The organism is Actinomyces oricola, assembly GCF_004104015.1.
GTDB classification, from domain to species: Bacteria; Actinomycetota; Actinomycetes; order Actinomycetales; family Actinomycetaceae; genus Actinomyces; species Actinomyces oricola.
Window position 1 is genome coordinate 1 of sequence record NZ_RYFV01000014.1, and the last position, 57671, is coordinate 57671.

At 67.4% G+C, this 57671-nt stretch carries 46 protein-coding genes, 2 tRNA genes and 3 pseudogenes (1 of these 51 running past the window's edge); 29 read left to right on the plus strand and 22 right to left on the minus strand.

What is annotated here, in order from left to right:
• Together EUC46_RS13020 and EUC46_RS06915 are read left to right on the plus strand one after the other, a co-directional pair.
• Window positions 1–193: pseudogene (locus tag EUC46_RS13020) on the plus strand (ISAs1 family transposase); the annotation flags it as partial.
• A 293-nt stretch (window positions 194–486) separates the two neighbouring features.
• Window positions 487–1458, plus strand: coding sequence for a diaminopimelate dehydrogenase (locus EUC46_RS06915; protein ID WP_128773455.1), 972 nt, complete (start codon window positions 487–489; stop codon window positions 1456–1458).
• 26 nt (window positions 1459–1484) lie between these two features.
• Here EUC46_RS06915 and EUC46_RS06920 read toward each other — a convergent pair whose 3' ends face one another.
• The 3 genes from EUC46_RS06920 to EUC46_RS06930 form a co-directional block, all read right to left on the minus strand.
• Window positions 1485–2321 (minus strand): PRD domain-containing protein, encoded by an 837-nt coding sequence (locus tag EUC46_RS06920; protein ID WP_128773456.1) that lies wholly within the window; start codon window positions 2319–2321, stop codon window positions 1485–1487.
• Between the two features lie 123 nt (window positions 2322–2444).
• Window positions 2445–3950, minus strand: a complete 1506-nt coding sequence (locus EUC46_RS06925; RefSeq protein ID WP_128773457.1) for a glycoside hydrolase family 1 protein — start codon at window positions 3948–3950, stop codon at window positions 2445–2447.
• A 29-nt stretch (window positions 3951–3979) separates the two neighbouring features.
• Complete coding sequence (locus tag EUC46_RS06930) at window positions 3980–5926, minus strand: beta-glucoside-specific PTS transporter subunit IIABC (RefSeq protein WP_128773458.1); 1947 nt, start codon at window positions 5924–5926, stop codon at window positions 3980–3982.
• 426 nt (window positions 5927–6352) lie between these two features.
• On the opposite strand from EUC46_RS06930, the gene EUC46_RS06935 reads away from it, so the two are divergent.
• On the plus strand, window positions 6353–6859 hold the full coding sequence (locus EUC46_RS06935; RefSeq protein ID WP_241655454.1) for a hypothetical protein: 507 nt from the start codon (window positions 6353–6355) through the stop codon (window positions 6857–6859).
• Between the two features lie 38 nt (window positions 6860–6897).
• Here EUC46_RS06935 and rsmG read toward each other — a convergent pair whose 3' ends face one another.
• From rsmG to rpmH, 6 genes are read right to left on the minus strand one after another with little or no spacing between them, the layout of a single operon-like run.
• Window positions 6898–7572: a 16S rRNA (guanine(527)-N(7))-methyltransferase RsmG gene (gene rsmG, locus EUC46_RS06940; RefSeq protein ID WP_128773459.1), complete on the minus strand. Its 675-nt coding sequence runs from the start codon at window positions 7570–7572 to the stop codon at window positions 6898–6900.
• Between the two features lies 1 nt (window position 7573).
• Window positions 7574–8161, minus strand: coding sequence for a Jag family protein (locus EUC46_RS06945; RefSeq protein WP_128773460.1), 588 nt, complete (start codon window positions 8159–8161; stop codon window positions 7574–7576).
• A gap of 40 nt (window positions 8162–8201) precedes the next feature.
• Window positions 8202–9353 (minus strand): membrane protein insertase YidC, encoded by a 1152-nt coding sequence (yidC, locus tag EUC46_RS06950; RefSeq protein WP_128773461.1) that lies wholly within the window; start codon window positions 9351–9353, stop codon window positions 8202–8204.
• A gap of 50 nt (window positions 9354–9403) precedes the next feature.
• Window positions 9404–9703, minus strand: a complete 300-nt coding sequence (gene yidD, locus EUC46_RS06955) for a membrane protein insertion efficiency factor YidD (protein WP_128773462.1) — start codon at window positions 9701–9703, stop codon at window positions 9404–9406.
• Window positions 9700–10068, minus strand: coding sequence for a ribonuclease P protein component (rnpA, locus tag EUC46_RS06960; protein WP_128773463.1), 369 nt, complete (start codon window positions 10066–10068; stop codon window positions 9700–9702). The genes yidD and rnpA overlap by 4 nt, the downstream gene beginning before the upstream one ends.
• 1 nt (window position 10069) lies before the next feature.
• Window positions 10070–10207, minus strand: a complete 138-nt coding sequence (gene rpmH / locus EUC46_RS06965; RefSeq protein ID WP_009232709.1) for a 50S ribosomal protein L34 — start codon at window positions 10205–10207, stop codon at window positions 10070–10072.
• Window positions 10208–10749: 542 nt separating this feature from the next.
• Between rpmH and dnaA the strand changes: the two genes are divergently transcribed.
• The 11 genes from dnaA to EUC46_RS07015 all read left to right on the plus strand — a co-directional run bounded on the left by dnaA (window position 10750) and on the right by EUC46_RS07015 (window position 23568).
• Window positions 10750–12288, plus strand: a complete 1539-nt coding sequence (gene dnaA / locus EUC46_RS06970) for a chromosomal replication initiator protein DnaA (protein ID WP_128773464.1) — start codon at window positions 10750–10752, stop codon at window positions 12286–12288.
• Window positions 12289–12849: 561 nt separating this feature from the next.
• On the plus strand, window positions 12850–13983 hold the full coding sequence (gene dnaN, locus EUC46_RS06975; protein ID WP_128773465.1) for a DNA polymerase III subunit beta: 1134 nt from the start codon (window positions 12850–12852) through the stop codon (window positions 13981–13983).
• Between the two features lie 31 nt (window positions 13984–14014).
• The gene (recF, locus tag EUC46_RS06980) at window positions 14015–15223 is read left to right on the plus strand and encodes a DNA replication/repair protein RecF (RefSeq protein WP_128773466.1); all 1209 of its coding nucleotides are present in this window, start codon (window positions 14015–14017) and stop codon (window positions 15221–15223) included.
• Window positions 15216–15812, plus strand: a complete 597-nt coding sequence (locus EUC46_RS13300; protein WP_206645930.1) for a DciA family protein — start codon at window positions 15216–15218, stop codon at window positions 15810–15812. The genes recF and EUC46_RS13300 overlap by 8 nt, the downstream gene beginning before the upstream one ends.
• 273 nt (window positions 15813–16085) lie before the next feature.
• Entirely contained in the window at window positions 16086–18149 is a 2064-nt protein-coding gene (gene gyrB, locus EUC46_RS06990; RefSeq protein WP_128773509.1) for a DNA topoisomerase (ATP-hydrolyzing) subunit B, read from the plus strand.
• Between the two features lie 60 nt (window positions 18150–18209).
• Window positions 18210–20855 carry a DNA gyrase subunit A gene (gene gyrA, locus EUC46_RS06995; RefSeq protein ID WP_128773467.1) on the plus strand — a complete coding sequence of 882 codons (2646 nt, stop codon included), beginning with the start codon at window positions 18210–18212 and terminating at the stop codon, window positions 20853–20855.
• Window positions 20852–21403, plus strand: a complete 552-nt coding sequence (locus tag EUC46_RS07000; protein ID WP_128773468.1) for a DUF3566 domain-containing protein — start codon at window positions 20852–20854, stop codon at window positions 21401–21403. Before gyrA ends, EUC46_RS07000 begins: the two co-directional genes overlap by 4 nt.
• Window positions 21404–21452: 49 nt before the next feature.
• A tRNA-Ile gene (locus tag EUC46_RS07005) sits at window positions 21453–21529 on the plus strand.
• A 27-nt stretch (window positions 21530–21556) separates the two neighbouring features.
• Window positions 21557–21691: a hypothetical protein gene (locus tag EUC46_RS13305; RefSeq protein WP_277750484.1), complete on the plus strand. Its 135-nt coding sequence runs from the start codon at window positions 21557–21559 to the stop codon at window positions 21689–21691.
• A 16-nt stretch (window positions 21692–21707) separates the two neighbouring features.
• A tRNA-Ala gene (locus tag EUC46_RS07010) sits at window positions 21708–21780 on the plus strand.
• An 846-nt stretch (window positions 21781–22626) separates the two neighbouring features.
• The gene (locus EUC46_RS07015; RefSeq protein ID WP_241655456.1) at window positions 22627–23568 is read left to right on the plus strand and encodes a hypothetical protein; all 942 of its coding nucleotides are present in this window, start codon (window positions 22627–22629) and stop codon (window positions 23566–23568) included.
• 142 nt (window positions 23569–23710) lie between these two features.
• Here the strand turns inward: EUC46_RS07015 and EUC46_RS07020 are convergent, their stop codons facing one another.
• Both EUC46_RS07020 and EUC46_RS07025 read right to left on the minus strand, forming a co-directional pair.
• Complete coding sequence (locus EUC46_RS07020; protein ID WP_128773469.1) at window positions 23711–26590, minus strand: cation-translocating P-type ATPase; 2880 nt, start codon at window positions 26588–26590, stop codon at window positions 23711–23713.
• 159 nt (window positions 26591–26749) lie between these two features.
• Window positions 26750–28035, minus strand: a pseudogene (locus EUC46_RS07025) (anaerobic C4-dicarboxylate transporter).
• A gap of 464 nt (window positions 28036–28499) precedes the next feature.
• On the opposite strand from EUC46_RS07025, the gene EUC46_RS07030 reads away from it, so the two are divergent.
• The 5 genes from EUC46_RS07030 to rplI all read left to right on the plus strand — a co-directional run bounded on the left by EUC46_RS07030 (window position 28500) and on the right by rplI (window position 32769).
• Window positions 28500–30557 carry a transglycosylase domain-containing protein gene (locus EUC46_RS07030; RefSeq protein ID WP_421701462.1) on the plus strand — a complete coding sequence of 686 codons (2058 nt, stop codon included), beginning with the start codon at window positions 28500–28502 and terminating at the stop codon, window positions 30555–30557.
• Between the two features lie 425 nt (window positions 30558–30982).
• On the plus strand, window positions 30983–31270 hold the full coding sequence (gene rpsF, locus EUC46_RS07035; RefSeq protein WP_128773471.1) for a 30S ribosomal protein S6: 288 nt from the start codon (window positions 30983–30985) through the stop codon (window positions 31268–31270).
• Window positions 31271–31299: 29 nt separating this feature from the next.
• Window positions 31300–31926 (plus strand): single-stranded DNA-binding protein, encoded by a 627-nt coding sequence (locus tag EUC46_RS07040; RefSeq protein ID WP_128773472.1) that lies wholly within the window; start codon window positions 31300–31302, stop codon window positions 31924–31926.
• 134 nt (window positions 31927–32060) lie between these two features.
• The gene (rpsR, locus tag EUC46_RS07045; protein WP_128773473.1) at window positions 32061–32297 is read left to right on the plus strand and encodes a 30S ribosomal protein S18; all 237 of its coding nucleotides are present in this window, start codon (window positions 32061–32063) and stop codon (window positions 32295–32297) included.
• 16 nt (window positions 32298–32313) lie between these two features.
• Window positions 32314–32769 (plus strand): 50S ribosomal protein L9, encoded by a 456-nt coding sequence (gene rplI / locus EUC46_RS07050; protein WP_128773474.1) that lies wholly within the window; start codon window positions 32314–32316, stop codon window positions 32767–32769.
• Window positions 32770–33006: 237 nt separating this feature from the next.
• Here the strand turns inward: rplI and EUC46_RS12530 are convergent, their stop codons facing one another.
• A complete protein-coding gene (locus EUC46_RS12530; protein ID WP_164918771.1) occupies window positions 33007–33183 on the minus strand; it encodes a hypothetical protein in 177 nt (58 codons plus the stop codon).
• A 398-nt stretch (window positions 33184–33581) separates the two neighbouring features.
• On the opposite strand from EUC46_RS12530, the gene EUC46_RS12735 reads away from it, so the two are divergent.
• Entirely contained in the window at window positions 33582–33812 is a 231-nt protein-coding gene (locus EUC46_RS12735) for a hypothetical protein (protein ID WP_338324472.1), read from the plus strand.
• Window positions 33813–34065: 253 nt separating this feature from the next.
• On the opposite strand, the gene EUC46_RS07060 is transcribed toward EUC46_RS12735, so the two are convergent.
• Window positions 34066–35490, minus strand: a complete 1425-nt coding sequence (locus EUC46_RS07060) for an MATE family efflux transporter (RefSeq protein WP_241655457.1) — start codon at window positions 35488–35490, stop codon at window positions 34066–34068.
• A 418-nt stretch (window positions 35491–35908) separates the two neighbouring features.
• Here EUC46_RS07060 and dnaB point away from each other — a divergent pair, with 418 nt between their 5' ends.
• Complete coding sequence (gene dnaB / locus EUC46_RS07065; RefSeq protein ID WP_128773475.1) at window positions 35909–37369, plus strand: replicative DNA helicase; 1461 nt, start codon at window positions 35909–35911, stop codon at window positions 37367–37369.
• A gap of 128 nt (window positions 37370–37497) precedes the next feature.
• On the opposite strand, the gene EUC46_RS07070 is transcribed toward dnaB, so the two are convergent.
• Window positions 37498–38301, minus strand: a complete 804-nt coding sequence (locus tag EUC46_RS07070; RefSeq protein ID WP_128773476.1) for a hydroxymethylpyrimidine/phosphomethylpyrimidine kinase — start codon at window positions 38299–38301, stop codon at window positions 37498–37500.
• Between the two features lie 154 nt (window positions 38302–38455).
• On the opposite strand from EUC46_RS07070, the gene EUC46_RS07075 reads away from it, so the two are divergent.
• On the plus strand, window positions 38456–40492 hold the full coding sequence (locus EUC46_RS07075) for an alpha-amylase family protein (protein WP_128773477.1): 2037 nt from the start codon (window positions 38456–38458) through the stop codon (window positions 40490–40492).
• A 198-nt stretch (window positions 40493–40690) separates the two neighbouring features.
• Window positions 40691–42514 (plus strand): glycoside hydrolase family 13 protein, encoded by a 1824-nt coding sequence (locus EUC46_RS07080; protein WP_128773478.1) that lies wholly within the window; start codon window positions 40691–40693, stop codon window positions 42512–42514.
• A 147-nt stretch (window positions 42515–42661) separates the two neighbouring features.
• Here EUC46_RS07080 and EUC46_RS07085 read toward each other — a convergent pair whose 3' ends face one another.
• The 5 genes and pseudogenes from EUC46_RS07085 to EUC46_RS07105 all read right to left on the minus strand — a co-directional run bounded on the left by EUC46_RS07085 (window position 42662) and on the right by EUC46_RS07105 (window position 48040).
• Window positions 42662–44392 carry a carbohydrate-binding domain-containing protein gene (locus EUC46_RS07085; RefSeq protein ID WP_128773479.1) on the minus strand — a complete coding sequence of 577 codons (1731 nt, stop codon included), beginning with the start codon at window positions 44390–44392 and terminating at the stop codon, window positions 42662–42664.
• Window positions 44393–44423: 31 nt separating this feature from the next.
• Complete coding sequence (locus EUC46_RS07090) at window positions 44424–45260, minus strand: polyphosphate polymerase domain-containing protein (protein ID WP_421701468.1); 837 nt, start codon at window positions 45258–45260, stop codon at window positions 44424–44426.
• 95 nt (window positions 45261–45355) lie between these two features.
• Window positions 45356–45934, minus strand: a pseudogene (locus EUC46_RS07095) (DUF4956 domain-containing protein); the annotation flags it as partial.
• A 141-nt stretch (window positions 45935–46075) separates the two neighbouring features.
• Window positions 46076–47239, minus strand: coding sequence for a PTS sugar transporter subunit IIC (locus EUC46_RS07100; protein ID WP_128773481.1), 1164 nt, complete (start codon window positions 47237–47239; stop codon window positions 46076–46078).
• 291 nt (window positions 47240–47530) lie between these two features.
• Window positions 47531–48040: a transcription repressor NadR gene (locus tag EUC46_RS07105; protein WP_128773482.1), complete on the minus strand. Its 510-nt coding sequence runs from the start codon at window positions 48038–48040 to the stop codon at window positions 47531–47533.
• A 503-nt stretch (window positions 48041–48543) separates the two neighbouring features.
• Here EUC46_RS07105 and nrdH point away from each other — a divergent pair.
• Genes nrdH through EUC46_RS07125 form a run of 4 tightly spaced genes read left to right on the plus strand, consistent with a single transcriptional unit; the run spans window position 48544 to window position 51980 of the window.
• The gene (gene nrdH / locus EUC46_RS07110) at window positions 48544–48789 is read left to right on the plus strand and encodes a glutaredoxin-like protein NrdH (RefSeq protein ID WP_128773483.1); all 246 of its coding nucleotides are present in this window, start codon (window positions 48544–48546) and stop codon (window positions 48787–48789) included.
• A 19-nt stretch (window positions 48790–48808) separates the two neighbouring features.
• Window positions 48809–49219, plus strand: coding sequence for a class Ib ribonucleoside-diphosphate reductase assembly flavoprotein NrdI (gene nrdI / locus EUC46_RS07115; protein WP_128773484.1), 411 nt, complete (start codon window positions 48809–48811; stop codon window positions 49217–49219).
• The gene (gene nrdE, locus EUC46_RS07120; RefSeq protein WP_128773485.1) at window positions 49204–51369 is read left to right on the plus strand and encodes a class 1b ribonucleoside-diphosphate reductase subunit alpha; all 2166 of its coding nucleotides are present in this window, start codon (window positions 49204–49206) and stop codon (window positions 51367–51369) included. Before nrdI ends, nrdE begins: the two co-directional genes overlap by 16 nt.
• A 35-nt stretch (window positions 51370–51404) precedes the next feature.
• Window positions 51405–51980 carry a hypothetical protein gene (locus tag EUC46_RS07125; RefSeq protein ID WP_128773486.1) on the plus strand — a complete coding sequence of 192 codons (576 nt, stop codon included), beginning with the start codon at window positions 51405–51407 and terminating at the stop codon, window positions 51978–51980.
• A gap of 427 nt (window positions 51981–52407) precedes the next feature.
• Here the strand turns inward: EUC46_RS07125 and EUC46_RS07130 are convergent, their stop codons facing one another.
• Window positions 52408–52716 (minus strand): thiamine-binding protein, encoded by a 309-nt coding sequence (locus EUC46_RS07130; protein ID WP_128773487.1) that lies wholly within the window; start codon window positions 52714–52716, stop codon window positions 52408–52410.
• A 555-nt stretch (window positions 52717–53271) separates the two neighbouring features.
• Between EUC46_RS07130 and EUC46_RS07135 the strand changes: the two genes are divergently transcribed.
• Window positions 53272–54708: an LssY C-terminal domain-containing protein gene (locus EUC46_RS07135; RefSeq protein WP_128773488.1), complete on the plus strand. Its 1437-nt coding sequence runs from the start codon at window positions 53272–53274 to the stop codon at window positions 54706–54708.
• 432 nt (window positions 54709–55140) lie between these two features.
• Here EUC46_RS07135 and EUC46_RS07140 read toward each other — a convergent pair whose 3' ends face one another.
• Entirely contained in the window at window positions 55141–56517 is a 1377-nt protein-coding gene (locus EUC46_RS07140) for a replication-associated recombination protein A (RefSeq protein ID WP_128773489.1), read from the minus strand.
• A gap of 174 nt (window positions 56518–56691) precedes the next feature.
• On the minus strand, window positions 56692–57315 hold the full coding sequence (locus tag EUC46_RS07145; protein WP_241655461.1) for a nucleoside/nucleotide kinase family protein: 624 nt from the start codon (window positions 57313–57315) through the stop codon (window positions 56692–56694).
• Window positions 57316–57590: 275 nt separating this feature from the next.
• On the opposite strand from EUC46_RS07145, the gene EUC46_RS07150 reads away from it, so the two are divergent.
• Window positions 57591–57671, plus strand: partial view of a hypothetical protein gene (locus EUC46_RS07150; RefSeq protein ID WP_128773491.1) — the beginning only. Its footprint extends 282 nt past the window's final position; 81 of the gene's 363 nt are visible here — the first part of the coding sequence; it begins with the start codon at window positions 57591–57593; its stop codon lies beyond the right edge, outside the window.

The window sequence follows — 57671 nt, forward strand, 5'->3', positions numbered from 1 at the left end:
GCGGGACGTCACCTTCGATGAGGACCGCCACCAGCTGCGCACCGGCAACGGACCCCACGTCATGGCCACCCTGCGCAACACCGCCATCAGCCTCATACGCCTGACCTACGGACCCCACGCATCCATAACCGAACGACTACGACACCTCACCTACGAACCATCAGAAGCAACACGCCTGGTCACAGCACCATAGAAACAACTTTGCCGAGCCCCTGGGTTGGGGCGTGCGACCGGCCCAGACCGCGGGCACAGTATCGGAGCCAGGGCTGAACGGCGAGTCCAGAGGAGACCTCATGTCGATAAGTTTATCAAGCGGCGACGCTCTTGATAACTTTATCGTCGACGACTGATGTCGGGCTCCATCCGTGGCGGAGTCCGTGACCTTCTCCTCCGCCCTCGAGCGTGCCAGCCGGTGAGACGGAGCCACCGCCGGGGCGGCTGTGGTGGAAAGCTTGCACTTACAGGCGCTCGACAATAGGAGGGCTCATGATCAGGGTCGCAATCAACGGATACGGCAACCTCGGGCGGGGCGCCGAGCAGGCCATCTCCAAGAACAACGACATGGAGCTCGTCGTCGTCTTCACTCGACGTAATCCGACGTCGATTGTGACGCAGGGCGCCCCGGTTGCGCACGTCGACGACATGCCGAACTGGGCGGACAAGGTTGATGTCTGCCTCAACTGCGGCGGGTCGGCGACGGATCTGACCGAGCAGGGCCCGGCGACGACCGCCTTCTTCAACACGGTCGACTCCTACGACACGCACGCCAAGATTCCCGCCCACTTCGCCTCCGTTAACGCCGCCGCGAAGGGGGCCGGTCACCTCGCCCTCATCTCCACCGGCTGGGATCCCGGCCTGTTCTCCATGCTCCGGGTTCTCGGGGACGCGGTCTTGCCCAGCGGGGCGACAACGACCTTCTGGGGCCCCGGCGTCTCGCAGGGGCACTCGGACGCGATTCGCCGCATTCCCGGGGTGGCGGATGCGCGACAGTACACGCTGCCGGTGCAGGAAACCGTCGATGCGGTTAAAGCGGGCGACGACGTCGAACTGACGACGCGCTCAATGCACCGGCGCGCCTGCTACGTCGTGGCCGACGAGGGCGCCGATCTCGCTCGTATTGAGAAGGAGATCGTGGAGATGCCGAACTACTTCGCCGACTATGACACCACCGTGACCTTCATCTCCGCCGAGGAGATGGCGGCCGAGCACAGCGGCATTCCCCACGGCGGGACGGTGGTCCGCCGGGGCGAGACCTCTGCGGGAGTCACCGCGAATATCGCCTTTGAGCTCCAGCTCGGATCGAACCCCGAGTTCACCGGCTCCGTGGTAGCCGCCATGGGCCGGGCGGTCGCGAGGATGGCGGCGCGCGGCGAGACCGGAGCACGCACGGTCTTCGACGTCACGCTGGCCGACTTGTCGGCGAAGGACCCGGCGGACCTGCGCGCCGCATACCTCTAATACCTCTAACCGGCGTCTAGCCGGATCTAACTGGCGTCCTCGATCAGCCGTGCGATGTGCAGGGCGATGAAGGCGCACTCGTCGCGATCGACGTCGGCGTCGAACGCCATCCGGAGCAGGAATGCGATCCGTTCCGCGCATCCGAAAGCCTCGGGGTAGGCGGCCTGTATCGAGTCGATTAGTTCTTCGGGCGAAGCGCTGATCTGCTGGGCCGCGTCGAGGCGGGCGAAAACATAGCGCATGTGAGTGATGAAGCGGGCTGTGCTCATTGACTCGTGGTCGATCCGGACATCGAAGGTGCGGGCGATCATGTCCAATATCTGAGTGAGCGCCTCGGTCATCCGGACGCCCTGGTGGAGGCCGTGAGCCGTGAACTGGGCATTGACCAGGTGCATGGCGATGCTGGCCGCCTCGTCGTCGGGGAGCGTGACCCCGATCCGCTCCTTGACCAAGCGGATGCCGAGGCGGCCGACCTCGAGTTCACGCGGATAGAGCTGGCTGATCTCCCACTTCAGCGGGTTCTGCAGCGGCAGCCCCTGCTGGATCCGTTGACTGGCGAAGCTGATGTGGTCAGCGATCGCGATTATCAGGGACTCCGGCGGCTTGCGGCTCAGGTTGCCCGGTGCGGCCTCACACAGCTCAATCGCGATCCTAATGTGATCCAGTGGCAGGTCGGTCAGGAAGGCGCTGAGCCGATCGATCGGCTGCGCCGGACTGGGGACGAAAAGCTGCTCAGCGGCCTCCTGTGGCATCTCCTGGCCCTTGGGGTAGCGGAAGCTGATCCCGCGGCCGATGGCTACCATGTCCCGGCCATTCTCCCGTGCGACGAGCGCGTTATTGTTCAGGATTCTGACGACCTTCATGTGCCGTGTTCTTTCTGGGTCGGTGAGCGGGGCCGACCGACTGGTCGACCCCACCACTGATTCCGTCCATCGCCGTGATCGTTATTGTCGCAGGGTTCGTCGGGTGCGCGCGGGGCGACCGGGCTACAGATCGCTCAGATCACCGCCGTTAGTGGCAATAACCCGTTGGTACCAGGCGAATGACTTCTTCCGGAAGCGGTCGTAGCTGCCGTTGCCCTCGTCGTCGGCATCGACGTAGACGAAGCCGTACCGCTTGGACATCTGGCAGGACGACATCGACACAATGTCAATGCAGCCCCACGGCGTGTACCCCATGAGGTCCACTCCATCGGCAATCGCCAAGCCGATCTGGGTAATGTGCTGCCGGAAGTATTCAATCCGGTAGTCGTCCTCCACCGTCCCGTTCTTGAACACGTCCTTGGCGCCGACTCCGTTCTCCACAATGAACAGCGGTAGGCGGTATCGGTCGTAGAGGTCGATCAGGCTGAACCGCAGCCCTTTCGGGTCGATCTGCCAGTTCCACTCAGTGACGTCGAGGTACGGGTTCTTCGCCCCGGTGATGAGATTGCCGCTGACCTTCTGCAGACCGGTGTCGTCCCGGGTGGAGACCATTGACATGTAGTAGCTGAACGACACGAAGTCGACGGTTCCCTGCCGCAGCGCCTCAAGATCGCCGGCCGCCATGGCGACGTGGATCCCCTTGCGCTCCCACTCCTCGACCAGCCACTGCGGGTACTCCCCGAACACCTGGACGTCGGCGTACATAAGGTTCTCGCGGTTCGTTCGTTGCGCGATCAGGCAGTCATCAGGGTGACAGGTCAACGGGTATCGCAGCGTCCGAGTCAGCATGCAGCCCATCTCGGCGCCCGGAACCAGTTCCCGCATTAAGGCGGCTGCCCTGGCCGCGGCGACCAACTGGTGGTGGAGTGCCTGATAGATCGCCTCCTCCTGGTTCATCCCCTCGAACTGGTCGAGCACAATGCCGGCCGTGGTGAAGGAGTGTCGGAAGATCGAGTCGATCTCGTTGAAGTTGAGCCAGTACTTCACATACTGCCCGTACTCGGTGAAGCACACCCTGGCGAACCGCAGGAACATGTCGATCAGTGCCCGATCGTGCCATCCCCGCCGGGTGATGCTCAGCGCCAATGGCTGCTCGTAGTGGTGCAGCGTGACCAGTGGTTCGATGTTCCGCTCCCGCATGGCCCGGAACAGCCGGTGGTAGAAGGCTACTCCCTCGCTGAGGGGCTCGAGTTCCTCACCCGTTGGGAACAGCCTGGTCCACTGAATCGACACGCGAAGAGCCTTGAATCCCATCTCCTGCATGAGGTCCAGGTCTTCGATGTAGCGATGGTAGAAGTCATTCCCCCGGCGCTTGGGGTACGGTCCGGTGCCGTCGTACGCCGCCGCCTCCATAATGTCGGCCGTGGTAATGCCATGAGCGCCTTGATAGTCGGCGGGATCGAGCTTGGGCTTGTAGGTGGTCGCATCAGCGACGGACAAGCCCTTTCCGCCGACGTTCCAAGCGCCTTCGCACTGATTCGCCGCCAGCGCACCTCCCCAGAGAAAACCCTCCGGGAACACGGGCTCGGTAGGCACGCCGGTCACGGCCGGTTCGGTCGTTGAACTCATAATATTGCTCCTTTCCGTTCAGAATCCGTTCAGCGTTCGACGGCGAAGACGGGCTCGCCGGCCCGCACCGCACCGGCTGCAATGAGATCGGCGGCCGCTACCGCGCTTGGGCTGGTAATAATGGTCACGGTAGTGGTGTCGTATCCGGCGCTGGTGATAGCGCCCAGGTCGGCTGTCACCAGGTGATCGCCCGCCCGTACCCGGGTTCCCTTCGCAACTGCGTTGGTGAATGGCGCGCCTTTCAGTTGGACGGTGTCAATGCCGATATGCACCAGGATTTCCATACCGTCATCACCCTTGATGCCGAAGGCGTGGCCGGTGCCCATTGCCACCACGACGGTACCGTCGATCGGGGACACGATCTCGCCGCCGTCGGGGATGATCCCGAATCCGGGTCCCATTGCCCCGGAGCTGAACACCGGATCGGGGACGTCCGGCAGCGCGACCAGCGTGCCCGCGGCGGGCGCGAGAAGAGGGCCCTCCGGGGCGCTACCACCGGCCGCGGCATGCAGCTCCGCCGGCTGCTCGGCGCGCGCAGCCTCCTCCCGGTCGGCCTGAACCTCCTCTTTGCTGAACCCGAAGAGGTAGACGCCGACCGTCGCCAGCACGAAGGCCGTGAACGTTCCGACCAGAAATGGGATGAAGGTGTCGCCCAGCCCCAGTGGATCACCGAATCCCATTGGGAGCTGCAGAATGCCGGAGAGCGCGTAACCGTACACTTTGACCCCGAAGGCGCCCGTGATCGCTCCACCGACGGCGGCGGCCGCGATACCGATAATGAATGGGCGCTTGCGGGGCAGGTTGACACCGTAGATTGCGGGCTCGGTAATGCCGAAGATCGCCGACAGGGCCGCTGTGCCGGCCAGCCCCTTGGCCTGAGCCGACCTGATCTTGAGGAATACACCGAAGGCGGCGCCGGCCTGTCCCATCACGGCGGGCCAAATAGCCGGCTTGAGGGTGTCATAGCCGAGCGTGGCAATGTTGTTGAGGAAGATCGGCACCATGCCCCAGTGCACGCCGAAGATCACCAGAACCTGCCACAGTGCCGCAATGAGGGCCCCGGTAAGCAGCGGCGACAGGCCGTAGATGAGCAACAGACCGGCGGCAATGCCGTTCGCGAGCGCGGTCGCGGCCGGGCCGATCGTCAGCAGGACAACGGGCACGGCAATGACGAGCGCAATGAGCGGGGTGACGAAGTTGCGAACTGCCTCGTGGACCAGCTTGTTCAGGCCCTTCTCAAGGTAGGACAGGCCCCATACCGCGAGCAGAATCGGTATCACGGTGCCGGTGTAGCTCGGCAGTTGCATGGGGATACCGAGGAAGGTCACCGGGTTGCCGTCGTCGTAGAACGCCTTCAAGGTCATCTTGATGGCCTCGCCCTCGACTATGAGGGAGACGTCGACCAGCTGGTTGTAGAGCATGGCGGCGGCCAAGGCCATTGCCGTGTACATGTTCGAGCCGAACTTGCGCGCGGCGGTGGCGGCGAGCAGTACCGGCAAGAATGCGAAGAACGCATCCGCGGTCGCAAACAGCACCGCATAGGTGGTGGAGGTGGTTGCCAACACCCCCACGGTAGTCAGGATCATGAGCAGTCCCTTCAGGATCGCCAACGCTCCCATGACCCCGAGCAGCGGGCCGAAGATGCCCGACATGACATCGATCAAGCGGCTCAGCGGGTTCTGCCGGTTACCGCCCGTCGCCCGATCGGCGGCCGCTTCATCGCTGGTGAGCGCACTGGGCAGGCCCTCATACACCTGCGAGACGTTGTTGCCTATCACCACCTGGAATTGGCCCGCGCTCTCCACCACCGTGATGACACCGGGCAGCCCCTGGACTACGGGCTTGTCCGCCTTAGTCGGATCGGCCAGCACGAACCGCAACCGGGTCGCGCAGTGCGTCACTTCCTTCACATTGGTCTGGCCGCCAACCGCCTTGAGCACGTCGTCGGCGAGTTGTCGATAGTCGACCGAAGCCATGTCGATTCTCCCTTGATCGATTCTGACCCCGGGAACAAAAAAGACCCGCGCTCAGGATCACTGACGATCCCGAACTAGGGTCTTGCCTCGACTCAACGAGTTACATGCCTAGGTCTTCATTGAACCCGCGTAGGGTCCTGACGGTGCGCCAATTTAACACGGGCGGCGGAGGCCGTCAAGGAGCCGAGTACTCCGCCGCATCGCCAGCCCCCTCCCGGCCCGAGCAGATGCTCCCGCTCGCGCCGGGTCGGACCGCCCTCGAACCCGAGGACGTCGAGCAGCCGGTTCCCCAGTGCCCACAAGCGGTGCGGCCCCGGTGCCGGCGTCCGCGGACGACCCGGCCACTCCTGGCCGCTGTGGCCTTCGCCCCGGACCCCGATCGCACAAGGGTGAGATTGTGGCGACCAGTGATCGTAGACTTCGTCTGTGAGTGTTGCAGTGACTAAACACCTGGCGCCCGTTGAGGCCGGATGGGTCGCGATTCTGCGCGCTGCCCTTCCGGCGGATCTCAGAGGGCTCTGCTTGGCCCCCGACGACTGGTATCGGGGCATGGACAGCCCCTCGACGGACGGGCGCTGCCTGGCGTGGTTCGACCTGGTCGCCGACGAGTGCGTGGTGCTGACCGTCGGTGCCTACTTCAATGGGAAGCGCACCACGGTCGGCCGTCTGCGCAACCCGTTCTTCAATCTGGAGTCGCGCAGCCGCGCGGTCCCGCGCCGGAGGTTCACCGGTTCGCTCACGGAGCAGGCCGTCAGGACCTGTGAGTGGTTCGCGCAGATTAGGCGGCGACCGGTGGAGCGGTGCGACTGGTCGCGCACCGCCCGCGAGTACCGGTTCGCCGACGACGGCTCCGGCCTGGTGGCCTCGGGAAGCACCTCCCAGCGCCAGGGACTGCCTCGCAGGGTCACCAGGATCGCCACCACGGTGGGCTGACAGTCGCATGCGCGTCCGTCCCGCCCCGACTCCTGCCCTTACCGCTGGCGCGGACGACGGACCTCAACAACTCGCGTGAGTTCCCCACCCGGGGTGAGGATTTCATGAATCACGGCCGGTTTGAGCCGAGCCTTCTTCACAACGTACGTCGCGTCGGCGACCTCAGCTTCAGCGCGCGCCCCCTTGAGGGCCAGCAAGCACCCGCCCTGACGCAGCAGCGGCGCGGTCAATCGCACCAAGGTCGACATCTTGGCCACCGCGCGGGCGGTCACCGCGTCAAAGCGATCCTTGACATTCTCAGCGCGCGCATGGCGCACAGTGGTGTTGTCCAGGTCGAGATCGGCAACCACCGTCTCCAGCCACTCGACTCGACGCTCCATAGGCTCGATAAGAGATATCTCCAGATCCGGCCGGAGTAGTGCGATCACAATCCCGGGGAGCCCTGCACCCGAGCCAACATCCGCCACCGATCCTCGAGAGGGCAGGAAGGGCACTACTGCCGCGGAGTTGACGAGGTGGCGACTCCACAGGCGCGGCAGCTCCCGCGGACCGAGCAGCCCGCGCAGCTCTCCTTGTTCGGCCAGCATTTGGGCGAAGTGCTCAGCCGCACTGAACGCCACCCCGAAAAGCTCGATCATCTCCTCAGTGGGCTGCTCCACCTCCACGACAGCACCTGCCGCCGGCTGCGGCAGGTCCCGGTGTTCTTGACCCATCTCAGCCCTGGTCCTCACGTCCGCCCGGCCTGGCAGCAGTGGCGTCCCGGGAACCCTGCTCGCGATCCTCATCCGCCTCGACGTCGTCGGCGAGCATCACCACGACGTGCCGATGCGGCTCGGCCCCCTCGGACTCCGAGATCAGGCCCGCAGCGGCGACGACGTCGTGGCACACCTTGCGCTCAAAGGGATTCATCGGTTTCAAAGACACTGTTTGGCCGGTGGCCTTGACCCGCTCAACGGCCCGCCGGGCCACGGTGGTGAGTTCAGCCCGGCGCGCCGCCCGGTAGCCGTTAATGTCCAGCATGAGTCGCGACCGGTTGCCGGTACGGGTCTGGACGGCCAAGCGGGTCAATTCCTGGACCGCCTCCAGCACCTCGCCGTCGCGGCCCACGAGGTCGGCCAGCTCCCGCTTGTCGCTCTCCTCCGAGGCAATAATGGCCACCGAAGCCCGGCCGTGGTCAATGTCAATGTCTATGTCCCCACCGAGGTCGGCGATGTCGAGGAGTTCCTCGAGATAGTCCGCGCCAATCTCGCCCTCCTCCTCCAGACGCTTAATGGTGCTCGACGAGATAGTGTTCTCGCTCATGTGTCAGTCCGTTCCTACTCGCGACGACAGGGGTGCGGGCTCAGCCCCGCTTGCTCTTCTTCTGGGACTTACGCTTAGCGGCTGACCGGCGCCGGGCCTGGGCGCGCCTCTCATAACGACGGCGAGCAATCTCCTCCGGGGTCAGCCCCCCCGGGGCGGAGCGCGGCTCCTTGGCCTTCGTCTGCTGACTGTCAGCAACCTTCTCCAAGGAGATCGGGGACTGGACGCCCTTCTTCTGCCGGTCCTTGCGCACCGGCTGGACCCGCTGGCCCCCGCCCTGCGCATCGCCGGACTGGGCGCGGGCGGCCGCCTCCTCCTCTTCCAACGAGGGCTGACCCTTGCGGGCGCGCTTGGCATTGACTCGAGCGCGGTACTTCTTCTCCGCCTCCGAGCCGGGGGCCGGCATATTGCGAATGGTGAAGAACTGCTGGCCCATGGTCCAGAAATTGGAGGTCACCCAGTAAATGAGGACACCGATCTGGAACTGCACGCCAGTGACCGCGAAGATGACCGGCATGATATACATCATCATCTTCTGGGAGCGCATCATGGGGTTGTCCGAACTCTTCGCGGACTCCGGCATGTTCTTCATGCTCAGCTGCGCCATGGTGTACCACTGCGTCACCGACATGACCACAATGAGGACAATGGCGACGAGCTTGACCACGCCGTCCGTCGAGCCCATGAAGGACTCTGAGAGTTTCGCCCCGAAGACCGAGGAGGCCTGGACCTGTCCGGCCAGCTCGGCGGTGAGCGGGCCAATGGCCGCATGGCCCTCGTAGGTCCCGTTCGCCACCGCCTCCAGGGAGGCCAGCACCCGGAAGAGCGCGAAGAACACCGGCATCTGCACCAGCATCGGCAGGCAGGAGGACATGGGGTTGGTCCCGTGCTTGCGATACAGGGCCATCATCTCTTCTTGCTGGCGCTGACGCGAAACGGGATCCTTCTTGCCCTTGTACTTGGCCTGAAGCGCCTGAAGCTCGGGCTGGATGAGCTGCATACTGCGAGAGGCCCGGATCTGCTTGACGAACAGCGGCATAATGAGAATGCGCACCACGACTGTCAGACCGACAATCGACAGGACCCAGGCGATCCCGGCCCCATCGGGCAGACCCACAAGAACAAGTGCCTTGTGAATATAAACCATAATATAGGCGACGGCGACCTTGAGGGGCCACAGTAATGAGTCCATTAGATGAGCTCTCCTTGTTCTCGCGGAGCATTGCGCCCCGCAGGTCTTCTCTAGTGGCCTTCGGTCCCGACCTCGTCGATCATGAAGCGGGGAATGTCATGGGGGTGGGGATAACGCCACTGGCCGGGCTCAGGCACGTGGTCGACCCCACCACCGGTCATCGGATTGCAGCGCAGGAGCCGCCACAGGGCCAGCACGCCCCCCTTGAGGACGCCGTGAACCTGGATCGCTTGGACCGCGTATTGCGAGCAGCTCGGGTAGTAGCGGCAGCTGCGCGGCAAGAGCGGAGAGATGAAGCGCTGATAGAAGCGCACCGGGGCGAGCACCACGGTGGAAGCCACCGATGTCATCGACGTCGCCCCTGTCGGTGCAGTTCCCGGCAGCGCTCAAGCAGCCGGTCCAAGTCGGCCCCGAGCTGCTCGCTAGTGGCGCCGTCGGCCCCGGCCAGCGCGCGCACAACCACCCTGGCGCCAGGCTCGAGGGCGTCGATGCGGGCGCTCATGAGCGCCCGCACGCGGCGCTTAATCCGGTTGCGGCGCACCGCTTTAGCCACCTGTCTTTTCGGCACCACAATGCCGACGCGCGCTGAAGAGTCCTGGCATCCGTCGCCCCGGTAGTAGTGGAGGACCAGCCTGCGGTTCCCGCTGCGCGCACCAGCGACCGCTGCGGCCCTGAAATCCTCGGGCCGCAGCATCCGGTGCGCCGCCGGCAGCACCTCAGGCGGCGAGACGCGCGCGGCCCTTGCGGCGGCGCGAAGCCAGAACGGCGCGGCCGGCGCGGGTCGACATGCGCTTGCGGAAGCCGTGCACCTTGGCACGGTGACGGTTGTTCGGCTGGTAGGTCCGCTTGCTCACGGGAGTGCTCCTGGTCGAGTGGTCGTCGGTAGTGCGTCGCGAGGATCGCGGCACCGGCGCGCCCGCGCGGCTGCCCCCTGGTTCGGGACGTGACTCCACACGAACGTCTACACCACAATACGGTTCGCGTTTCGAGGTGGTCAAACGGATCCGCTGGGCGCTGATGAGAGCCCGGCCACTCCGGACCGTTACCTCATCGTTACCTTTACCCCCAGCCACCTGTGGACATCCTCTATCCACAGCGTCGTGTACGTCGATCCTCGAGTCCGGACTGTGACCTGCCGCCGCAAGGGAGAAGTGCTCACGGCTATCGACACGCGGACCATGTGAACAACTTGAGTGACCCCGTCCTGTGGATTTCCCACAAAGAAGCGGCCTCCCTGTGAGGCCCGTGGGGCGACCTGCCGGGGTTGAACCGTTACCGAGACGTCTCTCCCCACGTGTGGACAACTCTGTGGAGAGACAGCATGATGAGCGGGCCTGACGCCCCTCGACATCCTGGGACGTCCTGACGTCCGTACACCTACTTGAGGAGGCTGACCGTGCCCGACGCAGCGACCGCCCAGTGGCACTCCGCGCTCGACGTGCTTGCCGCCTCCGGGGAGCTCGGCCAGGGCAAGGTCTCAATCATTCGCATGACCCGGGTCATTGATGTCGATGGCACTCTCGTCCTGGTGGTCGGCTCGGCCTTCGCCAAGGACATTGTCGAGCAATCCCGCGGCCCCATTGGGCGGGCCCTGGCGGCGGTGTGGGAACACGAGGTTCCCTTTGAGGTCATTGTCGACACCTCCCTGATCTCCGCGGCGGTCCCCCCTGCGGCCGTCCCCATGCCGGTGGCCGAGCCCGTCACCTATCCCTCCATGAGCGCCCCCATGGGCGCCGATGCCGGCCCGGGCCCCTACGAGCGCCCTCCGGGAACGACCACTCCCTTTGCGGCACCCGCGCCCCCGGTTGTGCAGGTCCCCCAGGCGGCCCCGCCGGCCCCCACCACCCCAACCGCCACCGCTCCGACTACCAACGTCAGTTCTCAGCTCAACCCTCGTTACACGTTCGATACCTACGTCACCGGGGCCTCGAACCGCTTCGCCCATGCGGCGGCCATCGCCGTGGCCGAGGCGCCCGCGCGCGCCTATAACCCACTGTTCATCTACGGCGGATCCGGCCTGGGCAAAACCCACCTGCTGCACGCCATTGGCCACTACGCCAGCACCCTGACCCCGGCCATCCGCGTCACCTACGTCAACTCCGAGGAGTTCACCGCCGAGTTCATCGCCTGCCTGCGCGACGGCAACCGCGATGACGGCCGTCTGGAGTCCTTTAAGCGCCGCTACCGCGAGGTCGACATTCTTCTGGTGGACGACATCCAGTTCCTGGAGGGCAAGGAGTCCACCCTCGAGGAGTTCTTCCACACCTTCAACGCCCTGCACTCCAGCGGCAAGCAAGTGGTCCTCACCTCCGACCAACCGCCCAAGGCCCTGGGCGGGCTCGATGAGCGCCTGCGATCGCGCTTCGAGTGGGGGCTGCTGGCCGACGTCCAGCCCCCGGACCTGGAGACCCGCATCGCGATCCTCTCGCGCAAGGCCTCCGCCGAGGGGCTTGACCTGCCCATGGAGGTCCTGGACTACATCGCCTCGCGCGTGACCACCAATATCCGTGAACTGGAGGGGGCACTCATTCGGGTGACCGCCTTCGCCTCGCTCAACAAGCAGGGCATTGACCAAACTCTGGCGGAGATGGTGCTCAAGGACATTATTTCCGACCCCGCCGGGGAGGAAATCACCCCGGCGCTCATTATGGGGCAGACCGCCGACTACTTCGACATCTCCATTGACGACCTGTGCTCGGCCAACCGCTCGCGCACCATTGTCAACGCTCGCCACATCGCCATGTACCTGTGCCGCGAGTTGACCGACCTGTCCCTGCCCAAGATCGGTCGGGAGTTCGGCGGACGGGATCACACCACGGTCATGAGCGCCAATAAGAAGATACGCACTCTCATGTCCGAGCGCCGTTCCACCTTCACCCAGGTCACCGAGCTCACCAGCCGCATTAAGCAGGCCGCCCAGGAGCCCCGCGCCTGAGCGCGCCCGCCGGCGCCGCGCGGAGGCGGCCGCGCCGAGGCCCTGCGCATCCGGCCACCGGGCGTCACGGCGCCGGCCCACCGTCGTCGCCCGCCGGCGCCGGGCCCCCGCCGGCCTGTTGGCGCCCGGCCCCCGGAGGCCGGCGGCTGTGGACAGACCTGGGGATCTGTCGTGGGAATCACGGCACTGGCTGTGGAGGAGCGGCGCCCGCGCTGGGGAGAGCGCACAGCGGCCCAGTGCACGATCCACTGGGGACCATCGTGCTCCACGGAGTCACACCCATGTCGTTCCACACCCTCGAGCCGCGCCATCACAGGCCGCACCCCGGTTTCCCCCAGGATCCACACCACCTACTACTCCTACAATCCTCTAACTCACCGCGAATCAACACCGACCTGCCAACATGGGCAGCTCCGGCCCGGGAGCCGGGGCTCCGAGCCCGGAACAGCGTGATGTGACGCAGACCCCGGGCATGTGTCTAGACTCCGGGTAGTACCCCCTGCGCGCCGTCTCGGCCTGCGCGGGGCCACACGCTCGCTCCTGACAGGGAGGCACCACACCGTGAAGCTCAGGGTTGACCGCGATGTCCTCGCCGAGGCTGTGACCTGGACCGCCCGCTCCGTCCCTGCGCGACCCCCCGTCCCCGTCCTGGCCGGCGTGCGCCTGGAGGCCACCAGGGTCAGCCTGATCCTGGCCTCCTTCGACTATGAGGTTTCTGCCCGTTGTGAAGTTCCCGCCGAGGTCGAGGAAGAGGGCGTGGTTCTGGTTTCGGGTCGGCTCCTGGCCGACATAGCCAAGGCACTGCCGGCCAAGCCCGTTGACCTGGAGATGGAGGGCACCAAGGTGAATGTCTCCTGCGGGGCCTCCCATTTCTCCTTGGCCGCCATGGCCACCGAGGATTACCCGGCCCTGCCCTCCATGCCCGCCGTCGCCGGCACAGTCGATGCCCACGATCTGGCCCAGGCCGTGGGTCAGGTCTCCACCGCCGCCTCTCGGGACGAGACCCTCCCCCTGCTCACCAGCGTCCAAATCGAGGTTGAGGGCGCCAATATCACCTTTATGGCCACCGACCGCTATCGCCTGGCTGTGCGCAAGATGACCTGGGAGCCCGGGGACGCGGGCTTAACCACTTCGGCTCTGCTCAAGGCCCGCACCCTGTCGGATGTCGCCAAGTCTTTGACCAGTTCCGGGGAGGTCACTCTGGCCCTGACCGAGTCGGGGGAGGCGGCCGCTGGGCTCATTGGCTTCGAGGCCGCCGGGCGGCGCACCACCTCCTTGCTCACCGATGGCGACTATCCCCCGGTGCTGCGCCTATTCCCCGAGAACACGACGATCCACGCCATTGTGGGGCGCGAGGAGCTCATTGGGGCCGTGCGTCGCGTCAGCCTGGTCGCCGATCGCTCCACCCCTATCCACATGGTTTTCACCGAGGGCACTCTCGACCTGGACGCCGGCCAGGGCGACGACGCCCAGGCCTCCGAGCAGCTGGCGGCCCACCTGGAGGGCGAGGAGATGAGCACCGCGTTCAACCCCGGGTACCTGCTGGATGGATTGGGGGCCATTACCCAGCCCTATGTGCGCATGGACTTCACCCACGCGTCCAAGCCCGCCGTGCTCACCGGCGTGGAGTCCATTGGCGGCCCCGAGGACCCCAGTTTCCGCTACCTCATTATGCCGATCCGTTTCGGCGCCTGAGACGGTGCGGCCCTTGCCGCCGAGCGGAACCATGTACGTCTCCGACCTCGCCCTGGACGATTTTCGCTCCTACCACCACCTGGTGGTGTCTTTGGATCCGGGCCCGACGGCGTTCGTGGGCCCCAACGGGCAGGGAAAGACCAACCTGATTGAGGCCGTCGCCTATCTTTCCAGGCTTACCAGCCACCGGGTGGGGGCTGACACCGCTCTCGTGCGCCGCGCCCCAGCGGGAACCGAGCAGCCGGCCGGGGCTGTTGTGCGCGCCAAAGTCCACCATGGTGAGCGGCCCAGCGTCCTGGAGATCGAGATTATTGCCGGGAGGGCCAACCGGGCCCGCCTCAATCGCAACGCCTGCCGCCCCCGCGAACTACTGGGGGTTGTGCGCGCCATCGTCTTCGCACCCGAAGACCTCGCCCTCGTTCGTGAAGAGCCCGGGCTGCGGCGCCGCTTCCTCGATGAGCTGGCCGTAATGGAGCGCCCGGCCCTGGCCGGGGCGCGCGCCGAGCACGACAAGATCCTGGCCCAAAGAGCCGGCCTGCTGCGCTCGGCGCGGGCCGCGGGCGCCCCGCGCTCGGCCATGATGGACACCCTGGAGGTGTGGGATGCTCAGCTCGCCGCCGCTGCCGCCCGCCTCATATCCGCCCGCATTAACGTTCTGCGCCGCCTGCGCCCCTGGGTCGAGGACGCCTACGCCGCGGTCAGCCAGGAGCGGGGCACCGTCGCCCTGGCCTACCGTTCCAGTCTCCTGGCGCACGAGGGGGCTGCCGACCCCGACCCCGATGATCCGGGATCCTGGGAGGGCCAGGAGGCCGCCTTGGCCGACACGGCCGCCACGGCGGCGCGCCTGGAGACGGCCATGACGGCCCTCCACTCCCGTGAGATCGACCGGGGCGTCAACCTGGTAGGAGCCCACCGCGATGAGCTCGCCCTCTTCCTGGGCGGGATGCCCGCCAAGGGCTTCGCCTCCCACGGCGAGCAGTGGTCCCTGGCGCTGGCCCTGCGCCTGGCCTCCTACGAGATGGCGCGCCACGACGTCGACGCCTACGGGGGCGATGGGGAGCCGGTCCTCATTCTCGATGACGTCTTCGCCTCCCTGGACTCCCGCCGCAGGCGCGCCCTGGCGGCCCGGGTGGCGGGCGCCCAGCAGGTGCTGCTGACCGCTGCCGTCGACGACGACGTGCCCGTTGAGCTCGCCGGCGCCCGCTTCCGTGTGGCCGACTCGCAGGTGACCCGTGAGTGATTCCCCCGCCCCGCACGGCGACGACGTCCTGGCGCGGCGCGCCCTGGCCCGCCTGCGCGCCCGGGCCTGGGAGGCCGGGGAGCAACGCGACCCCGCCCGCCGCGCCCCGGTGGACCCGCAGGCCCCCGCCCCCTGGGACACGCGCCCGGCGCGGCGCGGCGCCCGGGACGAGGACGCCGACCGGGGCCCGGGCCTGCCCCCGGGGCGCGACCGGCCCGGGCCCACCCGCTATGACCCGCGCACCGGCGCGGCCGAGTTGAACCGCTTCGTACAGCGGCGGGGCTGGGCCGGAATGCTGGCCATCGCCGGGGTTCGGGTGCGCTGGGAGGAGATCGTTGGATCACAGATCGCCGCTCACGCCACGGTGGAGTCCTTTGAGGTCGGGCGCCTGACTCTGCGCGCCGACTCCAGCGCCTGGGCCCAGCAGCTGCGCCTCCTCATGCCCACCATTGAGGGCGCTGTGGACCGGGCCCTGGGCCCTGGCGGGGGGAAGGTTGAGATCCGGGTCCTGGGGCCGGCGGGGCCCACGTGGCGTCACGGGAGGGTGGCAGTGCGCGGCGGGCGCGGGCCCCGCGACACCTACGGGTGATCTCACACCCCCGCCACGGCCAGTCGGCGGTCGGGGAGGGCGACGATCCGCGATAGGATGCGACGCAAACGCCCATGGTGCGCCCAGGGCCGCCCGCAGGTACCCACCTACGCACCAGGGTGATCCGCCCCAGGACGCCCCTGCCAAGGGTCCTCAGGTGGATCCGGGGTGACAGGCGCCCCACTGGGCCACTGTGCCCGCGCGGCGACCACCCCGGCACGGGGGGCGCACAGAACGAGGAGCAACCAACACGTGTCTGACCAGGACGCTGCCATGACCACTGGCCCGGTCCCCAGCAACAGGACCGCGCCACCATCGGCCCCCACGCCCCCCGGCGACTACGGCGCCAGCGACATTACCGTCCTGGAGGGACTGGAGGCGGTGCGCAAGCGCCCCGGCATGTATATCGGCTCCACCGGGGAACGCGGCCTGCACCACCTGGTCTACGAGGTCGTCGACAACTCCGTGGACGAGGCCCTGGCCGGATTCTGCGACCACATTGAGATCACCCTCTTAACTGATGGCGGCGTGCGCGTGGAGGACAACGGCCGTGGCATCCCCGTCGATGAGCACCCCACCGAGCACCGGCCCACCGTCGAGGTGGTGATGACCATCCTCCACGCCGGCGGTAAGTTCGGCGGTGGCGGCTACGCCGTCTCGGGCGGTTTGCACGGGGTGGGCATCTCCGTGGTCAACGCCCTGTCCACCCGCGTGGACACCGAGGTGCGCCGCCAGGGCCGGGTGTGGCGCATGTCCTTCGGTCACGGGGGCCGACCGCTGACCGAGCTGGTCATGGGCGAGGAGACCCAGGCCACCGGCACCGTCCAGACCTTCTACCCCGACCCCGAGATCTTCGAGAGCACGGTCTTCGACTACGAAACGCTGCGCCGGCGCTTCCAGCAGATGGCCTTCCTCAACAAGGGCCTGCGCATTACCCTGATCGACGAGCGCGCCGGGGTCACCGACGACGGCGATGAGATCACCGGCGACGAGATGGGGCCGGCCGACGATCCAGTGCCGGGGCGGCGGGTGGTGTCCTACTGCTATGAGCACGGCCTGCGCGACTATGTCGCCTTCCTCAACCGCTCCAAGAAGGTCGATCTCATTCATCCCCAGATCATTGACTTCGAGGCCGAGCAGGCGCTCGACGAGACCCGCGGCATTAGCCTTGAGATCGCCATGCAGTGGACGAGCGCCTATTCCGAGTCGGTGCACACCTACGCCAACACCATTAACACCACCGAGGGCGGATCCCACGAGGAGGGATTCCGCATCGCCCTGACCACCCTGGTCAATAAGTACGCCCGCGAGAAGGGCCTGCTGAAGGACAAGGACGACAACCTCACCGGTGACGATATTCGCGAGGGCCTGACCGCCGTCATTTCGGTCAAACTCTCCGAACCCCAGTTCGAGGGGCAAACCAAGACCAAACTCGGCAACACCGAGGCGCGCACCTTCGTGCAGCAGACCGTCTACTCCCGGCTCGGCGACTGGCTCGACTCCCACCCCGCCGACGCTAAGGCCGTCATTACCAAGGCCTCCCAGGCCGCGGCCGCCCGCCTGGCCGCCCGCAAGGCCCGCGAGGCCACCCGCCGCAAAGGGGTGCTGGAATCCGCCTCCATGCCCGGCAAACTGCGCGACTGCTCCTCCCGGGACGTCGCCAGTTGCGAGATCTTCATTGTTGAGGGCGACTCCGCCGGGGGCTCGGCCGTGGGCGGGCGCGACCCCGAGCACCAGGCGATCATGCCCATCCGCGGCAAGATCCTCAATGTGGAGAAGGCCCGACTGGACCGGGCCCTGTCCAGCGATACCATCCGCTCCCTGATCACCGCCTTCGGCACCGGCATCGGCGAGGAATTCGACATCACCAAGCTGCGCTACGGCAAGATCGTCATTATGGCCGACGCCGACGTCGACGGCCAGCACATCGCCACCTTGCTGCTCACGCTCCTTTTCCGCTATATGCGGCCCATTATCGAGCACGGGCACGCCTATATCGCGATGCCCCCCCTCTACCGCCTGAAATGGTCGAACGCCGATCACGAGTTCGCCTATTCCGACGCCGAGCGCGATCGTCTGCTCGCCGCCGGCTCCCGAGCCGGGCGGCGCCTGCCCAAGGAGGGCGGCATCCAGCGCTACAAGGGCCTGGGCGAGATGAATGACCACGAGCTGTGGGAGACCACCATGGACCCCTCTCAGCGCATCCTCAAGCAGGTCACCCTCGACGAGGCCGCGGACGCCGACGAGACCTTCGCCATCCTCATGGGCGACGACGTCGAGCAGCGCCGTTCTTTCATCCAGCGCAACGCCGCAGATGTCCGCTTCCTGGACATCTGAGGCCACCGCTCCAGCCCGGGCGCCGCGCGCCCCATCTGACACGAAGCGACAAGGAACCCTGTGAGCGATCAGACCACGCAGACCCCGTCCCAGGAGCGAGAGCGCGACCGCATCCAGCCGGTCGACCTGCAGATGGAGATGCAGCGCTCCTACCTCGACTACGCCATGAGCGTCATTGTGGGCCGCGCCCTGCCGGACGTTCGCGACGGCCTCAAACCGGTTCATCGTCGCGTCCTGTACGCCATGTACGACGGCGGCTACCGCCCCAGCGCCTCCTTCTCGAAGTCCTCGCGCGTCGTCGGCGAGGTCATGGGCAACTACCATCCCCACGGCGACGCCGCCATCTACGACGCCCTGGCCCGCCTGGTGCAGTGGTGGTCGCTGCGCTACCCGCTGGTGGCCGGGCAGGGCAACTTCGGTACCCCCGGCAACCTGGGGCCGGCCGCCCCACGGTACACCGAGTGCAAAATGGCGCCGCTGGCCATGGAGATGGTGCGCGACATTGACGAGGACAGCGTCGACTTCCAGGACAACTACGACGGGAAGAACCAGGAGCCGACCATCCTGCCGGCCCGCTTCCCCAACCTCCTGGTCAATGGCTCGGAGGGCATTGCGGTGGGCATGGCCACCCGCATCCCCCCGCACAACCTGCGCGAGGTGGCCAGCGGCGTCCAGTGGTTCCTCGACCACCCCACGGCCAGCCGTGAGGAGCTCCTGGAGGCCCTCATTGAGCGCGTCCCGGGCCCGGACTTCCCCACCGGCGCCACCATCCTGGGCAGGCGCGGCATTGAAGACGCCTATCGCACCGGGCGCGGCTCGATCACCCAGCGGGCCGTGGTCAATGTTGAGGAGATCCATGGGCGCCAGTGCCTGGTGGTGACCGAGCTGCCCTACCAGGTCAACCCCGACAACCTCGCGGACAAGATCGCCCAGCTGGTGCGCGACGGGCAGGTCGGCGGTATTGCCGACATTCGCGATGAGACCAGTGGCCGCACCGGCCAGCGCCTGGTGATCGTCCTCAAGCGCGACGCCGTGGCCAAGGTGGTGCTCAACAACCTCTACAAGCGCACCCAGCTCCAGGACAACTTCCCGGCCAATATGCTGGCCCTGGTCGACGGCGTGCCGCGCACCCTGAGCCTGGACGGCTTTGTGCGCCACTGGGTGGACCACCAGATCGAGGTCATCGTTCGCCGCTCACGCTACCGGTTGCGCAAGGCCGAGGAGCGCCTGCACATCCTGGAGGGTCTGCTGGCGGCCATTGACGCCCTGGACGCCGTCATCACCCTCATCCGCCGCTCGCCCACCACCGAGGAGGCGCGCAGCGGCCTCATGGGGCTGCTCGGCGTCGACGAGGTTCAGGCCGAGGCGATCCTCTCCCTGCAACTGCGGCGCCTGGCCGCCCTGGAGCGCCTGAAGATCCAGCAGGAGGCTGAGGATCTGCAGGCCAGGGTCGCCGACCTGCGCGACATTATCGCCTCCCCCGAGCGGCAGAGGAGCATTGTCTCCACCGAACTGGCCGAGATCGTGGACAAGTACGGCGACGAGCGGCGCACCCGCATCGTCCCCTTCAATGGGGAGATGAGCATGGAGGACCTCATCCCCGAAGAGGAGGTCGTGGTCACCATCACCCGCTCCGGCTACGCCAAGCGCACCCGCGCCGACGCCTACCGCTCCCAGCACCGTGGCGGCAAGGGCGTCAAGGGGGCCGCCTTGCGTGAGGATGATGTCGTCGACCACTTCTTCGTCACCACCACCCACCACTGGCTGCTCTTCTTCACCAACCTCGGCCGCGTCTACCGGGTCAAGGCCTATGAGCTGCCCGAGGGCGGCCGGGATTCCAAGGGCCAGCACGTGGCCAACCTGCTCGCCTTCCAGCCCGGTGAGGAGATCGCCCAGGTCATGGAGCTGGCCGACTACGGCCAGGCCGACTACCTGGTGCTGGCCACCCGCCGTGGCCTGGTGAAGAAGACCCGCCTGTCGGAGTACGACTCCAACCGTTCCGGCGGCGTCATCGCCATTAATCTGCGCGAGGACCACCAGGGCAACGCCGACGAGCTGGTTTGCGCCGCCCTGCTCAGTGAGGGCCAGGACCTTCTTCTCGTCTCCCGCGGCGGGCAGTCCCTGCGTTTCCACGCCGACGACGCCACATTGCGGCCCACGGGGCGCGCCACCAGCGGGGTGACCGGCATGCGCTTCCGCGCCGGGGACTACCTGCTGGCCATGGACGTGGTCGACCCCACCTGGCAGGACGGCGACCTTTTCGTGGTCACCGAGGGGGGTTTCGCCAAGCGCACCGCCGTGGCCGACTACCCGGTCAAGGGCCGGGGCGGGCTGGGAGTCAAGGTCGCCAACCTGGTTCAGGAGCGCGGGAACCTGGTGGGCGCCCTCGTGACCGCCCCCAGCGACGAGGTCATGTGCATTATGGCCTCCGGCAAGGTGGTGCGTTCCGCCGTCGTCGAGGTCCCGCGCACCGGGCGCACAACCCAGGGCGTCACCTTCGCCAAGCCCGACGATGGCGACCGCATCCTGGCGGTGGCCCGCAACACCGAGCGCGAACTCGACGGTGATGAGCCGGCCGGGGCCTCGAGCGCCGGGGCAGCGGAGGCGGCGAGCACCGACACCGCCCAGGACGGTGCGCCACCGCCTGCGGCGCAGGCGCCCGACACGGTAGCGTTGAGTGAGAACGAGAGTGAGGTCGACGCATGAGCGAGCCGGAGTCCACCAACCCCGCGGCCCAGGGGCCGCAGTCCGCAATGCCGGACTTCAGCACCCAGGCCATGGGGCCGCAGCCAGTGCCCGCGGGGGCCGCTCCTGCCATGGCCGAGGGCGCGCCGGGCGGTGGCCAGGGGCGGGAGAAGAAAAAGAAAAAGAAGAAGACCATCGCCGGACCGCGTCGCGTGCGCCTGTCCCTGACCCGCATCGACCCCTGGTCGGTCATGAAGGTGTCCTTCCTCCTCAGCGTGGCCGTGGGCATTATGATGGTGGTGGCCGCCTCCGTGGTGTGGTTCATGCTGGACTCCATGAAGGTGTTCTCCACCATCCAGGAGCTCGCCATCACGGTCATGGACTCCGACTCCAACGCCTACACCGCCCTGCTGGAGTACATGAAGTTCTCCCGCGCCTTCTCAATCGCCATTGTCATTGCGGTCGTCAACCTTATTTTGACGACGGCCCTGGCCACGATCGGGGCGTTCCTCTACAACGTGACCGCCACCCTGGTCGGTGGGGTCCATCTCACACTGGCGGACGAGTGATCTGATTTGGCCGCCCGGGACCGGACGGGTTAACCTTTTCCGGTCGCGCGGGCCTATAGCTCAGTTGGTTAGAGCGCATCCCTGATAAGGATGAGGTCGCTGGTTCGAGTCCAGCTAGGCCCACCACCCGCGGTGGAACGATGAGGGGGATCCATGAGGAGCCGGATAATCGTCGCAGCCGCGGTTTTCCTGTTCCTGGGCGTGGTGAGCTACTCCGCCTGGCTCAGGATCGAGGCGGCCCGCCAACAGCGGACGGCATGGGCCGAGGTCACAGACCCGGTCGACTGATGGGAGACCATCGCACGGGGCCATGGCGCAATTGGTAGCGCACCTGCTTTGCAAGCAGGGGGTTACGGGTTCGAGTCCCGTTGGCTCCACTCAAAGCGCTTTACGGGAACATGCGATAGTGGAGGATATCGGGTGTTCCCGTTCTTTATGCCCTGGGCCGCCCCGCTAATGGTTATCGTGAATGAATCCGGTAAGACGCGGACGGCGTTGTCGGTCGTCCCCGGGGCTGAGCGCCGCCCCGTGCCCGCCCACTATGACGCCACCCCGACTCAACGGGGTCACCTGTTTATAGTGACTTGATCACGGCGGGCTCACGGGCGGTGGATGAGGGAACGCAGAACGCCGGGGCCTTCACGGGCCCTGTCGGGGGCGCAGGCCTGTGGGAACAGGGAGGCGGGCGGCTTGACCGGCCCAAACCGTGATAAACATCTATGAATCTCTCTCCGCTGAAATGTTGTAGTGATCACGGAAAAGTCACAGGTTTGTCCACATCTGTGGAAAACCTGTTTTCCCCCAGGTGTGCAGGCCGCAGGTGGAGTCGCTGTGGCCGCCGCGACCAGTCTTCTCCCCACCTGTGCACACTGCTGTGGAAAACTACACCGCTGTGTTTCCACAGACGAGTCCACAACTGTGGACGAACTACAGGTATGTTATTCACAGTCCGGCCTCGAACTGTGGACCCGCGGTTGCTCCCGGTGGGGGTATCGTGCCCCCACCCCGGCCGATCCTGCGTGCTGGGACGGGACTGACGACGACGGCGCCTATCTCAACCCAGAATGCCAGGTTGAATGTTGCTGGTAGGTGGGGATGCCATGAGAGCGACAGCACACAGGTGTTCGAGGCCCAGTCACCACCGGCGCTGCTGCGCGCTCGTTATCCACAGGGCTCGAAGGACACGGATGCACTGGCGTCACGGCGTGCCCGAAGGTCGTGCCATGTCCCACACGACCCCAGACTCCCGTGATCTTCCCGCCTCCCCAATCGTTCCGATTCTCGCCCAGCAGCGGGCCGAGTCCGGCGATCGCCGCCCCGACCGGGACCAATCCCTGCTGCGCATCGCCTCAGGCGCCTACGCGCCCAGTCGGGCCTGGGCCCAGGGGTCGGCCGAGGAGCGTCATCTCGCGCTCATTGATGCCGCGTTCGCCAAGTACGGCCAGCAGCTGGTGCTGCTCGGGGCCTCCGCGGCACTGTGCCATGGCTTACCCGTGGTTGGTCGAATCCCACGCCTCGTGCAGTGCCTGGGCGGGGAGGGGCAACGGCCCCGGACATCACTGCTGCAGCGCCGCGGTCGGGCGCTTCACCCCCAGCAGATCGGCCTCGTCGGCCGGATTAACGCGACCACCGTGCCCACCACCTGCGTCGACCTGGCGCGGTGGGGCGGGCTGGCTCAAGGCGTGTGCGCCATGGACGCGGCCCTGGCCGAGCGGCGCTGCACTCGCGCCGAGCTCCGGGCCGAGATTGAAGCGATTCCCTCCCCGGCCCGCGGTATTGTCGCGGCGCGCACGGCCTGCCGCCTGGCCGACGGGCGATCGACGTCCCCAGGAGAATCCTTATCGCGGGTGCGCATGTGGGAACTGGGCCTGCCCAAGCCGACACTTCATCACAGCATGGCCATTGATGAGCACACCTACCGCCTCACCTTCTTCTGGCCCCAGTTCGAGGCCGTTGGCGAGTACGACGACGCGACTACCTACCGTGGCAGCGGGGCCGCCTTGGAGGAGGCCGCCAAGGCCGGGCGCGACCGAGAGCGCAGCCTGCGCCGCGCCGGTCTGCACATCGCCCGGTGGACGTGGACGGACGTCCTGCGCGAAGGTGCGCCCGGCATGGCTCGCGAGCTGGCCGCCGTCGGCGTGCACCCCACCGCCAAACGCTGGTGATGGCCCATGCGAGCGCTCGCGCGCACGGGCCCGGTGTGAACGTTCGGGGTGCGCCGTCGTCAGCACCGGCTCATGGCGCGCCGGGCGATCGGCCGGCGCTGACGACCAGGGGCGTGACCGGCCCGCGCGGCCCTCAGTGCCCTCAGCGGCGGGCGCGCCTTATCAGCTTGCGGATCTCGTCGACCCACAGGACCAGGGAGGACATGGCCACCACAATCGCCCAGTGGGTCACGTCCAGCGGCTTGGTGGAGAAAGCGGCCTGGAGGAAGGGCGCCTCCACCACCGCCACCTGGAGTACTACCGCCAGGCCGATCGACCCCCACAGCCACCTGTTGACGAAGAGGTGATTGAAAGCGCTCACGGTCTCGGAGCGGGAGTTGAGGGTGTTGAACAGCTGGGCGAAGACCAGTGTGGTGAAGGCCGCGGTGCGGGCGGTGTCCAGGCCATCGACGGAGACATGAGCAATGTCGATCAGACCGCCGGGCAGGAAGATGTCCAGCGTTCCCAGTGTGGCTATGGCCATGACCGCGCCAATGAGGAGCACTCCGCCCCACATGGCGCTGTCGACCACCCGGTCCTCGGGCTTGCGCGGCGGGCGGGCCATAACGTCCTCCACGCTCGGGTCCACGCCCATGGCCAGGGCGGGCCCGGAGTCGGTGATGAGGTTGATCCACAGGATCTGGGTAGCCAGGAGCGGCAGCACCACACCGGTCTCGGAGTGCCCCGACAGGCCAATGGCGCCGGCCAGCACGACGCCGCCGAAGACGGTGAGGACCTCGCCCATATTGGACGACAGCAGGAAGCGCAGGAACTTCTTAATGTTGTCGAAGATGCGCCGGCCCTCGCGCACGGCGTCCACAATGGTGGCGAAGTTGTCGTCGGCCAGCACCATGGTGGCGGCCTCCTTGGTCACCTGGGTGCCGGTAATACCCATGGCCACGCCAATGTCGGCGGCGCGCAGGGCCGGGGCGTCGTTGACGCCGTCGCCGGTCATGGACACCGTGTGGCCCTGGGACTTCAAGGCGTCCACAATGCGCATCTTGTGCTCGGGGGCCACGCGCGCGTAGACGCTGGTGGCGGCCACGGCCTCGCGCAGGGCGCCGTCATCCATCTCGGTGAGTTGACGACCGGTGAGCACGCGGGCGCCGCGCTCGGCAATGCCCAGGTCGGCGGCAATACGACCCGCGGTGGCGGGGTGGTCGCCGGTGATCATGAGCACCCGGATGCCGGCCCGGTGCGCTTCGGCCACGGCGGTGGCGGCCTCGGGGCGGGGCGGGTCAATAATGCCGACAACGCCGGCGAGCACGAGATCCTTCTCCAGGTAGGACAGGTCGGCGTCCGCGCCGTGCCCTTCGGCGACCTGACGGGCCTCCTCCGGGCTCAGGGCCCGGTAGCCCACCCCCAGGGTGCGCAGCGCCCGACCGGACATGTCGGCGATGTGCCCGGTGAAGGAGGCGCGGACCTCCTCAGTCAGCGGCTCGGCATGCCCGGTGGCGTGATCGACGCCATTGGAGGCGGAACCGACGACGGCGTCGCCCTCGCGCACCTGGGTGCAGCGCTCAATGAGAACATCGGGGGCGCCCTTGGCCACGAGGATGGTGGTGCCGTGCTTGGCGTCGGTGTACAGCACGCTCATGAGCTTGCGCTCACTGGTGAAGGGCACCTCGCCGACCCGCTCGAAACGGCCCTCGCGGGAGCCCTCGGTTCCCAGCTTGCGCTCGGCAACGAGGAAGGCCCCCTCAGTGGGGTCGCCCACGACGTTCCACACGCCGTCGTCGACGGTCAACTCGGCGTCGGAGGCCATGGCCCCGCCGGAGAGAACCACCGTGACCTCGTCGCGCAGGGAACCGATCAGGGGCTCGGCGTCGGGCTTGCCGTCGCGGTCGGCGTCGGGGGCCACATCCCCCTCGGGCCGGTAGCCGATTCCGGTCACAACGGTGGTTCCCGCGGCGGTGACAACCTCCTGAATGGTCATCTCCGAGCGGGTGAGGGTGCCGGTCTTGTCCGAGCAGATGACGGATGCCGAGCCCAGGGTCTCCACGGAGGTGAGTTTCTTGACCACGGCCTTGTGCAGGGCCATGCGCTGCACCCCCAGGGCCAGGACCACCGACAGGATCGCCGGCAGTCCCTCGGGGACGGCGGCCACCGCCAGGGACACCCCCAGGAGCAGGGCGTGGATAATGGTGTCGGCGTTACGCGAGTCGGCCATGAGCAGCAGCGTGCCCACCACGACCACGGCAATAACGACGACAATGACGCCGAGCATCTTGGAGATTGCGTGGATCTCCTTCTGCAAAGGGGTGTCTTCCTCCTCCACGGAGTCCAGCATTCTGGCAATGGCGCCCATCTCGGTGTCCGCGCCCGTGGCCACGACCACCGCCCGGCCGGTGCCCTGGGCCACGGAGGTGCCGCGGTAGACCATGGAGGTGCGCTCGGCCAGGTCGGTGTTCTCGGCGACGGGCTCGGGGGTCTTGACCACGGCGTCGGCCTCACCGGTGAGCGAGGACTCGACCACGCGCAGGGCCGCAGCGGAGAGCAGGCGCGCATCGGCGCCCACCTGGTCGCCCTCGCCCAGGATAAGGATGTCGCCCACGACCAGGTCCGCCGAGGGCACGACCACCCGGTTGCCCTCGCGCAGCACGGTCGAGGTCGCCTCGGTCATGGCCGACAGGGCGGCCACGGCGTCGGCCGCCTTGCTCTCCTGGACGAAGCCGAGGACCGCGTTGAGCGTGACCACCGCCAGAATGACCAGGGAGTCCACCGGCACGCTGTGGGCCCCCTCGAGCACCCAGGCGATGGTGGAGATAACGATCGCCAGGAGCAGCAGGTAGACCAGCGGGTCATTGAACTGGGCCAGGAAGCGCTTCCAGGCGGGCACCGGCGGGGTGCTCGGCAGTTCATTGGGGCCGTGGGCCTCAAGCAGCCGCGCAGCCTCAGCCGAACTGAGGCCGATAGCGCTGTCCGTGCCGAGTTCGGCGGCAATATCGCCGGCGGCGCGGCAGTGGGCGTTGGGAACGATCATGGTCCAATCCCATCAGGATGCGACTAACGGGACCATGACTTCTGTTACAGGACGTTACCGGATGAGGAGGGGAGAACTCCCCCGTGCCCCCGGGGTGAGGTTCTGTGCTTCGCCGCGGGCGGCTTCCGCCGGTGATCGAGCCCGTCGGGCCCGGGGAGGTCACGCCAGGATGAGGCGGGACAGGCCCGTGCCCACCAGGCAGGAAACGGCGACCCCAATGAGGCCCGGTACCAGGAAGGAGTGGTTGATCACGTACTTGCCAATGTGAGTGGTCCCCGTGGGGTCGAAGCCAATGGCCGCCAGGTCCGAGGGGTAGGTCGGCAGAATGAAGTAGCCGTAGGAGGCGCCAATGAAACCGACAATGACCACCGGGTCCACGCCGAGTTGGAGGGCCATGGGCGCCACCACCAGGAGGCCGGCCGCCTGGGAGTTGACCAGTTTGCCAATGATGAACAGGACAATGGCGTACATCCACACGTGCTCGGCCAGGACCCCTTGCAGGGAGTGCTCCAGGGACTCCAGGTGGGCGCCGACCACGGTCTCAGTCATCCAGGCCACGCCGAAGATGGAGAACATGGCGGTGGCGCCGGACTTGAAGACGGTGGTGTTGGCGATCTTGGAGGCATTGACATTGCAGGTCATGAGGATAATGGCGCCGGCCGCCAGCATGACCATCTGGATGACCAGGTTCATGCTCAGCGGCTCCAGTGCGCCCTCTTCCCCGGTGGGGAAGAAGGGGCGCAGGACGGGGAAGGCCCCCAGGAGGACGACGACGGCAATGGCGCCCAGGAATATTCCGGTGGCGCGGTAGGCCCCGGGTTCAAAGCGCTTGCCGATCAGGGACTCTGAGCCGGCGTAGACGGCGGCCTTGAAATCGGGGTTCTTCAGGCGCTCCTGGAACTCGGGGTCGTCGTCGAGCTCCTTGCCGCGGCGCATGGACCACAGGGCCGACATGAGGACACCGCACAGGGAGGCGGGCAGGGAGATCATGAGAATCTGGGGGACGGACCAGTCCTTATCAGTATTATCAGCGATAATGGAAACCACCGAGACGGTGGCCACCGACACCGGCGAGGCGGTCACGGCCATTTGGGCGGCCACCGAAGAGGCGGCCATGGGCCGCTCAGGGCGAATGTTCTTCTTAATGGAGATATCGGCAATGATTGGCAGCATGGTGTAGACCACGTGCCCGGTGCCGCACAGGACCGTCAGGGTCCATGTGGTCAGCGGTCCCAGGATGGTGATCTGCTCGGGGTGGCGGCGCAGCCAATCACCGCCAGGATGGTGAGGATGACCGACACCGGTGGACTGCCGGGCTCGAGCCGGAAGGCGAAGACGAGGATGAGGAGCCCGACCCCAGCAATCAAACCGAGGGCCATGCCGCCACGGTGAGCACCGATGACGAGGCAGGTGAGGATAATGATGACCTGGAGCGCAATAAGCATGGTGGAGGTGCTTTCAAACGGTGCGAGAGTGCAATAACGCACAGTATATGTGACGTGTGACACATGTGCTCGCTATTAGTGATTAGGGACTTTCGTCCGAGTTCACCGCGGCCGAGCTGGGCAATCCCAAGACGTCTGACGTCTGGGTCTTAAGTCCGTGTCCGGGGTGGCTGGACGGATCACAGGGTCCTCCAACTGTTCACAGGTGGGCCTGGCGGCCATACTGGAGGCAGACCACGGCGGCAGCACGTCGTCGGCTCGTCCACAGAAACGAGGAATGCGTGGCAAACACTGCGAATGGGGGTGGCGCCCGGCCCAAAGGCACGAAGCTCAACCGGGCGGTGAACGAACGAAGGCCGGCGGGCAGGGGGGCTGGGCGCCCCAAGGGCCCCCGGGGATCGGCGCAGGACGGTGCCCGCAGACGGCGCTTCTTCAACTATCCGCGGGCGGGCAAGGGGTCGATCATGCGCTGGCTCCCCAGCTGGCGCTTCATCCTGGGCTCCTTCCTGCTCTTGGTGTGCCTCGCCGTCGGCGGCTTCGTCGTCGCCTACTCAATGGTGGACGTGCCCTCGCCCAGCGAGTTCGCCCAGGCCCAGACCACCACCGTCTACTACGCCGACGGCACCACCAAAATGGGTGAGTTCGCCGAAATCGACCGCACTATTATTGACACCAGTGGATTGCCCGACTATGTGGGCAAGGCCGTTGTCGCCTCTGAGGACCGCACTTTCTACTCCAATCAGGGCGTGGACCCGAAGGGTATTATTCGCGCCCTGTGGAATAACCTGTCCGGTGGAGCCACCCAGGGAGCCTCCACGCTCACCCAGCAGTACGTGAAGAACTACTACGTGGACACCACGAGTTCTTACGCGGGCAAATTTCAACAGGCCATTATGGCCATTAAGATCGATCGCTCCCAGTCCAAGGAGCAGATCCTCGACTCCTACCTCAATACCGTCTACTTCGGGCGCGGCGCCTATGGCATTGAGGCGGCCGCCCAGGCCTTCTTCGACAAGCCCGCCGCCGAGCTGACCGTCTCGGAGTCCGCGCTACTGGCCGGGATCCTGCCGGCCCCCAGCGCCTGGGATCCCACCATTAACCCCGATAAGGCCCAGGAGCGCTGGCAGCGCGTTATGGAGTACATGCTCACCGACGGCTACATCACCCAGGAACAGTATGATTCCGCCGTCTACCCGGAGACCGTCACCACCCAGACCGATGAACTCTACGGGGGGCCCAACGGGTACCTGCTGCGCATGGTGCGCGCCGAGTTGGAGGCCAAGGCCGGGTTGACGCCCGAGCAGATTGACACCGGCGGCTACAAGATTGTGACAACTATTGTCCAAAAAGATCAGGAGGCCGCTGTCGCGGCGGCTGAGAGCCTGCCGGAGGGGCATTCCCCGAATCTGCGCGTCGCACTGGTGTCCATGGACTCCACCACCGGGGGGATCGTGGCGCTCTACGGGGGCAGCGATTATCTTTCCAATCAGGTCAACGCGGCCACCGACGCCGTTGCTCAGGCGGGGTCCACCTACAAGCCCTTCGCGCTCGTTGGCGCCCTGGAGAACGGGGCGACCCTGTCCAATGGCTACAACGGTTATTCCCCGATGATCATTGACGGGACCAGTTACCAGAACTTCCAGGGCACTTCTTATCCCTGGTCGAATCTGATCAAGGCCACCCAGGACTCGATCAATACGGTTTATCTTCAGCTCAACCAGGACCTGGGGCCGGAGGTCACCAACGAGGTCGCCATCCGCGCCGGCTACCCCGAGGACACGATAGGCATGAACAATTATGTTCAGAACGTGCTCGGATCGGCCTCACCGCACACGATAGACATCGCCACCGCCTATGCGACCTTCTCCGCCCAGGGCACTCGTCACGAGGCGCACATTGTGGCGTCCGTGACCAATGCCGCCGGATCCGTTGTCCACGAGGCCTCGACCACGGGGGAGAAGGTTTTCGCCGACGATGTGATGGCCGACGCCACCTACGCCATGCAGCAGGTGGTCAACCAGGGCTCCGGGACCGCCGCCCTGGAGCTGGGCCGGCCCATTGCGGGCAAGACGGGCTCGTCGTCAGACAATAAGTCGGCCCATTTCGCCGGTTTCACTCCGCAATTGGCGACGGTGGTCACACTCTTCCAAACCGGGCCCAACGGCGAGGAGGAATCCATCACCCCCTGGGGCGACTATGAAGAGATCACCGGCTCCACCTATCCGGTGGAGATCTTCAACAGCTACATGTCCGTGGCCCTGGAAGGCCTGCCGGTGCTGGACTTCCCCGAGCGCTCGGAGCGCTCCTATACCACCGGATCCCTGGGCGGCGCCCCGGAACCGTCACCGCAGACCGCGGAACCCACCTTCGAGCCCACACAGGAGCCAACTGAGTGGGTCAATCCCGAGCCGTCCGACGAGCCGACGTACGAGCAGACTTTCGAGTCGCCGGCGCCGCAGGAGCCGCCGGAGCAGGAGACTCCCGTCACATCCGGGCCGCCCGACGACGAAGAGAAAGAATAGGCGGGATTGCCAGACTCCCGCCTGCTCCCCGATATGGGCGGCTCGGCGCCGGGAGGGTGCGCATTGCGCCTCCCCGGCGCCGAGCCGTCTATTACTCGAGTTGCTCAAGGGGCGGCCGAGCCGCTTCCCGTCCCGGGGCGACTGTGATCTCGCCGGTGGGGTCCGGTGGGGACCCGATTGAGCGGCTGAGCGGCGCGGAGCCGCAGCCGTAGGAGCGCCGTGTGGGGGCGTGCTCAATGCGCGGGACGTGGCGGAGCGCACCTCCGCAGTGCGCATGCTCCTGCTTTTCAGGTTCGGCGTCTCTCAGGTAGGGTCGGGAGCCGGTTGCGCCGTCGGGCACCCGCCGGGCGAGCGCACCTCACGCATCACCCTCCTGTCACGGATCGACCGTGACCGCCGCAGACCAGAGGAGGTGGGTACCAAGCATGCGTCACTACGAAATCATGATCATTCTCAGCCCGGAGACCGATGAGCGCACCATCGCTCCCTCGCTTGAGAAGCTGCTGCAGGTCGTCCCCAGCAGTGGAGGCACTGTCGACAAGGTCGATATTTGGGGCAAGCGCCGCCTGGCCTACGATATTAAGAAGAAGTCCGAGGGCTTCTACGTGGTCGTGGACATGACGACGACGCCTGAGATCGCTCAGGAGCTCGACCGTCAGCTCGGCCTCAACGAGACCGTCTTGCGCACCAAGCTGCTGCGCCCCGAGGCCTGAGATTCGGGCCGGGAACGGAGAAACCAGTCATGGCCGGAGACACCGTTATTACGATCATTGGGAACTTGACTGCGGACCCCGAGATGCGCTTCACCCCCTCAGGGGTGGCGGTGGCCTCGTTCACTGTCGCCTCGACGCCGCGCACCTTCGACCGTCAGGCACAGGAGTGGCGCGATGGGGAGACCTTGTTCATGCGCTGTTCCATTTGGCGCGACGCCGCGGAGAACGTGGCCGAGTCCCTGACCAAGGGCACCCGTGTCATTGCCCAGGGCCGCTTGACACAACGTTCCTACACCACCCGCGAGGGTGAGAACCGCACTGTGGTGGAGATGCAGGTCGATGAGATCGGTCCTTCGCTGCGGTACGCCAAGGCCCAGGTCACCCGCAACCCCCGCGGCGGCCAAGGCGGCTTCGGCGGTAACACCGGTGGCGGATACCAGCAGGGCGGCGGCTACCAGGGTGGAAACCGCTCCGGTGGGGGCGCCGGTGGCCAGGGAGGCTACCAGGGCGGTAACACCGGCGGCGGCTACCAGGGCGGCGGCACTGGGGGCGGCCAGGGCAGTCAGCCCAGCTACAACGCCCCGGCCGGCGGCGCCGCCGACGACCCGTGGGCCACCGGCGGCTCCACCTCCTTCGGAGACGAGCCCCCATTCTGAGACGAGCCGCGGACCGGCGCTGAGCCCCCGGCATCCACACCGCCCGCATACTGCGGCTGCTGCCGCCCCCCATTCACCTCAATTTCGTATGAGCGCCCGCTCCCCCCGGGGCGCTCCAAGCAAGGAGAACCACCATGGCGAAGCCCCAGCTTCGTAAACCCAAGAAGAAGGTCGGCCCGGTTAAGACCATTAAGGTCGGCGCCATTGACTACAAGGACACCGCGACCCTGCGGAAGTTCATCTCCGACCGCGGCAAGATCCGCGCCCGCCGCGTCACCGGCGTCTCCGTGCAGGAGCAGCGCAAGATCGCCAAGGCCGTCAAGAACGCCCGCGAGATGGCCCTGCTGCCCTACTCGAGCTCTGCTCGCTGACAAGGAGGCCACAGAGATGACCACTAAGCTCATCCTCACCCACGACGTGAGCAACCTGGGCTCCGCCGGCGAGGTTGTCGAGGTCAAGGACGGGTACGCCCGCAACTACCTGCTGCCCCGCAAGCTCGCCACCCCGTGGACCAAGGGCGCCCAGCGGCAGATCGACCAGATGGTCGAAGCCCGCCGCAAGCGGGCCATTGAGACCTTGGAGCAGGCCCAGGCCGCTCGCGCCTGGCTCATTGACAATGTCGTGACCATTACCGCCACCGCCGGCGCCAACGGCCGCCTCTTCGGCGCGGTATCCACCGCCGATCTTGCCGCCGCAGTCAAGGAGGCCGGTGGGCCTACCATTGATCGCCGCAAGATTGAGGTTCTTCCCCCAATTAAGTCCATTGGCCGTCACAGCGCCTCCGTGCGCCTGCACGCCGATGTCGTGGCGCCCATTGAGGTCAATGTCGTCGCTGCCCGCTGAGGCCCAAGGGGCGGGCCGCTGACCGCCCGCCCCGCGCCGGCCGGCACCGCACCGGATCCACGGGAGACCGGCTGGCCGTCCCCGGCCTGCACCCCGCCGAGTTCAATGTGTGTGGGCGAGTTCGCCAACACACATTGAACTCGAGTGTTTGGGTGAAGGTGCAACGTCCTTGACAAGTGAGTAGGCCTTAACCCGGACATCGGTGATGACAACGTGTGGAGCCCCTGACAGGTGAGTTCATTGGGCAAGTCGGGCCTGACGGCCCAGCCCTAGATGCTCGTACACGCTGGTCAGCATGTCCCACAGCAGGGCCGAGCGCTTCGCCTGAGCCACTGTGCCGGCACGTGTGGGCCCCTCCAGGTCCAGGGCGAGTTGTCCGGGATGGAGCCGCGCCCGGGCCTGGACATTGCACATTCTTTCTTCCCTCAAGGAGTGGTGAGGCGCGGAATCCTGCGGATCTGCTCGGGATCTAGGGGCCCGGGGATGGGATGAATGTGCGAATGGGTACGTCGTTGCACATTCATCTTTGCCGAACCGATCTCCTGCAACGAGGGATCGTTGAGATACCAACGATTCCTTGCAGACCGACGCAAGAAGAATGTGCAACACCGCCACGAGCAGAGCCAATGAGGTCTTCTCATCGGGGTGTTGGGGGGTTCCGGGATGTACATCGTCCTCCACGTAGAAATATACGTGGAGGACGACGTACATTTGTACGTGACGGACCACGTACGAAAGGGCGATGAGGAGGCGAGCCTGGAGAGCCGGCTCATGCTCGTGCGCTGGCTGGCGAGCGCCTGGCGGCTGGTGACCTGGAGCGGGCGGTATCTCTGCTTGAATCGGTGCTGGTGGACTACGAGCGTGTGCTGGGCCCCGACCACCCCAGCACCCTGGCCACGCGCCGCGCCTTGGAGCCTCTCCAGCGCCGGCTGGCGGCCGCCGAGGAGAAGCCCCTCCACCCCGGCATCGATGACACGACGCCCGCGGGCGAGTCCCCGGCTCGAGAGCCTCGAGAGCAGGGGAGGCGCGCAGGTCAGGAGTGAAGGCGTCATGAAGGCGAGTCGCCGACCCGCGGACAGGAATGACCATTCCCGTCGGTCATTGAGACCCACGGGCCGGCCACAAGCTTGCGCTCATGCCGAACAAGGGTGAGGGGCTCGGCCAGGTCCGATGGGGCCAGGTCCGGCCGATCCAACCGATCCGGCCGATCCGACTGGCTCGACCAGGCCCGGCTGGCCCGGCCGATCCGACTGGCTCGGCCAGACCCGGCTGGCCCGGCCGGTCAGGCAGATCCGGTTAGTGCCGCCAGGCTGTGCCCCGGGCGCGCAGGCCATTGACCAGTGCCCGCGACCCCATAAAAACCACGGCGAAAGCCGCCCACAGCCACACCAGGCCGCCGTCGCCGTCGACCGGCCACCCACGGGCCACCAGCACAGCCAGTGGGGCGTAGGGCGCCAGAGTGAGCAGCCCCATACGCGCGAGGTAGCGCCCGTCCCCAGCGCCAATGAGCACGCCGTCGAGAAGAAAGACGACCCCCGCCAGGGGCATGGCACACCCGGCCAGCACCAGCGCCGGGCCGGCGGTCAGGGACACCGCCGAGTCGGTGGTGAACAAGAGGGGCAGCCAGGGGCTGGCGCCCACCAGCACCACCCCGATCACGACGCCAGTTCCCGCGCCCCAAACCAGCGTGCGGCGCAGCACGGTCTCAACCCCCAATGGCGCCTCAATGCGCCCGGGCCCCGGGGCGGACGACGGTTCGACGCGCTCGCCCGGGGCCGGTTCGACGCCCGCCGGCAGCGCCGTGGAACCGCGCCGAGCCTCCTCCTGACCCAGGGCGGTGCCAATCAACGCCTGCGCGGCCACAGCCAGCGCATCCAGGGTGAATGCGCTCAGATTCCACACGGCGGTGACAATCTGGTGCGCCGCCAGGGCATGCGTCCCCAGGGCCGTGGCCGCCCAGACCGTGAGAAGGATGGCGGCGCGCAGTGACAGGGTGCGCACCAGCAGGGGTGCCCCCGCCCCCAGCGAGGCGCCCAGGCCCGAGCGGTGAGGGCGCAGGGGCACCCCCGCCGCACGTGCCGCCCGGAGTACCGGGAGGCACAGCGCCACAGCCATGACGCTCTGGGCGACCGCCGTGCCGGCGCCCGAGCCGGCCACCCCCATGCCCACCCCGTAGAGGAGCACCGCATTGAGCCCGACATTGAGCAGTGCGCCGGCAATGGCCACCACGAAAGGGGTGCGGGTGTCGAGCAGACCCCGCAGGACCCCGGTGGCGGCCAGGACCACGAGCATTCCGGGCAGGCCCGGAGCGGAGGCGCGCAGGTAGGCGGTGGCGGCATGAGCGACCTCGTCGCCGGCCCCCAGGGCGACGGTCAGCGTGTGGGCGCAAATCCACAGCAGAGTGCCGGTGACCACGCCCAGGGCGAGTGCCAGCCATATCCCATCGACGCCCGCGCGCAGGGCCTCGGTGCGCCGCCCCGCCCCCAGATGGCGCGCGGTGGCGGCGGTGGTCGCATAGGCCAGGAAGACGAAGACGCCGACAGCAGTGGTCAGGACCGTGGAGGCCAGCGACAGCCCCGCCAGGGCGTCCGCCCCCAAATGACCCACCATGGCGGAGTCGATGAGCACGAAAAGCGGCTCGGCCACGAGCGCTCCCAGGGACGGCGCGGCCAGGGCGAGAATACGCCGGTCCAAGCCGGTGCGGGGGCGCGATGGGGTCAAGGTCCTCTCCTCACAATGACCCGCCAGTGTCTCATGACGCCCCGTGCGCCAATGCGCGCCAATGCGGGCCGGGAATCGGTCCGGGAGGGGCGGAGGCTCACTCGCGGACGGGTTGTCCACAGAGATGTCCACTTATCCACAATTTTTGATCGCGCTTTGTCTGTCTCGCCTGTGCGTTCTCCAAGTGTCGTTTTTCGTTGGAGTGCCAAGGAAAACCGAGGTTGAGGCGGTTGTGGGGAAGGCCTGTTCACAGCGAGCTCCACAGTTGTCGCCGCGTGGCGTCCCCAGAGGAAAGCGCTGTTTCCACAGGGGTGGGGGCACTGTCCACATCCGGTCCTCTGAAGCGTTTGCGGGTGGGGTCCTTCGCCGCTAGGGTCGCGCGCGGCCCACTCTGGGCGCGCTGAGACGGAAGGCCCTCATGAGCGACACTGATCACACTGCGAGTGCCCCACAACCTGGAGGCGCGCCCGGCACCGGCCGGGAGTACGCCCCGACCGGCGCCCGCTTCGACGACGCCTTCGATCGCCTCCCGCCCCAGGACCTCGATGCGGAGATGGCGACCCTGGGCGGGATGCTCCTGAGTAAACAGGCCATCACCGACGTTATTGAGGTGCTTCGGGGCACCGAGTTCTACCGGCCCGCTCACGAGTCGATTTTTGCCGCCATTATCGAGGTCTACAACCGCTCCGAGCCCGCCGACCCGCTCATTGTGGCCGACGAACTGGCCAAGCGCGGCGAGCTGGAGCGCGTGGGCGGCGCCCCCTACCTCGCCTCGCTTATGGCGACCGTCCCCACCGCCTCCAACGCCGCCTACTACGCGCGCATTGTCAAGGAGAAATCGCTCATGCGGGGCCTGGTGCAGGCCGGCACCCGCATCGCCCAGTTGGGTTACTCCACGGACGCCGGCGATATTGCCGACCTCGTCACTCTGGCGGAGGCCGAGGTCTACTCCGTGGCCCACTCCGAGGGCGAGAAGGAGGACTACATCCCGGTCGGAGAACTGCTCAATGAGGCCAACCTGGAGATTGAGGCCGGTCAGAGTCGAGAGACCGGCGGCGTCACGGGCGTGCCCACTGGTTTTGTCGAGCTTGACGAACTCACCGGCGGACTTCACCCCGGGCAGATGATTATCGTCGCCGCGCGCCCGGCCATGGGCAAGTCCACGCTCGCCGTCGACTTCTGCCGCTCGGCCTCCATCCGCGTCGGCGGCAAGCCCCCCATCCCCTCGTGCTACTTCTCCCTGGAGATGGGCCGCATGGAACTCATGATGCGCATTCTGGCCGCCGAGTCCGGGGTAGACATGAATAAGCTGCGCGGCGGTCGCCAGATGGAGGAGCGCGACTGGGAGGACGTGGCCCGCGCCTACAACCCGGTCTCCGAGGCGCCCCTGTTCATTGATGACTCCCCGAACCTGACCATGCCTGAGATCCGCTCCAAGGCGCTGCGGCTCAAACAGCACTCCGGACTGGGGCTCATGGTTATTGACTACCTCCAGCTCATGAGCTCGGGCAAGCGCGTTGAGTCCCGCCAGCAGGAAGTCTCGGAGTTCTCCCGCTCCCTTAAACTCCTGGCCAAGGAATTGGAGATCCCGGTCATTGCCGTCGCCCAGCTCAACCGCGGCCCCGAGCAGCGCACCGGCAATAAGCCCCAGATGAGTGACCTGCGCGAGTCCGGATCCCTGGAGCAGGACGCCGACATCATTATGCTGCTGCACCGCCCCGAGTACTACACCCCTGAGGAGCGGCCCGGGGAGGCGGACATTATTGTGGCCAAGCACCGCAACGGCCAGACCCGCACCATTCCCGTGGCCTTCCAGGGGCACCTGTCGCGCTTCGCCAATATGGCCCGCGACATTACCCCCGAGCCCGCCTACGAGTGAATCGCCCGTCGGCCTTCGCAGTAGCCGGCCCGGGGCGGATTGGCAGGGTCAATGCGCCCCGGGAGGAGGACTCGGGGTGCGGGTCCCCACTCCGTTGGGCCGACCCGTTGGGCCGGCGTCGACCGGGATCAGGGACGGTAGGCGCCCTGGTAGACGCAGTCGAAGGGGGCTTTGCCGTGCATCTTGTTCTCTATGGCCGACACGACAACCCTCTTGGCGGTACGGGTGGCCGCCAGCGGCGTCGCCCCCTTGGCGATTTCAGCGGCAATGGCGGCCGCCAGGGTGCAGCCGGCGCCCGAAACCCGCTCGCGACCGACGGCCGGCGCCTCGAGCACCTCCAGGTCCGTGCCGTTGTAGTAAACGTCCAGGGCGGTCCCGGTGTCCAGCAGTGTGCCGGCCTTGGCGACCACGTGGGGGACGCCCTGGTCGTAGATGCGCTTGGCGGCGTCCTTGAGGGCCTCGACACTAGTGATTTCCTCGACTCCCGCCAGCACCCGGGTCTCGAAGAGGTTGGGGGTGACGACGTTGGCCTTGGGCAGCACCAGCTCGCGCAGGGCGTTGTCCACATCCAGGGCGGCACCGGGCTCCTGGCCCTTGCAGATCAGGACCGGGTCGAGGACCACCTGGGGGAAGGCGTAGTGATCGAGGGCCCGGGCTACGACCTCAACGGTGGCCGGAGTGCCCAGCATGCCGATCTTGACCGCGTCAATGCTCCCGTGAACGCCGACGGCCGCCTCGATCTGGTCGGCGATCACCTGAGGGTCGACCGGCACGAAACGGTGGTTCCAGTCGTGGGCGGGGTCGAAGGAGACAATGCAGGTCAGGGCCGTGGCGCCGAAAACACCCAGCTGATGGAAGGTCTTGAGGTCGGTCTGGGCGCCAGCGCCGCCTGAGGCCTCTGATCCGGCGATGGCGAGGGCGATGCGTGTCATGAGTCAAGCCTGCCCCCTGGTGCGGCGACGGCCTAAACGGGGCGCGGCGCTTCTCACCAGGCGGTCGGGTTGCGCCCGGCACCGGCGGGTCCTCCGGCCTACTCCCGTCGCGAAGCACCTGTTCTTGGCGGTGCTTATCGGCGACCATAGGAACATGAGCGCTGCGCATGTCCATGCTCCCTCCGACGTCCAGCCGCTCGATAGCGTGCCGACCGCCGTCCGCGACGCCGTCGAGCCGATTCTTGTTGGGCTCGGTACCTCCGAGCGCGACATCTTCCTCACCCGCCTGGAGCGCTGGCTCCCTGACGTCCTTGACGGCCTGGCCACCCTCTACGGACCGGCCGCTACCGCTACGGCGGCAACGCTCATGGCTGACGCCGCCCGCGCCTACACCGAGCGCCTCCCCGAGCTGCGGCGCCTGGACCTGGCCCGCACCCTGGACCCCACCTGGATCCAAGACCCCAGCCGCATCGGTTACTCCGCCTACACCGAGCGCTTCGCCGGAAACCTGCGCGGGGTCATCCAACGCATCCCCTACCTGCGCGAACTCGGGGTCAACTACCTCCACCTCATGCCCCTGCTCACCCCCCGCCCCGGGGACTCCGACGGCGGCTTCGCGGTGGCCGACTACCGCACCGTGCGCCCCGACCTGGGCACCATGGAGGACCTGGCCGCGCTCACCGCCGAGCTGCGCAAGGAGGGGATGAGCCTGGTGGTCGATCTCGTGCTCAACCATGTGGCCGCCGAGCATGAATGGGTCCAGCGCGCCCGGGCGCGCGAGTCGCGCTACCACGACTACTTCCTCATCTTCTCCGACCGCACCGAGCCCGACGAGTACGAGCGGACCCTGCCCGACGTCTTCCCCGACTCGGCCCCCGGCAACTTCACCTGGGACGAGGAGGTCGAGGGCTGGGTGTGGACCACCTTCAACACCTTCCAGTGGGACTTGAACTGGCGCAATCCCCACGTCATGGAGGAGTTCGTCTCCATTATCCTGAACCTGGCCAACCACGGCGTCGAAGTGCTGCGCATGGACGCCATAGCCTTCATGATCAAGCGCAAGGGCACCGACTGCCAGGGGCAGCCGGAGGTCCACGCCATTACCGAGGTGCTGCGCGCCATTACCCGCATTGCCTGCCCCGCCGTCGATCTCAAGGCCGAAGCCATTGTGGCCGCCACCGAGCTCCTCCAGTACCTGGGCCAGGGCCGCTACACGGGCAAGGTCTCCGACCTGGCCTACCACAACGCCCTCATGGTCCAGGTCTGGTCCATGCTCGCCACCCGCGACGTCAACCTCGCCGCCCGCGCCCTGTCCAGCCTGCCCGTCGAGCCCTCCACCGCCACCTGGATCACCTATCTGCGCAGCCATGACGACATTGGCTGGGCCATTGACGACGACGATGCGCGGGCCGTGGGCCTGGAGGGCTACTGGCATCGGGTCTTCCTGGCCGACTGGTACACCGGGAACTACCCCACCAGCGACGCCCGCGGCCTGGTCTTCCAGTACAACCCGGTCACCAACGACCGCCGCATTGCCGGCACCGCCGCCTCCCTCATTGGCCTGGAGGCCGTGGCCGAGGCCATTGAGGGCATTGACGACGGCACCCCGGACTTCGAGATCGATTCCTTGCGGACGTGGCGCGAGGAGCGGCTCAACGCCATGCGCATGGCCTACGCCATCCTCTACGCCTGGGGCGGTGTGCCGGTGCTGTGGAGCGGCGACGAGCTCGCCCAGTTCAACGACCCCAACTGGGACACCGAGCCCGGCCACGAGCACGACACCCGCTGGGCGGGGCGCCCCGTCCTGGACCAGGCGCGCATGAACAACCGCCATGACCGCAATACGATCGAGGGGCGGGTTTTCACCGAACTGGAGCACATGGCGAAGGTGCGCGCCTCCCTGCCCCAGCTCAGCGCCGATGTGCGCACGCAGATCGCCCCGGTTGACGACGACGGCGTCCTGGTCACCTACCGCGACCACCCCCGAGGCAGCTTCGTCGGCGTCTACAACGCCACTCCCGACTGGCGCTCCATCCCGGCGTGGCGCCTGGCCGAATACGGCGTGCTCGGAGCGGTGGACGCCTTGACTAACACCGTCCCCTTCGGCTCGGCCTCCCTGGCCGGCGCCGGGGACGGCCAGGTCCCCGTGCCCCCCTACGCCGCCTGGTGGCTGGTGCGTTCGACGGACTGAGCCCGGGGCCTGAACCGCGGGCACCAGGACGGTCGCGATGACGCGGTCTTGTGGCTGCGCATGCTCGCCGCGCCAGACCGGTGAGGATATGCACGCCAAGTACAAGGAGACGTCCCGCGGCGGGCTGGCGGTCAATGTCGTGGAGTGCTGATCGTGTCAGTGGTAAATCGTGTCAATAGCGGCTGGCATGATGCTCTGATGGACGATTCACGGGCGCATTCCCCGGCCGAGACCCGCGCGATTCACGATCTGACAGGCCCGACAGAGCCGACAGGGGCCGGGCCGGTGCGCCAATGGTGGAAGGACGCCGTCGTCTACCAGATCTACCCGCGCTCCTTCGCCGACTCCGACGGCAACGGCATTGGCGACCTGCGCGGCGTGACCAGCCGCGTCCCCTACCTCGCCGCACTCGGTGTGGACGCCGTCTGGCTCTCCCCCTTCTACCCCTCCGCCCTGGCCGACGGCGGCTACGACGTCGACGACTACCGCGACGTCGCCCCCGAGGTCGGCACCCTCGCCGACTTCGACCGCATGGTCGCCGCCCTCCACGCCGCCGGCATAAGGGTGATCGTCGACATCGTCCCCAACCACTCCTCCAACCGTCACCGGTGGTTCCGCGCCGCCCTGGCCGGGGGCCCCGACGCCCCCGAACGCGCCCTCTACCACATTCGCCCCGGCACGGGCCCCGACGGCATGAACCCGCCCAACGAGTGGCGCTCGGTGTTCGGCGGCCCCGCCTGGGAGCGCATCACCGACCTCGACGCCGACGGCACCCCACTGACCGGCCCGGGCACGCCCCGCCCCTACCAGTGGTACCTGCACATCTTCAGCCCCCAGCAGCCCGACCTCAACTGGGACAACCCGATGGTGCGCGCCGACTTCCTGACCACTTTGCGCTTCTGGTGCGACCGGGGCGTGGACGGCTTCCGCGTTGACGTCGCCCACGGAATGGCCAAGGACCTGGACGCCCCCCTGCCCCCCGACGCCCAGAGCCTCTCGTGGCCACTGCCCCACGACGGCTCCCACCCCCTGTTCGACCGCGACCAGGTCCACGAGATCTACCGCTCCTGGCGCGACGTCCTCAGCTCCTATGATCCGCCGCGCTTCGCCGTGGCCGAAGCGTGGGTGCAGCCGCCGCGCCGGCCCGCTTATGCCGCCGGCCTGGGTCAGTGCTTCAACTTCCAGCTCCAGGACGCCGACTTCACCCCCGCCTCCCTGCGCTGGGCCATTGACGCCGGGGTGGCGGACCTGGCCGCCTGCGGCACCACCACCTGGGCCCTGGGATGCCATGACACCCCGCGGGTCGCCACCCGCTTCGGCTTCGACCTGGCCGACGGCGCCCCCGCCGACCATGGTCAGGCCGGCCCCGGCGGCGTTTCCCAGCGCCTCGCCCGTCGTTGGATCCTCACCGACGGCGCCGCTCCCGCCAACGACCCTGAAGCCGGCAGCAGGCGCGCCCGGGCCGTCGCCCTACTCGAGATGGCCCTGCCCGGCACCATGTACATCTACCAGGGCGACGAACTCGGGCTGCCCGAAGTCCCCGACATCCCCGAAGACCGCCTCCAGGACCCGCTGGCCTTCCGCAACCGCACGGTGGAGAAGGGCCGCGACGGGTGCCGCGTGCCCCTGCCGTGGACGGTCAGCGGCAGCTCCTACGGCTTCGGGCCCGAGCGGGGCGCCGACCCCCACCTGCCCCAGCCCCGGGGTTGGGGCCGCCACAGTGTGGAGGCCGGCTGGGCCCGCGCCGACTCGACCCTGGCCCTGTACCGGCGCGGCCTGCGACTGCGCCGACGGGTGTGGGGCGCGGCCGGGGCGGCCGGGGCAGCCGGGGCTGCCGAATTGCGCTGGCTGGACACCCCCGCCCACGTCCTGGCCTTCGCCCGCGGCGACCTGGAGTGCTGGACCGCTTTCGGTCGGCCGGCCCGGCTCCCCGAAGGAGAGCTGCTGGCGGCCAGCGCCCCGGTCGAGGCGGGAATCCTGCCCGCGGACGCGACTGCGTGGGTCCGCCGGATCAGACAATGACGCCGGTGGGGAGCGCACTGCGACCCCGGCCCCGGACACCGCCCCGGCCCCGGACGCGGCCCCAATGCCTGGAATCCTGCGATTCCCGGCCGACGGCGCCCGCTTGGGGAGCACTCCTCCACCGGCGTCGCCGGTCCGGGCGCCATGTCAGTTGCCGCCGGGGCCCCCGCCCGCGCCCGGATCCGCGCCCGGGCCCATGTCCGGCCCCGTGCCCGGTCCCATGTCGGTGGCCAGCGAGGCGGCGGTGCCGGTGGTCGAGCCGCCCGAAGTAGTCGCCACCACGTACTGCTGGCCCTCAACGAGCCCCAGCACCGTTATGGCCTCGGCGCTCAAGGCGGAGGTCAGAGTCTGCGTCGTCCCATCGGCGGCCGTGACCGTGATCGTGTCCCCGGCGCTCACGCTCGGTCCCCCCGTGATACCGACCAGCGTCGCGGCGCCATTGGTGTCCACCGGGCCGTCCATGGAGCCAGTGGTGCCATTGACCACCACCAGCCCCCCGGTCACGGCCGCCGAGCCGTTGGAGTCAATACCATCGGAATAGGTGTGGGAGATCTGCACGGTGCCCCCTGAGATTGTCAGGACAGAGCCGTCGTCGGCCTCGGAGTCCACCTCCCCGTAGCCGGCAACGGTCAGGTCGCCATTGGAGGCGTTTATGCCATCGTCGCCTGAGGCGATGTTCAGCGTCCCGCCGCCGACGTTGATGAAGACGGCCTGGATTCCCTCGTCGGCGGCGTCAATGGTGACGGTGCCGGAGTCCTGGGTGTAGCTCACGGCGGCGTTAACGCCCTTGGGGGAGGCGGAGGTGTCCTCCGCGGCCTGCTGGCCGGGGCCGCCCTGCTCCTCAGCGACAGCGTTGGCGGTGCCGCCGCCGGCGGTGATGGTCAGCGTGGTGCCGGCGACGGTCACATCAGTGGTGGCGCTCACGCCGTCGTCCCCGGCACTAATGGTGATGCTCGCCCCGCCCAGGGCCACGAAGCCCTTGTCGACTTCAGTGTCCTCCGAGGACTTCAGGCCGTCCCCGCCTGCGGTCACGTTCAGCGTCCCCGACTCCACCACCAGATAATCCTTGCCGCGCAGGCCATCGTCGGCGGCGTCCACGGTTATGGTGGTGGCCCCGGTGACAATGAGGCCGTTCTTCGAGAAGATGCCGTCATTGAAGGAGCCAGTGACCTTCAGGGAGCCGGTGCCGGTGATCGTCAGGGTGTCAGAGGACCACAGGGCGGCACTGGGGGCGTCGGTGGAGGTGTCGGCGTAGGTGGCGCCGTCGGCGAGCGTATTCGTCGAGCCCCGGGCCAGGACCACAATGGCGTCCCCGGCGTCTTGGATGACGACGGCGGCGCCGTCGGTGTTGGTGACCGTGGCGCCGTCCAGCACCAGGCGCACCTGCTCATCGGGGGCGTTGACCACCAGCTGGCCGTCGCTCAACGTCCCGGACAGGACATAGGTGCCCCCGCCGGTTATGGTGACGGTTGAGCCGTCCACGCTCACCGAGGCCGCGTCGGTGCCCGAGGCGCTCGCACCGCCCCCCTCCAGGGTGATGGTGGTGGCTGAGGCCGAATCGTAGGTGCCGGCGTCATCGGCCGTGGTGGTCGAGTCGGTGACCTCCGCGTTGGCGGCCGCAATCTCGGCGACGGTGGCGCCCGTGGAGGCGGCGGCGACGTCGGCGGTGATCTCGGTCCACACGGTGGCGGTGGATTCGGAGTCCTGGCTCGTGGAGGCCGCAGTCACCGACGACGTACCAGACGACGTACCAGTGGAGGTGACGGAGCCTCCCTGGCAGCCGGCCGCCAGGGCGATGGCGGCCAGGAGGGCGGTGGCGCCTCCGACGCGGCGGGTGGAGCGCCGGTTGATGACGCGGGCGCGCAGTGGGTTGCTCATATTCTTCAGTCCTTACGTGGGTGCGGTGGTCTCAGGCCGCCAGGGCCCCGGTCAGGAGCCGGTGCCATTTGTTGGCGGGAAGGTGCGGCTCCAGCAGGGCCAGGCCGGTGGCGTACTTCGAGATGGTCGAGGGGCGGTGCCCGCACTCCCACAGGAGGCGGTCGGCGGGGCCGGGGCCCGACGACGGACTCTTCGTTTCGACAACGGCCAGGTCCCCGAGGCTCGCTTCGGCCAGGGGGAGGGCGGTGTGCGGGTCGAGCCGCCACCAGGACAGACGGGTGTCGAGGGTGACGCGAGCCTGATTGGCGGGAAGGTGGAGGGTGTGGCGCTGGTAGGTGGTGGCCAGGGTCGGGGTGAGGGCGTGCACCACCTCGCCGGCGGCACTGGGCGGGCAGGTGCCCGAGGAGCACAGCGCCTGGGCCACGAAGGCCCGGCCCTGGTCGGTGAGCCGGTCGGCGCTGTCAATGTTCCAGGGGCTGCGCTGCTTGACGGTTGCGCCGCGGGCGCCGCGGGTCTTGACCTCCAAGAAGCACAGGCCGGAATCCAGGTAGGAGCGGGTGCGCACCTTGAAGCGCCGACGGCGCTTGCGGGCGGCCAGCAGGTAGGAGTCGAGTCCGGGGGTGTCGAAGTACGTCGAGGCGTAGGCGAAGGTGCGCACACCGTTGATCTGAAGAACCCGGGCGTGCTCGGCCAGGGAATCCACGAGCTGTTGGGCGGCCTCCAGGGGAACCAGGTATTTGCGGTCAATGCGGGTCAGCAGGCTGGCCTCGGCCTGGAGCTCGGCCAGGCCGGTGGTGGGCAGGGCGCGGGTGCGCAGGCGCGTCGCCGTGCACATGGTCATCTCCGTCATCGTCGTTATCTCCGTCATCTCCTGGGGGCCGGGTCGGGCCGGGGTCAGGCGCTCATGGCGTGCTGGACGCCGGCGGAGGCCGCCGGGGCCAGGTGGCGGGCCCCGACTGGCCGGGGCGGGGCGCTGGGGCGACGGGCCAGCCGGTAGCGCACCGCGACCAGGGTGGTGTCGTTGACCAGGTCCAGGCGCTGGACTTCCAGGGAGCGCACGTGACCGCCCAGAAGCTGCTCGAGGTGGGCGGTCAGCGCCGTCTCGTCCGCAATGGCGCGGTCGAGCTGGATGATCTGGTGGCGGCTGCGGGACAGTAGCGCCGGGTGGTCGCCCATGAGCAGGGCGGCCACCACCAGCGCCATGAGCAGGGCCACCAGGGCCAGGGGCGCCGTCTGGATGCCGCCGAGGAGCCCCAGGGCGAGGGCTGCGAAGAAGTAGGCGATCTCACCCTGGGAGATCTCGGTGGAGCGCAGGCGGATGATTGACAGGACGCCGAAAAGCCCCAGGCCCAGTCCTGCGGTGACACTGGCGCTGGCCAGCAGCAGGGTGACGGCCAAGACGCCGACGTTGACGCCAATGTAGGCGGCCACAAGGTCCTTGCGGCCGTGGCGGGGGATGTAGAGGGCGCCGACCAGGATGGTCAGGGCCACCAGATCCACGGCGACATAGGCCAGTATGGGGATGAGCGAGGTCAGAGTCATGGGGGCTCCTGGGGTCGAGGTCGTGCACGGCCGCATTGCTGCCGCGCCTTCAGGCCCTCAGTCAAGGAGCCGAGCCCGTGAGGGAGCTGTGAAAGGCGTGTTCCGGGGGTATGAGGTCGCCGGGGTGGCCCTGGCCGCCCCTCAGGCCGCGGCCAGCGCCATGTCCCCGGGCCTGATCCAGCCGCGGGCCCGCATGACCTCGCTTATGAGGAGCGTCAGTGCGGCGGGGGCCAGGAAGTGGAATAGCACGATGGTGGCCAGCAGTGTCCCGCCGGAGGTGGTGGGGGACATGGTCTGCCAGGTCATGATCTGGCCGACCAGCCCCGCTGAGCCCATGCCCGAGCCCACCGCATTGCTCTCCAGGTGGAGCGCCACCGTGGCCACCGGGCCCAGAATGGCTGAGGCGAGCGTGGGCGGCACCCAGATCAGGGGGCGGCGCACAATATTGGGCACCTGGAGCATGGAGGTGCCCAGGCCCTGTGCGAGCAGTCCGGCCCAGCGGTTCTCCCGGAAGGAGGCCACCGCGAAGCCCACCATCTGGGTGGTGCAGCCAATAGTGGCCGCCCCGGCCGCAATGCCCGACAGTCCCAGAATGACCCCCAGGGCCGCTGAGGAGATGGGCAGGGTCAGGACCATGCCCATAATGACAGCCACAATGACCCCCATGAGGAGGGGCTGGCGCTCAGTGCCCCAGTTGACCAGCCCGCCCAGGGCGGTCATGGTCCGGGAGATGGGCGGGCCCACCAGCAATCCGGCGCCGCCGCCGGCGACAATGCAGCTCAGCGGGGTGACCAGGATATCCACGGGGGTGCGCCCGGAAACCAGGCGACCAACTTCGACGGCGGTGTAGGCGGCCAGGAAGGCGCCCAGTGGTTCGCCGGGGCCGCGCAGGAGCAGGGCGGTGCCGACGTCGTCGGTCACCAGAGCGCTGCCCGCCAGCAGGCCGGAGGCCAGGGCGCCGATTTGCCCGGCGACGGCCGCCGACACGACGACGAAGGTATCGGCCCCCAGACGGCGAGCGGTGCCCAGGCCAATGCCGGCGCCGGTGACGGAGGAGGCCACCCGGCCCAGGAGGATGAGGGCGGTGCCGGCGGCGCCGGGCAGGAGGCCACCGACCTGTACCAGGATGGTGCCGACAATGAGGGTGCCGAACAGGCCGTGGGTCATGCCGGTCAGGCCCTCAATGAGAATGCGGTGGGCAATGGCCTTGAGCCGCAGGGCCGCCCGTGGAACCGGGGCGGTTCGCCTCGGGGGCGCGCTCGGGGGTGCGGTTGTCTCAGTGGGGGCGGTCGCGTCGGCGGTCATGGGGGCTCCTGGGTGCGGGGAGGAGTCCGGTGGTGCCGGGCCGGCTCGGCCGGGGCGCACCACCATCCTTCTGTCACGTCATGTGTCATGACAGTAGCATTGTTGGGGTGGCGCCGGCTCTTCGCCGTGTCGGGCGGGGCGGCGAGCGCCACCGTGGCAGGCACGGAGCGGCGAGCGCCACCGGTGGCTTCCGCGGTGGGCCTGGCGGGATTGTCCGGGCCATCGGGGCGCTTGCCCGGGCCGTCGGGCGCTGAGGCGCCCCGTGTGCCGGGGCGGTCGCACTGGCCGGGTCTACTGGGCCTCGCGCAGGAAGCCGAGCCGATCCAGGCCCGCGGCAATGGCGTCGAGGGCGGCCTCGGAGTTGGCCTCAACGGTGTGGGTGTGCCAGCCGTTGGTGAGTTCGGACAGGGCCGAGGAGTTCTCCAGGCGCCTGAGGAAGGCCTCGACCTCGGCCCGGGAGTGCAGGTGAAGGTCAACCGTGATCTGCCCATAGAGGCGGTGCTCGATAGAGGTGTCCAGGACCGCCCCGCCCTCATTAATGATCACGGCGAGTTCGGCGGCGATGTCCTCGCGGGTGTGCTGGACGTAGAAGGAGCGGCGCGGACGGTTCGAGGGGCGGGCCAGAAGATAACCGCGGTTGGTGGCCAGGACGGGGCTGCCGGAGGTTCGCAGCAGGGCGACATCGCCGACGACGACCTGGCGGGAGACCCCCATCTCCTCGCCGAGGAGGGAGGCCGACAGCGGACGGTCGGCGGATTCCAGACGGCGCAGAATGGCGGCGCGGCGGGCGGCGGCGTCCATGCGTGACCTCCTGGGCGTCAACCAAGTGCTGGCGCTTGGGACGGTAGCACGCCCAACCGGGGGCGACACGCCGAGGTGCGTGTTTTCGGAGAAGGATTTTCTGCGGTTCCTCCCCAGGGTGTGGGTGAGGTGCCGGCGGGGCGGGCGCAGTGGCTGTGGTTAACGGAGTGAATTCGTGTCGTACCCCTGTGAGACCGTCGTTCTGCGGAAGTCGCCCAAGGCTTTCAGTGCTTCTGGCCAGGGCCGGCCGGCGGCTGTCCACCCCTTATCCACAAGGGATCGGGGGCTGTCCACAAGGAGGAGGCGGGATGTGCACAAGACCACGACAGACACAGCATCTTGGGGTGGTGGCGAGCTTGCACCACTAGGGGTAGTGTCTTGTGTGGCAGGGGAGGCATGCCCTCCCGAAAATTGCAATGGTGTTGTTATACCGGTACAAGAGCCGTGTGCGGCGGTGCGCCGGGGTAGCAGCTCGCCTTAAACAATCGCAGGAAGGCCTCACGATGACGATTATCGTCTACAGCAAGCCCCGGTGCGTTCAGTGCACTGCCACCTACCGCGCCCTGGATAAGGCGGGCCTGTCCTATGAGACCGTTGATATCTCGCTGGACGTCGCGGCCCTGGACCAGGTGCGCTCCCTGGGGTACGCCCAGGCCCCCGTGGTTGTGGCCGGTGGCGAGCACTGGTCAGGTTTCCGCCCCGACAAGATCAAGGCCCTCGCTGCCGCTGCCGAGGCCGTCGCCATCTGATCGCGGGCGCCGAGCAGTCGTGAGGGACAAGCCCCTTCTGGTCTACTTCTCCTCCGCCTCGGAGAACACACACCGATTCGTGGGCAAGCTCGGCTTCCCTTCGGCGCGGATCCCGCTGCACCCCAAGGACCCCCCGTTGCAGGTGGGGGAGGAGTACGTGCTCCTCGTCCCCACCTACGGCGGGGGCTCTGTCAAGGGCGCCGTGCCCAAGCAAGTCATAAGGTTCCTCAACGACCCGCACAACCGGTCGTTGTGCCGCGGGGTGATCTCCTCGGGCAACACCAACTTCGGCGAGGCCTACTGCCTGGCCGGTGACATTATCGCCAGCAAGCTGGGAGTGCCCCTCCTCTACCGTTACGAGCTGCTGGGAACCCCGACCGACGTCGAGCGCGTCACACAAGGATTGGATGAGTTTTGGCAGACACGCTGACGGGCACCGGCTCTAACGGCTCTCATGCAGCGCTCCCCCCGGAGCTGGACTACCACGGCCTCAACGCGAGGTTGAACCTGTACGACGCCGACGGGCGAATCCAGTTCGACGCCGACCGTCAGGCCGCGCGCCAGTACTTCCTTCAGCACGTCAATCAGAACACCGTCTTCTTCCACGACCTGGAGGAGAAGCTGGAGTACCTGGCCGAGGAGGGCTACTACGAGGCCCACGTCCTGGAGGCGTACTCCCCGGAGTTCGTCAAGGCCGCCTTTGCGGCCGCCTACGCCCATAAGTTCCGCTTCGAGACCTTCCTGGGGGCGTTCAAGTACTACACCTCCTACACGCTCAAGACCTTCGACGGCAAGCGCTACCTGGAGCGCTTCGAGGATCGCGTCACCATGGTGGCCCTGGCCCTGGCCGACGGCGACGAGCAGCTGACCCTGGACCTCATTGAAGAGATGATGACCGGCCGCTTCCAGCCGGCCACCCCCACTTTCCTCAATGAGGGCAAGGCGCAGCGCGGGGAGCCGGTCTCCTGCTTCCTGGTGCGCATCGAGGACAATATGGAGTCCATCGCCCGAGGCATTAACTCCGCCCTGCAGTTGTCCAAGCGCGGCGGCGGTGTGGCCCTGCTGCTGAGCAACCTGCGGGAAATGGGCGCCCCCATTAAGCGCATTGAGAATCAGTCCAGTGGCGTGGTCCCGGTCATGAAGCTCCTGGAGGACTCCTTCTCCTACGCCAACCAGCTCGGCGCCCGCCAGGGTGCCGGCGCGGTGTACCTCCACGCCCACCACCCGGACATTATGCGGTTCTTGGACACCAAGCGCGAGAACGCCGATGAGAAGATCCGCATTAAGACCCTCTCCTTGGGGGTGGTCATCCCGGACATCACCTTCGAGCTGGCCAAGAACAACGAGGACATGTACCTCTTCAGCCCCTACGACGTCGAGCGCGTCTACGGGGCGCCCTTCGCTGACATCAACGTCACCGAAAAGTATCGGGAAATGGTGGACGACGGGCGCATTAAGAAAACGAAGATCAACGCCCGCGCCTTCTTCCAGACCCTGGCCGAGATCCAGTTCGAGTCCGGGTACCCGTACGTCATGTTCGAGGACACGGTGAACCGCGCCAACCCCATCAAGGGCAAGGTCGTCATGTCGAACCTGTGCTCCGAGATCCTTCAGGTGGGCGAGCCCAGCCGGCTCAATGAGGACCTGTCCTACGCGCATGTCGGCAAGGACATCTCCTGCAACCTGGGGTCCCTCAATATCGCCAAGACGATGGACTCCCCGGACTTCGCCCGCACCATCCGCACCGCCGTGCGCGGTCTGACGGCGGTCAGTGACCAGACCCGCCTGCCCAGTGTGCCCTCTATTGACCGCGGCAACCGGGAATCCCACGCCATTGGCCTGGGGCAGATGAACCTGCACGGCTTCCTGGCCCGGGAGCGAATCCACTACGGCAGCGAGGAGGGCCTGGATTTCACCAATGTCTACTTCGCCTGCGTGCTGTATGCGGCGCTGGCCGCCTCCAATGAGCTGGCGGTGGAGCGCGGGGAGAGTTTCGTGGGCTTCGAGGACTCGGCTTATGCCAGTGGCGAGTTCTTCGAGAAGTACATGACGCAGGATTTCGTCCCGGTCACCGAGAAGGTCAAGGCGATCTTCGAGGCGTCCTCGGTGAAGGTCCCCACCCGCTCCGACTGGGCGGAGCTGGCGGCCAGGGTCAAGGAGGGCGGCCTGTACAACCGGAACCTACAGGCGGTGCCGCCCACCGGTTCGATCTCCTACATCAATAACTCGACCTCCTCGATTCACCCGATCGTCGCCAAGATTGAGATCCGCAAGGAGGGCAAGATCGGGCGCGTCTACTACCCGGCGCCCTACATGACGAATGACAACCTGGAGTACTACCAGGACGCCTATGAGATCGGCCCGGAGAAGATCATTGACACCTACGCGGCGGCCACCCAGCACGTGGACCAGGGCCTGAGCCTCACCCTGTTCTTCCCCGACACGGCCACGACCCGCGATGTCAATCGCGCCCAGATCTACGCCTGGCGCAAGGGCATTAAGACCCTGTACTACATCCGTCTGCGCCAGGCCGCCCTGACCGGCACCGAGGTCGAGGGCTGCGTGTCCTGCATGCTGTGAGACGGCAGTAGATACCTGAACAGAGGGAAGTCGCGGTGGCGAAGGTTGCTTACGGCGACGAGAGTATTCGGCGCACGGGTGTTCCGAAGTCAATGTATTTGCTGGGTGCGTATATCTGTGATGACAGCCATCCTGATCTTGCCGATGATTTATCTGGGTACGCACGTAGTCGAGGTAAGCTCCACTGGAGAGATCATGTTCCGAAAAATAAGGTTGCTGTGTGTCTCACTATTGGTCGTCATGATGCCCTGCACGTCGTTGTGATGGCTTCTCCTCTTCCTTCAGGGGGTGGCGGTGAGGAGCGTGCCAGGCAGCGAGCACTTGTTAATCTTGCCGTGATCCTCGATTCGGAGTTCGGCGTGAGCGAGCTTGTCCTTGAGCGGCGGCAGCGTGTGCAGGATGAGAAAGATGAGTGCAGCATCGCCTTGGCGCGCCAGTCGCAGGTGGTGGGAAGCACGTTTCGCCTTAAGCACAGGTTCGGCCGCGAGGAACGGCGACTCTGGGTTCCGGACCAGGTGGTCGGGGCGTTGGGTGATCATCTTGCTGGCATGGACACTGGCTGGAAGCATATCGCTGGCCGTGTGCGGCTAGAGAAGATTGACCCCAGGTAGGAAACGCGAACGCCGGGCCCACATGACAACACGGGTGCACCGGCGCTTACTTCCACTCCGCACCGTGGTGCGGCGGCAGTTCAGTATGACCCCGAAGGAGATAGCAGGTCAATCCCTGCAGGTAGCGTGCGCGAAACCCGGCTCGCCCACCGTCCGGAAGGCTGCCGGGCTCACTTCAGAGGGCTACTGCCCCAAGTCCTACCACCATAGATCAGGGTCGACCCGTCGTGCCAGAGGGGTTCACCACGGGTGACATGTCGTGGCCGGCCCGTCCAGACCTATGACCTGGGCGCTGGGGCCCGGCGTCGGCCCGGTACCCTGCCCGCAGCACTGCGCGGGCCGGCGTCGGCCCGGTGTCGAGCTCCGCCGTCGTCAGGTCCACCCCGTCCCATAGCGGGGCGCGGTGGCGTCTTCGGGCTTGCGGCTCTCAGCCTTGGTCCCGCAGGTGGGCCTCGACGCGCTCGACCTTCGCGGTGAGCTGCCCGGTGAAGCCCGGGCGGATGTCCGCCTTGAGCACGAGGCTCACGCGCGGGCTGACCTCGCCCACCGCCTCGCAGGCGCGCTTGACCACTGCCATGCACTCATCCCACTCGCCTTCCAGGGTGGTGAACATCGACGTCGTCTCACAGGGCAGGCGCGACTCGCGGCACACGCGCACCGCCCGGGCGACCGCTGCGGACATCGACCCGTCCGGGTCGTCAGTGGTGGATGGGGACACGGAGAAGGCCACGAGCATGGCCCCAGCGTAGGTCGGCCAACCGCCGTGCGAGCGCCGAACCGAAGGATCGCCGGAACCGGTGCTGATCCGGGCTTCGACCGGTCCCGGCGGGAGGGGCGGTGCGCATTCTCCTTCTGCCGCGCGGGGGCGATGCGGGCGCCCGGGGCATCCCCAGGCCTGGCAGTTATCTCATGCTCGAGGGTAGTTATCTCAAAAACTCGGTTGTTATCTCATACCGGGGGCTGTTATCTCATATGAGGGCCTGTCCGCGCGTTGGCCTGTGATGCCGCCGCCAGGATGAGGCGATGCGGCACCGTGCCGTGATCGCCGGCGATGTCGGATCCCGGCGCCCCGGTGATCCCGACGATCACGCGCCCGCCGGGATCGCGCGCGACCCTCCGCCCAAGGCGCGCACCAAGAGTGGCGATCAGCTCGGAGGCGGTACCGGTACGAGAGATCGGCGGGGTGAGGGGTGCTTCGGTCTCGGGGCCATGACCCGATTGTGTCCATGCCGACGGCGCTCCGGCCCCGCGGTCTGTCGGGCCGAGGATTCAGAACGGATATCATGCGCCCATGACCGTGCCCCCGGCGATCCCTCTCCCCGATGCTGACAATGAGAGGGCGGTGATCACCCGCGACCGCCCATCCCGCCCCCCGGTTTACCGGGCGGGCTCGGCCAAACTATCGATGGCGGGGGCGCGCCGGTGGGGTGTTGACGAGGTTCTCGACGCGGTGTTCTTCGCCGTCGCCGCCCTGGCCACCTTATGGTTGGCGTGGGTGCTGCTGGGATCGGGCTGGCGCCTGCACCCGCGCCTAGTGATCAACCTCGTGCTGTTCTGGGCGGTTCTGGCCTATTTGGCCCTGCCTCGCCTGCACCAGGTCCTGACCTGGCTCTACGTGCCGGACTACTTCATCGGCCGCACCCGCACCGCCGACGGGCTGCTGGGCGACCCCGTCAACCTCGCCGTCCTGGGGGACGAGGAGGGCATCCACGAGGCCATGGCCGCCGCCGGATGGGTGCGCGCCGACCCCATTACCCTGCGCTCATCGTGGGGCATCATTGTCTCCTCGGTGCTGCGCTGGTCCTACCCCGCGGCCCCGGTATCCGACCTCATGCTCTTCGGGCGCAAGCAGGACTTCGCCTACCAGAAGGAGGTTGAGGGCAACCCCGCTCAGCGCCACCACATCCGCTTCTGGCATGTGCCGCAGGGCTGGGTGCTGCCCGGCGGCCGGAAAGTGGACTGGCTGGCCGCCGCCACCTACGACCGCTCCGTGGGGCTGTCGACCCTCACCTTCCAGGTGACGCACAAGATCGACGCCGATATTGACGTTGAACGCGACTACGTGGTCGACGACGTGCGCTGGGCCAGCCGGGCGGCGCAGCTGGAGATCTGGCCGGACTTCTTCACCGCCTACCACGATAAGAACGGTGGTGGGGACAGGGTCGTCACCGATGGCGATCTCTACGTCCTCAACCTGCACGAAGTGACCCCGGGCGCACCGAACTCGCAGCACAGTGGAGAACTTGCACAAGCCAGACGGCATGAGGCAGGGGCGCGACGACGTCGCCCGCCAGAGCTCATTGGCGCCGTCCTGCTCCTGGTGCTGCTGGAGATTGTCAATACCGTCCGGTTCTTCAGCGACGAGGGGGTTGCTGAGGCGATCAGGAGCGTTCAAACCCCGGAGGACCCGGACCTCGCGCGCTCAGCCGTGGGCGTGGTCGTCATTATGACGATCCTGGTCATGGCGGTCATTGCCGCACTGGCAGTGGCCATCTGGTTCGGCCACCCGCGCTGCCGCATCGCCCTCATGGTGTTCCTGACCCTCAATATCACCAGCGTCATGACTCAGGTCTTCGCCGTCGGGTTCCGGCACGCCTCCTGGGGCCTGATCGTTTCGGCGGCCTTGAGCGTGCTGACGCTCCTGACCATGTCCTCCCGCTCCTTCCACCAGTGGGAGTGGGAGCGCAAAACCGAGCGCTTGGCGAACCGTTCCCCGGCCGGGTCCTGAAGAGGCGTCCTGCGGCTGCCCCCCGTGTCGTCATGCGTCGTCCACTGCGCCGGGGTGCGGGCAGGTCGGTGGTGGAGCGCGGGCGGCGTCCCAGGCCCGGGGAAGGGGCAGTCCTGCCCGTTCCCCGAAGGGGCGTCAGATCCTACGGTAGGAAGATGAAAAAACCTCGACATCCGCGACGCAGTGTCCTGTTGGTTCTGCTCACCTCCATTGCCCTGGCGCGGCCAAGCTGGGTCCCTGAACACGACTGGATCTGAGTAAGTCCGGACGGCCGGCCCTCCTCGCCAACCAACCCTCCAACGTTTTGCTCACAGGACAACAACCAAGGCCGTTGTCCTGTGAGCAAAACGTTGGAGGGGATTGGAGGGGAGGGGGCGTCGGTCGGGGGCGGCGGGCGTTGGAGGGGAGGTGGCGTCGGGGCGGTGCTCCTGGCTACTGCGCTCCCGGCCCCTCGTCGGTCGCCTCCCGTGCGACTGCGGCCCGGTCCTCCTGGTCGCGGTCGTGCTGCTCCTGGAGACGCTTGTGAGTGCGCAGGTGCTCCCACGCGGCCAAACGATCGCCAACAACCCGCTCGTAGCCTTGAGTGGTGGGCCGGTAAAGCCGCTCGCGCTCCATGCCCTCGGGGAAGTAGTCCGCCCCGGAGAACCCCTCCGGGGTGTCGGGGTCGTACTGGTAGCCCCTGCCGTAGCCGAGTTCCTTCATCAGGCGCGTGGGGGCGTTCAAAATATGCGCCGGCGGCATGAGCGACCCGGTGCGGCGCGCCAGCTTCCGGGCCGCGCCCAGACCCCGATACACCGCGATCGACTTCGGCGCTGTCGCCAAGTAGACCACGGCCTGCGCAATTGCCAGTTCCCCCTCCGGGGAGCCCAGACGCTCATAGACGTCCCATGCCGCCAGGGCCTGCTGTACCGCCTGCGGGTCGGCGATCCCCACATCCTCGGTGGCGAAGCGCACCAGGCGGCGGGCTATGTAGAGAGGGTCCTCCCCGCCGTCGAGCATCCGCGCCAGCCAGTACAGGGCGGCATCGGGGTCCGAGCCGCGCATGGACTTGTGCAGCGCCGAGATGAGGTTGTAATGCCCCTCTTGCGACTTGTCGTACAGCGGGGCGCGCTGCTGCACGAGGCGGGCCAGGCCCGCCACGTCAAGCGGCCTGCGGACGGTCTGCAACTGTTCAATGAGGTTGAGCAGGTAGCGCCCATCGCCGTCGGCCATGGCTATGAGCGCCTGCCGCGCCTCGGCCTCCAGGGGCAGGGGCCGGCCATTGGCCCGCTCAGCCCGCTCGGCGAGCGTCGTCAGTGCGGCCTCGTCCAGGCGCCTGAGGACGAACACCCGGCAGCGGGAGAGGAGCGCCCCATTGAGCTCGAAGCTGGGGTTCTCCGTGGTCGCGCCGACCAGCACAATGGTGCCGTCCTCCACATAGGGCAGGAAGGAGTCCTGCTGGGCGCGGTTAAAACGGTGGATCTCGTCAATGAACAGGAGCGTGCCCTGCCCCACCGCGCGCCGCTTGCTCGCGGTCTGGAACACCTTGCGCAGGTCGGCGACGCCGGAGAAGGTGGCCGACAATGGCTCGAACACCAGATCGGTGTGCTCGGCCAGCAGCCGTGCGATCGTTGTCTTCCCGCACCCCGGCGGCCCCCACAGGATCATTGACACCAGTCGGTGCTCGCCGACCATGCGCCCAACCGGCCCCCCGGGGCCCAGCAGGTGCTCCTGCCCCACCACCTGGTCGAGCCCTTGGGGGCGCAGCCGGTCGGCGAGCGGTCGGCTTGTCTGGTCAGGTTCGAACAGCGACAGAGGATCCTGGCTCATGGCCCGCCTCCTTCATTCGCGCCCTCCGGCGGTCGGCTCCCACGGACATTCGCGCCCCTCCGGCGGTCGGCCCCCGCGCCCGCTGCTGAGCAAACCCACAGTAGCCGCGCCGGGCACCGATCGACAGTGCGCACCAGCGTTGTCGCGCCCGGCCCAGCGCGCTCAGCGCCGCGCTCAGGCCAAGGACCAAACCTCGTCGCAGCGGGAGGCACTGGCCTCCACCAGATGAGCGTTGGGAAGGTCCACAGTGCGCACCCAGTGGGCGGCCGCGGCCCGATTGCGACCGAAGGCCTCATGGCGGGCCACCAGCCGTGCGACAAGCTCGGGCTCTGCGACCTTCAAGAAGATCAACAGGTCAATGCGCCGGCGCACCGCCGCCCAGCCGGGAGAGTCCAGGGCCAAATAGTTGCCCTCGGTCACCACCGCCCCCGGTCCGCGCACCAGGGCCCCGGCGGCCACCGGTTCATGCAGGTCACGGCGGTAGACCGGTACCGCGACCGGGGCGGCGCCCTCGGCCCGCACCCGGTCCAGGACCGCCAGGTAGCCCTCGACGTCGAAGGTGTCTGGCGCTCCCTTGCGGCCATGGCGGCCCAACTCGTCGAGAACCGCGTTGGAGTAGTGGAACCCGTCCATGGGCACGCTGCCGGCCAGCAGGCCGCGGTCGCTCAACTCGGCCTCCAGCTCGCCGGCCAGGGTGGACTTCCCCGACCCGGGCGCGCCCGTCAGCCCGACAATGACGCGCCCACCGGGCCGGGCGGTGAGCAGGGTACGCACTCGAGTGATGAGGCCGGCGCGCAGGGAGGTCGGGTGAGAGTCGTTCACCAGATCATTGTGACGGGTCGGCGGCGCCCGGCGCAGTGGCAGGGCCCGTTCGCCGCCGCGCCCGTGGCCGGACTGCGGCGCCCGGCGCACAGTGGGGCGCCGGGAGGGCGGGCGCATGACCTCCCGGGGCCTGGCGCTCGGCGCACAGTGAGAGGGACAATAAGAGAATTCTCATGAAGCCTTGATCCCCACCTCACAACCGCGCAGTGCACTGGAGTGACAGTCGGGCCGGCCCCGTTGAGGAGGACATTATGGCTGAGCACACGCGACTGGCCAGCCTGCTGGTCATGATTACGGCAGCCGGCTTCCTGCTGGGCGCGCTGCTATTCACC

Coding starts and splice junctions, on each gene's coding strand:
- EUC46_RS07040 (WP_128773472.1), top strand. CDS start 31,300: ATGGCCGGAGACACCGTTATTACGATCATTGGGAACTTGACTGCGGAC.
- EUC46_RS07140 (WP_128773489.1), bottom strand. CDS start 56,517: ATGAGCCAGGATCCTCTGTCGCTGTTCGAACCTGACCAGACAAGCCGA.
- EUC46_RS07070 (WP_128773476.1), bottom strand. CDS start 38,301: ATGACACGCATCGCCCTCGCCATCGCCGGATCAGAGGCCTCAGGCGGC.
- dnaB (WP_128773475.1), top strand. CDS start 35,909: ATGAGCGACACTGATCACACTGCGAGTGCCCCACAACCTGGAGGCGCG.
- yidD (WP_128773462.1), bottom strand. CDS start 9,703: ATGACATCGGTGGCTTCCACCGTGGTGCTCGCCCCGGTGCGCTTCTAT.
- EUC46_RS07075 (WP_128773477.1), top strand. CDS start 38,456: ATGAGCGCTGCGCATGTCCATGCTCCCTCCGACGTCCAGCCGCTCGAT.
- EUC46_RS07100 (WP_128773481.1), bottom strand. CDS start 47,239: ATGACCGCCGACGCGACCGCCCCCACTGAGACAACCGCACCCCCGAGC.
- EUC46_RS07085 (WP_128773479.1), bottom strand. CDS start 44,392: ATGAGCAACCCACTGCGCGCCCGCGTCATCAACCGGCGCTCCACCCGC.
- EUC46_RS06925 (WP_128773457.1), bottom strand. CDS start 3,950: ATGAGTTCAACGACCGAACCGGCCGTGACCGGCGTGCCTACCGAGCCC.
- EUC46_RS06920 (WP_128773456.1), bottom strand. CDS start 2,321: ATGAAGGTCGTCAGAATCCTGAACAATAACGCGCTCGTCGCACGGGAG.
- EUC46_RS07020 (WP_128773469.1), bottom strand. CDS start 26,590: ATGATCGTTCCCAACGCCCACTGCCGCGCCGCCGGCGATATTGCCGCC.
- EUC46_RS07105 (WP_128773482.1), bottom strand. CDS start 48,040: ATGGACGCCGCCGCCCGCCGCGCCGCCATTCTGCGCCGTCTGGAATCC.
- EUC46_RS07000 (WP_128773468.1), top strand. CDS start 20,852: ATGAGCGAGCCGGAGTCCACCAACCCCGCGGCCCAGGGGCCGCAGTCC.
- EUC46_RS07080 (WP_128773478.1), top strand. CDS start 40,691: ATGGACGATTCACGGGCGCATTCCCCGGCCGAGACCCGCGCGATTCAC.
- EUC46_RS06915 (WP_128773455.1), top strand. CDS start 487: ATGATCAGGGTCGCAATCAACGGATACGGCAACCTCGGGCGGGGCGCC.
- rpsR (WP_128773473.1), top strand. CDS start 32,061: ATGGCGAAGCCCCAGCTTCGTAAACCCAAGAAGAAGGTCGGCCCGGTT.
- EUC46_RS13305 (WP_277750484.1), top strand. CDS start 21,557: ATGAGGAGCCGGATAATCGTCGCAGCCGCGGTTTTCCTGTTCCTGGGC.
- EUC46_RS12530 (WP_164918771.1), bottom strand. CDS start 33,183: ATGTGCAATGTCCAGGCCCGGGCGCGGCTCCATCCCGGACAACTCGCC.
- EUC46_RS07090 (WP_421701468.1), bottom strand. CDS start 45,260: ATGACGGAGATAACGACGATGACGGAGATGACCATGTGCACGGCGACG.
- EUC46_RS07030 (WP_421701462.1), top strand. CDS start 28,500: ATGCGCTGGCTCCCCAGCTGGCGCTTCATCCTGGGCTCCTTCCTGCTC.
- rplI (WP_128773474.1), top strand. CDS start 32,314: ATGACCACTAAGCTCATCCTCACCCACGACGTGAGCAACCTGGGCTCC.
- yidC (WP_128773461.1), bottom strand. CDS start 9,353: ATGGACTCATTACTGTGGCCCCTCAAGGTCGCCGTCGCCTATATTATG.
- gyrB (WP_128773509.1), top strand. CDS start 16,086: ATGACCACTGGCCCGGTCCCCAGCAACAGGACCGCGCCACCATCGGCC.
- rsmG (WP_128773459.1), bottom strand. CDS start 7,572: ATGGGTCAAGAACACCGGGACCTGCCGCAGCCGGCGGCAGGTGCTGTC.
- EUC46_RS07130 (WP_128773487.1), bottom strand. CDS start 52,716: ATGCTCGTGGCCTTCTCCGTGTCCCCATCCACCACTGACGACCCGGAC.
- recF (WP_128773466.1), top strand. CDS start 14,015: ATGTACGTCTCCGACCTCGCCCTGGACGATTTTCGCTCCTACCACCAC.
- EUC46_RS07015 (WP_241655456.1), top strand. CDS start 22,627: ATGTCCCACACGACCCCAGACTCCCGTGATCTTCCCGCCTCCCCAATC.
- rpsF (WP_128773471.1), top strand. CDS start 30,983: ATGCGTCACTACGAAATCATGATCATTCTCAGCCCGGAGACCGATGAG.
- EUC46_RS06930 (WP_128773458.1), bottom strand. CDS start 5,926: ATGGCTTCGGTCGACTATCGACAACTCGCCGACGACGTGCTCAAGGCG.
- EUC46_RS06945 (WP_128773460.1), bottom strand. CDS start 8,161: ATGAGCGAGAACACTATCTCGTCGAGCACCATTAAGCGTCTGGAGGAG.
- EUC46_RS07135 (WP_128773488.1), top strand. CDS start 53,272: ATGACCGTGCCCCCGGCGATCCCTCTCCCCGATGCTGACAATGAGAGG.
- nrdH (WP_128773483.1), top strand. CDS start 48,544: ATGACGATTATCGTCTACAGCAAGCCCCGGTGCGTTCAGTGCACTGCC.